At 41.5% G+C, this 57,671-nt stretch carries 63 protein-coding genes (1 of these 63 running past the window's edge); 40 read left to right on the plus strand and 23 right to left on the minus strand.

From position 1 onward, the window contains the following. Positions 1–176: 176 nt before the first annotated feature. The 11 genes from RL70_RS11060 (at position 177) to RL70_RS11110 (ending at position 7,434) form a co-directional block, all read left to right on the plus strand. A complete protein-coding gene (locus tag RL70_RS11060) occupies positions 177–659 on the plus strand; it encodes a site-2 protease family protein (protein ID WP_039043462.1) in 483 nt (160 codons plus the stop codon). 210 nt (positions 660–869) lie between these two features. Then, on the plus strand, positions 870–1,184 hold the full coding sequence (locus RL70_RS11065; protein ID WP_039043463.1) for a hypothetical protein: 315 nt from the start codon (positions 870–872) through the stop codon (positions 1,182–1,184). After that, positions 1,185–1,904: a nucleotidyltransferase domain-containing protein gene (locus RL70_RS11070; RefSeq protein WP_039043464.1), complete on the plus strand. Its 720-nt coding sequence runs from the start codon at positions 1,185–1,187 to the stop codon at positions 1,902–1,904. A gap of 116 nt (positions 1,905–2,020) precedes the next feature. Continuing rightward, positions 2,021–2,488 (plus strand): GNAT family N-acetyltransferase, encoded by a 468-nt coding sequence (locus RL70_RS11075; protein ID WP_039043465.1) that lies wholly within the window; start codon positions 2,021–2,023, stop codon positions 2,486–2,488. Positions 2,489–2,579: 91 nt separating this feature from the next. Continuing rightward, positions 2,580–2,999 (plus strand): HIT family protein, encoded by a 420-nt coding sequence (locus tag RL70_RS11080; protein ID WP_039043466.1) that lies wholly within the window; start codon positions 2,580–2,582, stop codon positions 2,997–2,999. A gap of 67 nt (positions 3,000–3,066) precedes the next feature. Continuing rightward, positions 3,067–3,720, plus strand: coding sequence for an HAD family hydrolase (locus RL70_RS11085; RefSeq protein WP_039043467.1), 654 nt, complete (start codon positions 3,067–3,069; stop codon positions 3,718–3,720). A gap of 176 nt (positions 3,721–3,896) precedes the next feature. Then, positions 3,897–4,346, plus strand: a complete 450-nt coding sequence (locus RL70_RS11090; protein ID WP_039043468.1) for an NUDIX domain-containing protein — start codon at positions 3,897–3,899, stop codon at positions 4,344–4,346. A 90-nt stretch (positions 4,347–4,436) separates the two neighbouring features. After that, on the plus strand, positions 4,437–5,315 hold the full coding sequence (locus RL70_RS11095; protein ID WP_039043469.1) for a GNAT family N-acetyltransferase: 879 nt from the start codon (positions 4,437–4,439) through the stop codon (positions 5,313–5,315). A 60-nt stretch (positions 5,316–5,375) separates the two neighbouring features. Then, positions 5,376–6,275: a S16 family serine protease gene (locus tag RL70_RS11100; protein WP_039043470.1), complete on the plus strand. Its 900-nt coding sequence runs from the start codon at positions 5,376–5,378 to the stop codon at positions 6,273–6,275. A gap of 386 nt (positions 6,276–6,661) precedes the next feature. Further along, a complete protein-coding gene (locus RL70_RS17895; RefSeq protein WP_156137966.1) occupies positions 6,662–6,820 on the plus strand; it encodes a hypothetical protein in 159 nt (52 codons plus the stop codon). Positions 6,821–7,125: 305 nt separating this feature from the next. After that, positions 7,126–7,434, plus strand: a complete 309-nt coding sequence (locus tag RL70_RS11110; protein WP_039043472.1) for a hypothetical protein — start codon at positions 7,126–7,128, stop codon at positions 7,432–7,434. Between the two features lie 373 nt (positions 7,435–7,807). Here RL70_RS11110 and RL70_RS11115 read toward each other — a convergent pair whose 3' ends face one another. From RL70_RS11115 to efeO, 8 genes are all read right to left on the minus strand, one after another. After that, a complete protein-coding gene (locus RL70_RS11115; RefSeq protein WP_039043473.1) occupies positions 7,808–8,662 on the minus strand; it encodes an ABC transporter permease in 855 nt (284 codons plus the stop codon). Next, the gene (locus RL70_RS11120; protein ID WP_039043474.1) at positions 8,640–9,578 is read right to left on the minus strand and encodes an ABC transporter ATP-binding protein; all 939 of its coding nucleotides are present in this window, start codon (positions 9,576–9,578) and stop codon (positions 8,640–8,642) included. Before RL70_RS11120 ends, RL70_RS11115 begins: the two co-directional genes overlap by 23 nt. Further along, positions 9,571–9,990, minus strand: a complete 420-nt coding sequence (locus RL70_RS11125) for a DUF3021 family protein (RefSeq protein ID WP_039043475.1) — start codon at positions 9,988–9,990, stop codon at positions 9,571–9,573. Before RL70_RS11125 ends, RL70_RS11120 begins: the two co-directional genes overlap by 8 nt. Positions 9,991–10,000: 10 nt before the next feature. Further along, positions 10,001–10,447 (minus strand): LytTR family DNA-binding domain-containing protein, encoded by a 447-nt coding sequence (locus tag RL70_RS11130; RefSeq protein WP_082003396.1) that lies wholly within the window; start codon positions 10,445–10,447, stop codon positions 10,001–10,003. A gap of 195 nt (positions 10,448–10,642) precedes the next feature. Then, positions 10,643–11,875: a dicarboxylate/amino acid:cation symporter gene (locus RL70_RS11135; protein WP_052245925.1), complete on the minus strand. Its 1,233-nt coding sequence runs from the start codon at positions 11,873–11,875 to the stop codon at positions 10,643–10,645. A 113-nt stretch (positions 11,876–11,988) separates the two neighbouring features. Next, a complete protein-coding gene (locus RL70_RS11140) occupies positions 11,989–13,743 on the minus strand; it encodes an FTR1 family protein (RefSeq protein ID WP_039043476.1) in 1,755 nt (584 codons plus the stop codon). Next, complete coding sequence (efeB, locus tag RL70_RS11145) at positions 13,718–14,986, minus strand: iron uptake transporter deferrochelatase/peroxidase subunit (RefSeq protein WP_039043477.1); 1,269 nt, start codon at positions 14,984–14,986, stop codon at positions 13,718–13,720. The genes RL70_RS11140 and efeB overlap by 26 nt, the downstream gene beginning before the upstream one ends. Before the next feature lie 7 nt (positions 14,987–14,993). After that, the gene (gene efeO, locus RL70_RS11150; protein WP_039043478.1) at positions 14,994–15,845 is read right to left on the minus strand and encodes an iron uptake system protein EfeO; all 852 of its coding nucleotides are present in this window, start codon (positions 15,843–15,845) and stop codon (positions 14,994–14,996) included. 241 nt (positions 15,846–16,086) lie between these two features. Between efeO and RL70_RS11155 the strand changes: the two genes are divergently transcribed. The 12 genes from RL70_RS11155 to RL70_RS11210 all read left to right on the plus strand — a co-directional run bounded on the left by RL70_RS11155 (position 16,087) and on the right by RL70_RS11210 (position 27,913). Continuing rightward, entirely contained in the window at positions 16,087–17,337 is a 1,251-nt protein-coding gene (locus RL70_RS11155) for a UV damage repair protein UvrX (RefSeq protein ID WP_039043479.1), read from the plus strand. A 56-nt stretch (positions 17,338–17,393) separates the two neighbouring features. Continuing rightward, entirely contained in the window at positions 17,394–17,687 is a 294-nt protein-coding gene (locus RL70_RS11160; RefSeq protein ID WP_231567265.1) for a YolD-like family protein, read from the plus strand. A gap of 80 nt (positions 17,688–17,767) precedes the next feature. Further along, positions 17,768–19,522 carry an ABC transporter ATP-binding protein gene (locus tag RL70_RS11165; RefSeq protein WP_039043480.1) on the plus strand — a complete coding sequence of 585 codons (1,755 nt, stop codon included), beginning with the start codon at positions 17,768–17,770 and terminating at the stop codon, positions 19,520–19,522. Continuing rightward, entirely contained in the window at positions 19,522–21,300 is a 1,779-nt protein-coding gene (locus tag RL70_RS11170) for an ABC transporter ATP-binding protein (RefSeq protein ID WP_039043481.1), read from the plus strand. Before RL70_RS11165 ends, RL70_RS11170 begins: the two co-directional genes overlap by 1 nt. 349 nt (positions 21,301–21,649) lie before the next feature. Further along, entirely contained in the window at positions 21,650–22,093 is a 444-nt protein-coding gene (locus tag RL70_RS11175) for a MarR family winged helix-turn-helix transcriptional regulator (RefSeq protein ID WP_039043482.1), read from the plus strand. 49 nt (positions 22,094–22,142) lie between these two features. Continuing rightward, on the plus strand, positions 22,143–23,087 hold the full coding sequence (locus RL70_RS11180) for a ring-cleaving dioxygenase (RefSeq protein WP_039043483.1): 945 nt from the start codon (positions 22,143–22,145) through the stop codon (positions 23,085–23,087). Next, positions 23,088–24,152 carry an LLM class flavin-dependent oxidoreductase gene (locus tag RL70_RS11185; RefSeq protein WP_039043484.1) on the plus strand — a complete coding sequence of 355 codons (1,065 nt, stop codon included), beginning with the start codon at positions 23,088–23,090 and terminating at the stop codon, positions 24,150–24,152. Between the two features lie 4 nt (positions 24,153–24,156). Then, positions 24,157–24,723 carry an NADPH-dependent FMN reductase gene (locus RL70_RS11190; RefSeq protein ID WP_039043485.1) on the plus strand — a complete coding sequence of 189 codons (567 nt, stop codon included), beginning with the start codon at positions 24,157–24,159 and terminating at the stop codon, positions 24,721–24,723. Between the two features lie 557 nt (positions 24,724–25,280). Further along, a complete protein-coding gene (locus RL70_RS11195; RefSeq protein ID WP_039043486.1) occupies positions 25,281–26,012 on the plus strand; it encodes a bifunctional 2-polyprenyl-6-hydroxyphenol methylase/3-demethylubiquinol 3-O-methyltransferase UbiG in 732 nt (243 codons plus the stop codon). A gap of 322 nt (positions 26,013–26,334) precedes the next feature. Further along, positions 26,335–27,045, plus strand: coding sequence for a cytochrome c biogenesis CcdA family protein (locus tag RL70_RS11200; RefSeq protein ID WP_039043487.1), 711 nt, complete (start codon positions 26,335–26,337; stop codon positions 27,043–27,045). A gap of 20 nt (positions 27,046–27,065) precedes the next feature. Beyond that, a complete protein-coding gene (locus RL70_RS11205) occupies positions 27,066–27,389 on the plus strand; it encodes a thioredoxin family protein (protein WP_039043488.1) in 324 nt (107 codons plus the stop codon). Then, complete coding sequence (locus RL70_RS11210) at positions 27,386–27,913, plus strand: CcdC family protein (RefSeq protein WP_039043489.1); 528 nt, start codon at positions 27,386–27,388, stop codon at positions 27,911–27,913. Before RL70_RS11205 ends, RL70_RS11210 begins: the two co-directional genes overlap by 4 nt. Positions 27,914–27,934: 21 nt before the next feature. Here RL70_RS11210 and RL70_RS11215 read toward each other — a convergent pair whose 3' ends face one another. Continuing rightward, positions 27,935–28,357, minus strand: coding sequence for a DUF2621 domain-containing protein (locus tag RL70_RS11215; RefSeq protein ID WP_039043490.1), 423 nt, complete (start codon positions 28,355–28,357; stop codon positions 27,935–27,937). Positions 28,358–28,483: 126 nt separating this feature from the next. Between RL70_RS11215 and RL70_RS11220 the strand changes: the two genes are divergently transcribed. From RL70_RS11220 to RL70_RS11235, 5 genes are all read left to right on the plus strand, one after another. Continuing rightward, positions 28,484–28,705 (plus strand): hypothetical protein, encoded by a 222-nt coding sequence (locus tag RL70_RS11220; RefSeq protein ID WP_039043491.1) that lies wholly within the window; start codon positions 28,484–28,486, stop codon positions 28,703–28,705. Between the two features lie 25 nt (positions 28,706–28,730). Beyond that, entirely contained in the window at positions 28,731–28,952 is a 222-nt protein-coding gene (locus tag RL70_RS11225; protein ID WP_039043492.1) for a DUF2922 domain-containing protein, read from the plus strand. A gap of 121 nt (positions 28,953–29,073) precedes the next feature. Next, entirely contained in the window at positions 29,074–29,214 is a 141-nt protein-coding gene (locus tag RL70_RS17590) for a YvrJ family protein (RefSeq protein ID WP_369795222.1), read from the plus strand. A gap of 109 nt (positions 29,215–29,323) precedes the next feature. Further along, entirely contained in the window at positions 29,324–29,911 is a 588-nt protein-coding gene (locus RL70_RS11230) for an SCO family protein (protein ID WP_039043493.1), read from the plus strand. A gap of 24 nt (positions 29,912–29,935) precedes the next feature. Continuing rightward, positions 29,936–30,601 carry a lytic transglycosylase domain-containing protein gene (locus tag RL70_RS11235; RefSeq protein ID WP_039043494.1) on the plus strand — a complete coding sequence of 222 codons (666 nt, stop codon included), beginning with the start codon at positions 29,936–29,938 and terminating at the stop codon, positions 30,599–30,601. Between the two features lie 31 nt (positions 30,602–30,632). Here RL70_RS11235 and RL70_RS11240 read toward each other — a convergent pair whose 3' ends face one another. Both RL70_RS11240 and RL70_RS11245 read right to left on the minus strand, forming a co-directional pair. After that, a complete protein-coding gene (locus RL70_RS11240; RefSeq protein ID WP_039043495.1) occupies positions 30,633–30,887 on the minus strand; it encodes a GlsB/YeaQ/YmgE family stress response membrane protein in 255 nt (84 codons plus the stop codon). 123 nt (positions 30,888–31,010) lie between these two features. Beyond that, positions 31,011–31,556: a cysteine hydrolase family protein gene (locus tag RL70_RS11245; RefSeq protein ID WP_039043572.1), complete on the minus strand. Its 546-nt coding sequence runs from the start codon at positions 31,554–31,556 to the stop codon at positions 31,011–31,013. Between the two features lie 210 nt (positions 31,557–31,766). Here RL70_RS11245 and acnA point away from each other — a divergent pair, with 210 nt between their 5' ends. The 3 genes from acnA (at position 31,767) to RL70_RS18225 (ending at position 35,611) form a co-directional block, all read left to right on the plus strand. After that, on the plus strand, positions 31,767–34,481 hold the full coding sequence (gene acnA / locus RL70_RS11250) for an aconitate hydratase AcnA (protein ID WP_039043496.1): 2,715 nt from the start codon (positions 31,767–31,769) through the stop codon (positions 34,479–34,481). A 115-nt stretch (positions 34,482–34,596) separates the two neighbouring features. Continuing rightward, positions 34,597–35,022 carry a thioesterase family protein gene (locus RL70_RS11255; RefSeq protein ID WP_039043497.1) on the plus strand — a complete coding sequence of 142 codons (426 nt, stop codon included), beginning with the start codon at positions 34,597–34,599 and terminating at the stop codon, positions 35,020–35,022. A gap of 493 nt (positions 35,023–35,515) precedes the next feature. Then, a complete protein-coding gene (locus RL70_RS18225; RefSeq protein ID WP_231567266.1) occupies positions 35,516–35,611 on the plus strand; it encodes a putative holin-like toxin in 96 nt (31 codons plus the stop codon). Between the two features lie 200 nt (positions 35,612–35,811). On the opposite strand, the gene RL70_RS11260 is transcribed toward RL70_RS18225, so the two are convergent. Both RL70_RS11260 and plsY read right to left on the minus strand, forming a co-directional pair. Next, the gene (locus tag RL70_RS11260) at positions 35,812–36,108 is read right to left on the minus strand and encodes a HesB/YadR/YfhF family protein (protein WP_039043498.1); all 297 of its coding nucleotides are present in this window, start codon (positions 36,106–36,108) and stop codon (positions 35,812–35,814) included. A gap of 38 nt (positions 36,109–36,146) precedes the next feature. Next, positions 36,147–36,749 carry a glycerol-3-phosphate 1-O-acyltransferase PlsY gene (gene plsY / locus RL70_RS11265; RefSeq protein ID WP_025784510.1) on the minus strand — a complete coding sequence of 201 codons (603 nt, stop codon included), beginning with the start codon at positions 36,747–36,749 and terminating at the stop codon, positions 36,147–36,149. A gap of 217 nt (positions 36,750–36,966) precedes the next feature. Here plsY and parE point away from each other — a divergent pair, with 217 nt between their 5' ends. The 3 genes from parE to RL70_RS11280 all read left to right on the plus strand — a co-directional run bounded on the left by parE (position 36,967) and on the right by RL70_RS11280 (position 42,726). Further along, positions 36,967–38,940, plus strand: coding sequence for a DNA topoisomerase IV subunit B (gene parE / locus RL70_RS11270; protein ID WP_039043499.1), 1,974 nt, complete (start codon positions 36,967–36,969; stop codon positions 38,938–38,940). After that, positions 38,937–41,381: a DNA topoisomerase IV subunit A gene (gene parC / locus RL70_RS11275; RefSeq protein ID WP_039043500.1), complete on the plus strand. Its 2,445-nt coding sequence runs from the start codon at positions 38,937–38,939 to the stop codon at positions 41,379–41,381. Before parE ends, parC begins: the two co-directional genes overlap by 4 nt. A gap of 112 nt (positions 41,382–41,493) precedes the next feature. Continuing rightward, complete coding sequence (locus tag RL70_RS11280) at positions 41,494–42,726, plus strand: MFS transporter (RefSeq protein ID WP_039043501.1); 1,233 nt, start codon at positions 41,494–41,496, stop codon at positions 42,724–42,726. Between the two features lie 183 nt (positions 42,727–42,909). Here RL70_RS11280 and RL70_RS11285 read toward each other — a convergent pair whose 3' ends face one another. From RL70_RS11285 to modA, 5 genes are all read right to left on the minus strand, one after another. Then, on the minus strand, positions 42,910–43,281 hold the full coding sequence (locus tag RL70_RS11285) for a hypothetical protein (protein ID WP_039043502.1): 372 nt from the start codon (positions 43,279–43,281) through the stop codon (positions 42,910–42,912). A gap of 104 nt (positions 43,282–43,385) precedes the next feature. Next, entirely contained in the window at positions 43,386–43,820 is a 435-nt protein-coding gene (locus tag RL70_RS11290; RefSeq protein ID WP_039043503.1) for a GNAT family N-acetyltransferase, read from the minus strand. A 26-nt stretch (positions 43,821–43,846) separates the two neighbouring features. Beyond that, complete coding sequence (locus tag RL70_RS11295) at positions 43,847–44,518, minus strand: ATP-binding cassette domain-containing protein (RefSeq protein ID WP_039043504.1); 672 nt, start codon at positions 44,516–44,518, stop codon at positions 43,847–43,849. A gap of 12 nt (positions 44,519–44,530) precedes the next feature. Beyond that, positions 44,531–45,211, minus strand: coding sequence for a molybdate ABC transporter permease subunit (gene modB, locus RL70_RS11300; RefSeq protein WP_039043505.1), 681 nt, complete (start codon positions 45,209–45,211; stop codon positions 44,531–44,533). Between the two features lie 18 nt (positions 45,212–45,229). Then, on the minus strand, positions 45,230–46,024 hold the full coding sequence (modA, locus tag RL70_RS11305; RefSeq protein ID WP_039043506.1) for a molybdate ABC transporter substrate-binding protein: 795 nt from the start codon (positions 46,022–46,024) through the stop codon (positions 45,230–45,232). 194 nt (positions 46,025–46,218) lie between these two features. On the opposite strand from modA, the gene RL70_RS11310 reads away from it, so the two are divergent. The 3 genes from RL70_RS11310 to RL70_RS11320 all read left to right on the plus strand — a co-directional run bounded on the left by RL70_RS11310 (position 46,219) and on the right by RL70_RS11320 (position 49,114). Beyond that, positions 46,219–47,217: a substrate-binding domain-containing protein gene (locus RL70_RS11310; RefSeq protein ID WP_369795223.1), complete on the plus strand. Its 999-nt coding sequence runs from the start codon at positions 46,219–46,221 to the stop codon at positions 47,215–47,217. A 202-nt stretch (positions 47,218–47,419) separates the two neighbouring features. Then, a complete protein-coding gene (locus RL70_RS11315; protein WP_039043508.1) occupies positions 47,420–47,995 on the plus strand; it encodes a TetR/AcrR family transcriptional regulator in 576 nt (191 codons plus the stop codon). A gap of 120 nt (positions 47,996–48,115) precedes the next feature. Beyond that, positions 48,116–49,114 carry an NADP-dependent oxidoreductase gene (locus RL70_RS11320; protein ID WP_039043509.1) on the plus strand — a complete coding sequence of 333 codons (999 nt, stop codon included), beginning with the start codon at positions 48,116–48,118 and terminating at the stop codon, positions 49,112–49,114. 267 nt (positions 49,115–49,381) lie between these two features. Here RL70_RS11320 and RL70_RS11325 read toward each other — a convergent pair whose 3' ends face one another. Further along, positions 49,382–50,560 (minus strand): AI-2E family transporter, encoded by a 1,179-nt coding sequence (locus tag RL70_RS11325; protein ID WP_039043573.1) that lies wholly within the window; start codon positions 50,558–50,560, stop codon positions 49,382–49,384. 91 nt (positions 50,561–50,651) lie between these two features. Beyond that, the gene (locus RL70_RS11330; protein WP_039043510.1) at positions 50,652–51,602 is read right to left on the minus strand and encodes an LCP family protein; all 951 of its coding nucleotides are present in this window, start codon (positions 51,600–51,602) and stop codon (positions 50,652–50,654) included. Between the two features lie 154 nt (positions 51,603–51,756). Between RL70_RS11330 and msrA the strand changes: the two genes are divergently transcribed. Together msrA and glnA (RL70_RS11340) are read left to right on the plus strand one after the other, a co-directional pair. Then, positions 51,757–52,293, plus strand: a complete 537-nt coding sequence (gene msrA / locus RL70_RS11335) for a peptide-methionine (S)-S-oxide reductase MsrA (RefSeq protein ID WP_039043511.1) — start codon at positions 51,757–51,759, stop codon at positions 52,291–52,293. A 211-nt stretch (positions 52,294–52,504) separates the two neighbouring features. Beyond that, positions 52,505–53,839 carry a type I glutamate--ammonia ligase gene (glnA, locus tag RL70_RS11340; protein ID WP_039043512.1) on the plus strand — a complete coding sequence of 445 codons (1,335 nt, stop codon included), beginning with the start codon at positions 52,505–52,507 and terminating at the stop codon, positions 53,837–53,839. A 114-nt stretch (positions 53,840–53,953) separates the two neighbouring features. Here glnA (RL70_RS11340) and cax read toward each other — a convergent pair whose 3' ends face one another. Then, complete coding sequence (gene cax, locus RL70_RS11345) at positions 53,954–55,003, minus strand: calcium/proton exchanger (protein ID WP_039043513.1); 1,050 nt, start codon at positions 55,001–55,003, stop codon at positions 53,954–53,956. Between the two features lie 210 nt (positions 55,004–55,213). Between cax and glnA (RL70_RS11350) the strand changes: the two genes are divergently transcribed. Further along, positions 55,214–56,548 carry a type I glutamate--ammonia ligase gene (glnA, locus tag RL70_RS11350; RefSeq protein WP_039043514.1) on the plus strand — a complete coding sequence of 445 codons (1,335 nt, stop codon included), beginning with the start codon at positions 55,214–55,216 and terminating at the stop codon, positions 56,546–56,548. A 61-nt stretch (positions 56,549–56,609) separates the two neighbouring features. On the opposite strand, the gene RL70_RS11355 is transcribed toward glnA (RL70_RS11350), so the two are convergent. Together RL70_RS11355 and RL70_RS11360 are read right to left on the minus strand one after the other, a co-directional pair. Next, a complete protein-coding gene (locus RL70_RS11355) occupies positions 56,610–57,554 on the minus strand; it encodes an ABC transporter ATP-binding protein (RefSeq protein ID WP_039043515.1) in 945 nt (314 codons plus the stop codon). Then, a protein-coding gene (locus RL70_RS11360; RefSeq protein WP_039043516.1) for an ABC transporter ATP-binding protein crosses the window boundary here: on the minus strand, positions 57,554–57,671 show its 3' end. 944 nt of this gene lie beyond the right edge of the window; only the last 118 of its 1,062 coding nucleotides appear in the window; its start codon lies beyond the right edge, outside the window; its stop codon occupies positions 57,554–57,556. Before RL70_RS11360 ends, RL70_RS11355 begins: the two co-directional genes overlap by 1 nt.

Here is a 57,671-nt window from a genome sequence, read left to right on the forward strand (position 1 = left end):
ACAAATATTATAGAACCAATTTTAATAAACGAGGAAAACAACTGGTTTTTATATGCAAATACCAAAACGTTTTTAAAAAACTTATATAGAGAAATGAACTCTCACACTGATCTTTATTTATTCACACAGAGTATTAATGACTGTTTGGGGGAAATGTAGAGGAGGTAGTAAGCGAATTGATTGAAACCATAATTGGATATGTGATTGCTTTGTTTATATTTCAACCTATAAATGTTTTTATACATGAAAACGGGCATGCGTTTTTTGTAAAAATATTTGGGGGGAATGTATTCAAAATAGAGATAGGAATAGGAGAACCTCTCTTTAATATTGGAATTATACAAGTAAACAAGCAATTTTTCATGTTTGGTATATGCAGATGTGAATATAACCCTACGGATCCATCGTCACTAAATGAAAAAGTAAAATTTTCTCTTATAGCCTTAGGTGGAATAATTTTCAACTTGATGACTATTTTAATTTTACTTGCAGTTAAGATGAACACAACACATAACCATTTTCTTGATGGTTATTTCTTCGGTTTTACTGGGTTCTTAATCGTATCAGCACTAATCCCTTTAACATATTCTACTGGATTTAAAAGTGATGGGTTGATGCTTCTTAATATATGGCGAAAGAAAACTGACAAAGTGTACTAACAAATATAAAATGGCCATTTGCAAAAAAAATTTTAGGACAATTATAAAAAAATGTATTTTAGTGAATTTCTTCAATTTAAATTACTGATTAAACTGGTGCGATTCTGAAATAGGAATCTTCGCCTCTTTAGTAAAAAGACTTGTTTCCAAAACAAGGGATTCTAGGATCTAATAGATTAATTGGGAACAGAAATTAATGGAGGTTCTAAAATGACATTACCTATTTTTATAGGATTGGCAATTATCATTTTTTCCGTTATTTTACACTTAACTGAAGGGAATAAGAAAAATAGAATAATAATTGGAGTTATTATGTTGTTATCGGTTTTGACTTATCCGTTAACCCTTACTTTGTTGTTCGAAACTAAAATTATACATGATTTAGAAGGGACCGGTTCTTTAATCGTTTTTCACCTGCTCATATTGTTAGAGGGAGTTATCACAATTATTGTAGGGATTTTCACTAAAAAGAAACTATATAAAAGTAATGAGCCATTGAACAATATAAATAGTGAGGAGAAGTAAATGAAAAACACTGAAAAGTTAAATCCCACTGAGGCAGCTATAAATTTTATAAATAATAATTATCCTTACTGCCAAGGGGCATTACTAGCAGGAAGTGTTGTCAGGGGGCAAGAAACAGCTACCTCGGACCTTGATATTGTTATTTTTGATGATAGTATTCAAACGTCTTTTAGAGAATCGCTGATTGACTATGGATGGGCAATTGAAGTGTTCGTACATAATTTAACTTCCTATAGAAAGTTTTTCGAAATGGATTATAAAATTGCAAAGCCTTCTATGCAAAGAATGGTATTTGAAGGAATCGTATTGAAAGATGAAGGAATTATAGCTTCCATAAAAGAAGAGGCAAAAGAGATATTAGATAAAGGACCTGAAAAATGGTCAGAGGAAATGATTAGGACGAAGCGTTATTTTATAACAGATGTCTTAGATGATTTCATTGGTTGCAAAAATCGAGCTGAAGAAATATTTATAGCAAATACCTTAGCAGATCAAATTCAAGAATTCGTTTTAAGAACTAATGGATGTTGGGTAGGTTCTTCTAAGTGGATAATTCGTTCATTGAAGCAATACGATGAAAAATTCACCGAGAAGTTTGTTCAATCCTTTGATGAGTATTATAAAACGGGAGAGAAGAGGAAAGTAGTTTGTCTGTGTACAATGGTTCTTGAACCATTCGGTGGACGATTATTTGAAGGTTTTTCTTTAGGTAAAAAATGATGATTACAGCCAAAGGGCACCATTGCAGAAATAGCAGTGCTACGCCCCTTTTTGTACAATAGGTTGAATTCTCAACAACTCAGACGGGGATTGCAGTTCTGATTGGAGGAGCTCTCATGAATTATATTTTTAGTGAACTGTCACAAAAAGAAGCTGAAAATATTGCTTCAAATTGGCACTATGAAGATAACTATTCTTTTTATGATATTGCGGCCGATGAGGAGGATTTGGCTGAATTTTTGAACCCGCAAGAGCGTGGGGATAAATACTTTTCAGTTAAAATAAACAACGAACAAATTGGGTTCTTTTGTTTTGTATATGAAAATGATTGCGTTGATATTGGGTTGGGCATGAAACCTGAATTAACTGGAAAGGGATTGGGCATGGATTTTCTTAAAGCTGGTCTAAGTTATGCAATTTCAAAGTATAACCCAGAAAACATAATGCTTTCGGTTGCCACTTTTAATGAGAGAGCCATAAAGTTATACAAAAAGGTAGGTTTTGAATCTACAGGTAGCTTCATGCAAGACACAAATGGTAGTCGATATGAGTTTTTGAGGATGAAGTATGAGTGTGTAAAGTAAACAGCTATAAGGTGTTAAAAGTTTCTCCTTTAATGGGCTCATTCACAGTAATTTTAATGACTTATATTACCTTCACGGGAGGAGAATGAGAATGGTGAGCTGCATATTCTGTGAAATCATCCATAAAAAAGTGGAAGCCTATATCATTTATGAAAATGAACACGTGTGTTGCTTCTTAGATAAATTCCCAATAAATAAAGGTCATATTTTAATAGTTCCTAAAACACATTGTCCAGAATTCCGTGATGTTGATGAAAAGAGTTTGAACGAAGTCATTAATTTGGCTAAAAAGATGGCGATCTTACTAGAAAACCTTTCCCCTACAGATGGCATCACTATTTTACAAGAAAACGGAATATTCAAAGATGTGGAGCACTATCATATGCATGTAATCCCGAGATATAAAGACGATGGCTTTTATTTGGTGGAACCCGAAAATGCAGTGAAGCTTGAAGACTTTATGGAGCTGAAGATAAAAATGAAAGCATATCTTCATAAAGAAGTGATTTAAACTGGTCAACTTTATTCTTAAACTGAATATCCGACAGGAAATGGATTGATAACAAGGAGAGAATCTAATGTTACAAGCACTGATTTTTGATATGGATGGTACTCTATTTCAAACGGACAAAATTCTAGAATTATCACTTGAGGATACGTTTAATCACTTACGGCGTCAAAATAGATGGAATTCAATAACCCCTATCGATAAATACCGCGAAATTATGGGAGTCCCTTTACCAAAAGTATGGGAAACTTTGTTACCTAATCATTCCCTCGCAGAGAGAGAACAGACGGATTTTTATTTTCTAGAGAGATTAATTGAAAACATAAGAAGTGGGAAAGGTGCTTTATATCCTAATGTGAGAGAAGTTTTCAGTTTTTTAAAAGAGAATAATTGTTCAATTTACATAGCGAGTAACGGTTTAACTGAATATTTAAATGCAATTGTGAGTTATTATAAATTGGATGTTTGGGTTACTGAAACATTTAGTATTCAACAAATACAGACGTTGGATAAAGGAGATTTAGTTAAAGCAATTATAACAAAATATGATGTTCAGAAAGCCGCGGTAGTAGGGGACCGCTTATCCGATATTCGTGCTGCTAAAGATAACGGATTAATAGCAATCGGATGTAATTTTGATTTTGCAAAAGAAGATGAACTTGCTATGGCCGATTTGGTAATCGATGATTTAGTTGAGCTGAAAACGATAGTACCTGGTTATTAAATAAGTCTTGTTATTCTAAGCTCGACTTTATGATGGTTAGAATGTCAGATAAAGAACTCGAAGAAATACTGGTCAATTTAAACGAGCTGTTTATGATGATTGGAAAATCCCAGACACAAATTTTCATTAATAAATATCTATAAATTCTTTCTATCTAACGTCTAGGAGGTCGCTATATGGAAGTCACTAGGAAGAGTGATTTTAAATTTCTAGACTTTCTTTTTGTGAATGAATCTGAGATACACAACTATCAAAGATTGGCCGGTTCTTATGCCGTAATAAAGTGTGATGATCAGTATCTTCTATGTTATAACACGTGGAGAAAACAATGGGAATTACCTGCCGGCCAGAGGGAAGATGATGAAACCTCTAAGCAGTGTGCAGCAAGAGAACTTTACGAAGAAACTGGTCAGCTTGTAGAGGAGTTAGAATTTAAAGGCTTACTCAAAGTGAAAAACATGCTGAATGGCGAAATTAAGTATAATCCCGTTTATTTCTCTACTGTCGAAAGACTTTTGCCTTTTCAAACGAATTGCGAGACGTCTGAAATTAGGCTTTGGAACTTAATAGAACCGCTGATTTATGTTGATGAAGTGGACTTGAATATTTTTGACTACATTGACTGATTGAATTCTAGAGAGCTCATAGATCGGAAACAACAGCACTAATTGTTTTTCTTATTCGAGTCGTAAGCTACAAAAATCCAAATGAATTAGGTGATTGAAATTAACCAAACTATAGAAAAGGTAAAAGACCTTAAAGAATTGTCTCTATTTTTAGCGGATCTAAATAAACAACCTGAATCACACATCGGGTATTGTGGGGAAGGTGAGGGGGAGATTCGTGAAGCTCTTCAAGAAGACTTTGTCACTGAAAATGGAGACATTAATTTTTACTTGTTGAGAGGAAATACTGGAGAAATTATTGCAGCTATTGGGTTGGATACCGAGGAAACCAGTGCTGAGGTTTGGGGGCCGTTCAACAGATCCGCTTCGATTCCAATGCAACTTCAATTATGGAAAGGGCTAATAAAAGCTCATCCTGAAGTTCGCGAATTTCAATTCTTTATCAATGTGGAAAATTCCATGCAACAAGCATTTATGGAGCAGATAAAAGCAAAAGAGCAAGGTGAGCATCTGATTCTAGAAGTCAGAAAAGAGAATTTTAATGAAGTATTGGAAATGAGAAGTAGACCATTTTTGCAGAATGATTTTATTGAATTCGAGAAATTACATAACGAATTGTTTCCTGGTACTTACTATGATGCAGCCACAATTGTCGGAAGAATCAACAAGTCAAATGTTCTAAAAATCCTAAGCGGAGATTCAAATGAACTTAAAGGTTATGCCTACTTTGAAGTTTGCCCAGAAACAGGCGAGGCTTCATTGGAGTATATTGGAATTTCTAATAGCTATCAAAATCAGGGGCTAGGTACTCTATTATTGAAGGAAACATTAACTGAACTGTTTGCATACCCTCAAATTGAAACGATTAAATTAACAGTAGAAGATACTAATGATCAAGCGAATACCGTTTACAAAAGAGCTGGATTTGAACAAAAGCATAAGATGATTAGTTATCGTTTTAAGCGATAGAGCTGACACCTCTATATAAGTGTGGAGATTTTTCTTTTAAATAGTAGAGGTGGGGGATCTATGCAAAAAACAACCATTATCACCATTGTGCTTTCTACTGTATTCTATTCCGTTTTCTTATTGCTCTATTTATTTGATTTGATTGAAGCATCCGGATTTTTATTCATCTTGTTTCTCAGTATTCTTTTGGTGGGCATTCTTTTTTTGATTTCCCGTAAAAAACACGTTATGAAGAGAATTTTTGGAACAGCTCTCTTGCTTCTAAGTTTGTTGTTTGCTTATGAGTTCTCACTTCTTTTCTACTTAACGGCACCTTCCTACATCTCGTCTAATAATATACCTCCCACTGAGTCAGTGGCGGGTTCTCAAATCTATTCCATCGGCGTAGGTGAAATTGAGTTTGAGGAAGAGGAAGAAATGAATAAAGAGTCTATTTATAAATTACTGACTGAGCAAGGTGTTGATGTACTGTCAATAACTGAAATCGACAACCAAGTAATTTACGGAGTTAAAACGAGGCAGCTACTGACCTGGCTACATCTCAGAAAAGAACACACTCCAAAAGAGATGGTGGAAACCGTACGGGACTACTTAGGAACGGAAGAAGAATGGCTGACTCAGTGGGATAATTCAACGAATGGTGGAGATTCCGCAGGTCTCAGTTTAGCTCTGTCCGGCTTATATAAAAATGGTAATCTAGAAAACAAGGTGCCTGTTGCCGTTACAGGGGGCATCACTAAGGCTGGAAAAGTGACCAAAGTGGGATCTATCCAGGAAAAACTACAAATAATCGAAAAGGCAGGAATCTCCTTTGCCCTGATGCCCGATAAGAATAAAAGAGAAGCACAAGCCCTTCAAAAGGAACTTAAGTCAAAGGTTTCTATAATCTATGTGTCCAATGTAAAAGAAGCACGACTTAAAATTGAACAACTAAATATGGAACAGAAAAATGCTCACTAATTTACGATTTCACTCCTTCTGGCTTGTCCGTTATGGATACTAACTTCTTTATTGTTAGTGTTTGAGTTGTGTAACTCATCTATCTAAGGACTTTGATTCCTTCTAGATATTGTGCAACCACGTATTGGAAATACAATTTCCCAACTCTTGAAAGGGAGGTACAGACATATGAATACGAAATTATTCATCTTACTAATAGTTGTGCTAGGAATTAATACGTTGAGATATGGCTCTTACCTTTTCGAAGGATCCACCAGCATCTATTATATAGTACTCTTCGTTATTAATTTACTCTGTCTAATAATCGTTGTATTCTCTAAAACTAAAAGTGGAAAAGTAAATAATTGATTGTGCGATTGACTTCTTTAACTGAAAGGGAGGATACTATGCTCATTTACTGGCTAATAGGGGTAGCTCTTGTGTTTTTCATCATTACATACGGTGTGCGCTATGGAATTGACACATCGAAACAAGTGAAAGCGATAAAAATGGAGCTTAGAGAAATCAAAAAACAATTAAAAGAAATGAACAAAGATACAAAATAGCAGCCCTTCATGACTGACCTTAAGCTAATATTGGTTACCTCCAAAGAAATGCGCCACTTAAATTGCCTGGCCAGTGGGGAGTACCCCAGTTTGGATGGAGCGAATTCTGAATCTTTTGAACCAGCCAGAAAGCTTGTTTACGTGTTTAAAGAATCTTGTGATACTTATTTTATTAATCATATAGAGTAATTTTCATGTAAAGAAATGTACTTTGTGTAATTGTTTGTTTCGTTTGTCAAGAAAGAGTGCAATTGCTTTCGTAATGTTCCATCATCAGACTAGATTATCTATCAAAGGAGAGAAGTATGAAAGGGAAAATCACAGTACTATCATTGGTATTTTTAATCGTGCTATTTCTTGTATTTCGTTTTACTATCTATAATCCTGTTCTTGAAAGCACTACCCAAAACATTGGTGTGGTTAAAAAAGACAAAAATACTAGTGAACAATGGATAGTACTTTCTAATGACAAGCAAATTTATATTGAGGATTTTAGTATATGGGCTCTAATACAAGTCGATCAAAATTACACTATGAGTTATGATTTATCTAAAAAAACAAGGAGATATAATTTAAAAACAATCGTTCCTGGAGATCATAATGGTCAATTTTAGATGGGATTGTTAAATGTTGTTGTAAAATGTCACCCTGAAAAATAGGCATTGGATTATAAGGCGTAGTTGTTGCATAGGGTTTGTGCTTGAATTTGGCCATTGACCAGAACTATAACTAAATCTTTCTGGAAGAAGGGAAGGGTGGATGATTCTTATGAAATTCATATCTTTTACTGCTATGTCGAGCAATAGTCTAGATCGTAAAGTTAACGACTTTCTTGAATCTCATTCCGGAATCGAGGTAATTGATATTAAATTTACTGCCAGCTTTGGAAGTGTCTATATAGCAATTTTATAACGCTAATAGGACCAAGAATATTCATCTCTAATCAGGCACTGTTGCTGTAGAAGTGCTGTGCCTGTTTGGTGTCAGTTAAGTCCTCTTACGCTTCATTAAGACAATAGCCAATATGGAGAATAAAATAGCTATGCCTGTTAAATAGAGCACACTGAACGTGGGTGAAGTAAGGGAGCCGTTTATTTCATAAAACACACCCATATCCTTCAAGAATTCCTGCTTGGCTGACGCCGGTGCCTGTGCAAATGTTTCTTGCATTGGCTGCTCCATCAAAATTTGGCGGAATAACGCCGCTGAGTGCGAGGTAGGGAATAATTTAATTATGGTTTGCAAATATGCTGGCAGATTTCCAATTGGAATATAAATACCTGCCAGAAAACCAAGCAGTGTTCCGATGACGGTACTGGCAGCAGCAAAAGCCTTGACGGTTTTGAAAAAAGAAACGAGCAGCAAAATCATAGAACTGCTTGAAATTACGGATAAACTGATCACCCCAACAACTTTAAACACTTGGAGAAAGGTTAGCATTTCGTCACCCGAGAAAAAGAAAATTGCATTTGCAGTCAGAAGGACGAGCAGACACATGATGAAACCGACGAAGATCGAACTCACGACATAGCCGCCTAAAAGGGCTGATCTTTTAATCGGAGAAGCATAGAAGTCCAGTTCGGCCCCAGTGGAACGATCTTCTACCAATGTCCCAAGCGCGCCCAACGTCGTAGTGACTGAAGTAACAGCTAAAATCCCAGCAAAGATCCATGATAGAAGGAGCCATTTTTTAGCGGGGAAATCAGGAAGGCTGTCTGAGATTAAATTCCCTAGAAATGTTCCGTATAGGACGACCAGGATGATGACAGCAAGCAGAGAAAAGAATAGGGTACTTTTATCGCGGAAATACAGAAGTATATTACGCTTCGTAACAGTCATCATGATGCATGTCATCCTTTCCGTTATGGATTTGGATGAACACATCATCCAGACTGGATTTTTGTACTTCAAATGAATCGATCAGTTCTTCGTATTTCGCCAATAATACAATGGCATCGGTTGTTTTCTTGAGGTGGATCAGGACGGTGGAGTGTTCTTCGGTGAAGACTAGCTTATCTGTCTGTAATTGACTGCGTAATTGTGCGGGATTTTTTGCTATGATCATTAAACGGTCGGCAGAATATTGGGACTTTAGATGATGCGGCGTACCCTTGGCAATAATTTCTCCTTCTTTCATGACGACCACAAAATTTGAATTGGCCGCTTCTTCAATATAGTGTGTCGTTAAAAAGACCGTCATATTGGTCTCACGCTGCAATTGCAGAATGGTATTCCAAATCTGTTTACGATTTTGCGGATCAAGACCTGTCGTAGGTTCATCTAACAGTAAGATCTTAGGTTGATGCAGCAAGGCTCTGGCAATATCCACTCTTCGTTTCTGTCCTCCGGATAATTTACCATAGCGTCTCTTCATGATGGAAGATATATCGACAGTGGTAGCGACGCGATCGATTGCCGCTAGCCTTTCCTCCTTCGTCATCTTATACAACCGTGCTCGGTAATCTAAATTTTCCTTTACCGTCAGCAGAGGATCCAATATGCTTTGCTGAAATACGACACCTATTTCTTTACGGATTGCTTCGTCTTCTCTTCCGACCGTTAAGCCGCTTACCTTCACGTCTCCTTCATCTTGTTTTAGAAGAGTCAGGAGAATGGAGATTGTTGTAGACTTGCCGGCTCCATTTGTACCGAGAAATGAAAACAGACTCCCTTCCTCCACATAGAAGCTGACATCTTTCACTGCCTCCACAGCACCGAACGACTTGCATAAGTGATGTACCTCAATAATTTTAGACATTTGCCCCCCTCCGTTTCTGCTGCGCAATCGCTTGATTGATTGCTTTTTCAGCTATCTTGTTATTCAAATAGACCATCAGGATGACAAATGTGTATGCACATATCCCACATAGAGCGACCGTTCCAATATAAAAGACGTGGAAAGGGTACACGTCAAAAAATGCACCTGCAAGGATCAGCACCACAAGAACACAGATCAGTTCAATTAAATGAACAAGCAGTGGCTGGTCAACAGGCAGTTTATGAGATAGAAATATCAGCAAGGTAATAAGACAGGATATGATAAACAAGTAGATCGTGATTTTCTCTGTCAGTGGCGGAAAGATGCTGAGCACCCTAAACAGATAATAGAAAATAGAGCTGAAAGTAAACGCGAAACAAGCTGCACCTATATAGATAATTGAGCGATTCATACATGACACCTCATCCTAAAAAATGTTTTCGAAATGATTTTACATAATGCCGATTCACGATGACTTTTTCACCGTTCGATAAATACGCCTCGAATCGACCGTTCATCAGAGCTTTTACACTCTCAATCTTGGACATATTCACAATGTAATTTTTGCTGATTCTCATAAACCTCGTCTCTTTCAGCTGCTCTTCGAACTCGTATAGTTTCTTGTCGCTTTCATAGACATCCTCATCGGTATAAAGGAAAGCAGTGTCATTCACGGATTCAATGTACAACAGATGATCGGATACTAATGGATACGTAATGCCATCCTTTTTCCCATGAATGGAAAACATCATTTGATTAATCTGATGAATCAAAGGAGACAAATTTTCATCTACTTCAGGGCAATTAATGATAATTTCAATGTCTGTAAAATCTTTGGATTCATTTATTTTCAGTCGAATCGGACTCACCTCGAAGTTCTAATCTTTGATGAATCGTACCATTTCACCAGATGGAGAACAATACAATTTCGGTGTGTTGCATGTAACGCAGGGTGACTTGCATATGAGCATTAAAGTAATCCTGGCAAACCAAAAAAGACCGCTAATTCAATTTGAATTAGCGGCCTTTCTTCATTCTAGATTCATTTTAAAATGTCAGGCTTTTTAAGTCGTCGCGCGTTTCTTTTCCGAACTATCTACCACGACTGCACCTACGATGTCTCCAACAACGTTTGAAGCAGATCCACCCATTCCGATAATCGCATCTACACCTGCGATGAGGGCAACGATTTCAAGTGGCAGGTCGAACATCGTCAATACGGCCGCTAGCGTCACTAGCCCTGCGGCAGGAACGCCTGAGGTTCCGATAGAAAGCAATGTCCCCACAATTACAATCAGGAAAAAGCTAGATACAGAAAGGTCGAGATTCGTAATGTTTGCTGCGAATACAATCGACACACCCATGCGGAGCGCACCACCATCTGAGTTGAACACCGCTCCAAGAGGGAGCGCAAAGTTTGCTGTCCGCTCAGACACACCAGCTTTTTGTGCTGCTTTGATGGCAATCGGTAAGGACGCGATACTGCTCGATGTGAAGAAGGCGGTTGTATAGGCTTCTTTCGTTGACTTGAAGAAATTCATGACGGAATTTCCAGACAAACGTATGAATCCTGTGTAAACGAAGACCCATAGAAGAATAATACCGAGGTAAAATACTGCTGTAAACGTGAGCAAAGACTTAAAGGTTTCCCATCCTTGGCTACCGAACGCAGTTGCGCTGATTGCAAAGACACCGATTGGTGCATACAGCAAGACGCCGGTAAGGAGTTTTGAAAACATTTCTTTCAGTGCAATAATCACCTTGTCCAACAGTTGACCGTGTTTTTGCATCTCTTTATCCATTGAAAACTTCATTGCTGAGATGGCAAGTCCAATAATGACTGCCATGAAAATAATACCCATTACATTACCGCCTGAAAATGCTTCAAACATATTGGCAGGTACCATTTGCAATAAGACATCTGAGAAATTCGGTGACGCTGGTGTTTCCACTTTCATATCTGGAAGTGTCAAATACTGACCTGGTTGGAACAAAAGGGCGAGTCCTACACCAATTCCCACTGCTGCGGCTGTAGTAGCCATATAATAGAGGACAAGTTTCCAGCCCATTCGTCCGAGCTGTTTCATACTCATCTGATCGACAGCGAGTACAACGGTCAAAAAAACCACCGGAATTGCAACGAGACTAAGTAAATTTATTAATAGTGTGCCAAGTGGTTGGAAGATGGTCATTTTTTGTCCGAATATAAGACCACTTGCAATTCCTGCAAGAAATCCGATGGACATTTTAAGTACAAATGAACTATCACGATAACCACGCCATATTTTCGATAACATCCGTTTTCTCCTATTCATATATATTGATTGCGCTAGCGAAGTGTACATTAAGTTGGAAGTTTTGGTCAATATCTATGCTTAGGTTTTTGTCGAATATTGAAAACACCGCTTCCTTAAGAGGAAACGGAATTTCGAGCAGGTAATCGTTTTTTGATTGCAAACATTGTCACTACTGTTACTACTAACACGAGCTGACCTGCAATCGTTTCCCATGTCGGATAGAATCCGATCGCAGAAACGACAGGAAGTCCATCCACAATAGAAGTAGGGAAGACATCTGTCAATTGGAGCGTATGGATGCTCACGCCTATAATTTTGAAGGCGAGTGCATAGATGAAAACCGTCGCTACCGCAAACAACCGATGAATTGGAATACGGCTTCCGGCTTTCAGTAGCACGACAGCAACAGCAACCAAAATGATTAATGCTACCGCAATGCCGAGTAGAAACTCGGACAATTTCATGTTCGGCGTAATTCCTACATAGAACACGACGGTTTCTGCACCTTCACGGAACACTGTCAAGAAACTGAGCAACCCAATCGCCCAAGCGCTTTTAGTGGAAACGGCTGTCCCCATTTGACGCGCGATGTAGTCATTCCATGCGGTTACAGATGATTTGCGGTGAAGCCATGCGCCCATTCCAATCATCATGGCAGCTGCAGCGAGTCCAATTACACCTTCCATGATTTCACGGCTGCTTCCAATCGTCACGGAGTTAAGAATGGTTGTCATCAGGACGGCTGCAACAATACTTGCGACAATTCCTACGGCCGATCCTGTATAGATCCATTTAGCAAGCTGAGGTTGTCCGGCTTTCTTCAGGAATGCAACCAGGCCGATAATAATAAGCAGAGCCTCTAATCCTTCACGCAGTAAAATAAGTGCTGAATCCCAAAATGTATACGATGTGCTTTCTTTAACGAGTTCGATCTGCTGTTGCAGACTGGCGATGTCACCCGATATTTTTTTAATATCTGCTTTTTCATTCGTAAGTTTTCCTGCCAGCAACGGTACTTGACTTTCAATTTTTGTGTAAAGTGCCGCATCTTTTGTACGGATTTGACCTTCCACGTTTGGCCAACTTGTGATGAATTCACGAAGTTTCGAAACCGCTGTATCTGCATCATCTTTAGCGAGTGCCGCTCGGCTGTCTGCTAAAAGGGAAGCCAGCGTGTCTAGTGAATCATCCGTAACAGGAGCGGTTCCTTGAGCCGTTTCACCTGCTGCAAATGATGTAATCGCCTGTTCGAGCGCCGTGTATGTCTGCTCGAGATCTGTCTGACTTGGTGCATCTTCTGCAAGTGCAATGCGCAAGAACGCCATTTGGGTTTCAATCGTTCCGTACGCCGCGATACTTTGTTCGCGGACTGGACGTTCGTTACGTGTCCAAGTAGCTAGAAATTTCTTTTCGGAAGCTCGAATTGCTTCAGTATCTCCTGAATGAATGGCGTCTCCGAGCTCTTCAAGATCAGGCGTAACTACCTTTTCAAACGCGAGACGTTCCGCTTGTTCATCCACTGGATTTTCAGCTTTCTCCAATGCATGTAATGCTTTTGACAGTGCTGTTAACGCTTCTAGACGCTGTGCAGATCCTTTTGCCTGCTCTGCTTCTCTCAGCGCACTTTCGACTTGTTTACTTTCTTTTGCAGGGTGGTCTTGTTGTTCCCATGTAGCTTTGAATTCTTCCAGCGCAGTCTCAGCAGCCTGCTTATCGTCTTGCTTGGACGCCATAATGGCATCGCCAATTGCGATATACAAGTCACTATAAGAAGGTGCCTCCGCGTGGACCAGTGATGCAGGTAAAAGAGACAAAAGCAGGACTGCGATGAGCAGTGCCTGCTTACAAAATTTTGAATAGCGATTCACCGATATAGCTTCCTTTCTGGACACCAGGGAAGCAGGCAAATAAGGCACTGCCACGGTGTGTGATGTATTCATTCAATTTATCAACACGGCCGAAACTTTTTTGAATGGCGATAAATTGCTCCGGATCTTTTTGATAGGAGATGAACAGCAAACCGGCATCATATGCACCTGTTGCATCCATTGTCCCTGAAGAGTAAGAGAAAGAACGTCGATGGATTTGGGCTTTCGCTTCTTTTGCTAGTCGCACATGTGAATCGACAGGAATGATAGGTGCTCCTGATGCACCTTTCTGCTCAAGCGGCACTTCATCGTGTTCGCCTTTTAGCCCAATAGGAGCACCTGTTTCGCGGTGACGACCGAATGTCGCTTCTTGCTCGCCGAGTGCTGTCCGATCCCACGTTTCTAAGTGCATCTGAATACGGCGGACTGCCATATAACTGCCTCCAGCTAGCCAACCTTGAGATTCACCAGGCTGTACCCAAACGACTTCATTCATCGCTTGTTTACTCGCAGCATCAGGTCCTGCTGTGCCGTCTTTAAAGGCAAACAAGTTCCTTGGTGTTTCGCGTTTCTTGTTTTTTTTAGGGAATGAGTTGAACCCGGCTTGTGACCATTTCAAACGTACTTTCCCCGAAGCGGCGCGAATCAGGTTACGCACTGCATGAAACGCAACTTGGGGATCTTCTGCACATGCCTGAATGCATATATCGCCCCCTGTATAAGCGGGATCGAGCTGATCTTTTGGGAAGTGGGGGAGATCTTTGAGTTCTGCCGGACGTTTCGATGAAAGTCCTAGCTCTTTTTTATCGAACAGGGAAGGCCCGACGCCGAAGGTCAACGTGAGACCGGATGCATCGAGTCCACCTGCTTCGCCTGTATCCTTCGCTGGAATGAAACCGTTAGAAGAGAGTTCACCAATGGGTTCGCCGTTCATTAAACGAACGGCCATCGGCGTCCACTGCTGGAACAACTCTTTTAGTTCTGTCTGAGAGTTGACGAGGACTTCGAGTGACGCAAAATAGACGTGAGTTTGCACGGCCGTAATGATGCCAGGTTGATGCGCACCGTAAAAGTTCACTTTGTTTTTGGTCGTCGGATTGTCATCCTCTGTCGTCATCCCAAACACATTGAGAAGACCCCCGAGTCCAGATACACCTATTGCTGCACCAGCAGCTCCTGCGCCCGTTAGTTTCAACATTTGACGTCGCGAGATTTTCTTCTCAAACAACTTTTCTTCTGCCATTAGATTCTCACTCCATTACGATGCCCATCATGCTCAATGGTTCACCGAGTTGATTGACCGCATCTGCTAATTGTTTTGTATCTTCTTTTGTTAACTCTTCGTAGGAAATATAACCGCCGTTTCCATCTTCGTGTTTTGCAAGAAGTCCATTCAATGTTGAGAATTTATTCGTTAAGTCTGTCGCAAGTTGCGCATCCTTTTGTTTGATGACCGCTTCGAAAATATGGAAGATTTCTTCTGCACCTTCAACATTTGCTTTGAAATCGTATAGATCGGTGTGAGAAAAGATTTCTTCTTCACCCGTAATTTTTGATGTCGAGACTTCGTTTAACAAGTCAACTGCTCCTGTAATCATTAGGTCCGCACCGACTTCAACCGTTTCGACACGTGCACGCAGTTCTTTTGCATCTTTCAACAACTGATCCGCAATGTCTTCGTAGCCCTCTGTTGTATTGTCCACCCATAGACCGTATTCGATCTTATGGTAACCAGACCATTGTTCTTCACCTTGACCTTCGTCTTCCAAGTCAGCAAGACGTGCGTCAATACGAGGATCGAGGTCCCCGAAACTTTCTGCAATCGGCTCGGAACGTTCAAAGTACATACGGGCAAGGGGATAGATTGCTTTTGCGTCTTCAAGTCTACCTTCTTTTACCGCACTAACAAATTTGTCTGTTTCCACAACAAACTGGTCCATTTGCTCCAAAGCAAATTGTTTATATGCGTCCGTTTCTTGTTGAAGATCCGTTGTAGCTACAGCTTCTGCTGATTCTTTCTCAGTTGTTGCTTTATCGGAACCGCATCCAGAGAGGATGAGACCTGTTGCGAGTAATGAAGCGAGCAAGGCATGTGATTTCATAAGATAGTTTCCTACTTCCCGTCTTTTTCTCAATGATAATCATTATCAGCATGTTGAGTCAACTGTTTTTTGTATGAAGGGTTGGCAATTCCATGTCATTTTACCATTGATCAAAAATAAATTATGACGGGTTACGGTGTGGAATCTCAATGTCTCACTGAAATTGTAAGATAATGGCTGTTGTATAAAGAGTTTATCCGTCATACAATAAGGGAACAGATGTTCTTAGGAGGAGTCATACATGAACCAACTGCCTGAACGTAAAATTATTTGCATTGACATGCGTAGCTTTTACGCGAGTTGTGCAGCCGCCATTGAAGGACTGGATGTAATGGAAACGCCAATCGCGATTATTGGGAACAAAGAGCGAAAAGGAGGCGTTGTGTTGGCAGCATCCCCTCCGCTCAAAAAACGTTTTGGCATTAAGACAGGGATGCGTCTTTTTGAAATCCCGGATGATCCCTCCATACAACTAATTGAACCCAAGATGGAGTTTTATATAAAGGTTTCGATGGAGATCACTCATTTGTTGAACCAATATGTCCCAAAAGAAGCCATTCACGTGTATAGCATAGATGAAAGTTTTGTTGACTTAGATGGAACGGAGAAACTTTGGGGACCCGCAAGAGAAACCGTTGCACGCATTCAGGATGATTTACTTCGCCAATTCCAACTGCAATCCGCATGTGGGATGGGGCCAAACATGCTGTTGTCTAAACTTGCACTGGATTTGGAAGCGAAGAAAACTGGGTTTGCTCACTGGGGCTACGAGGATGTGCCAACGAAATTATGGCCTATCGCACCGCTTAGTGAAATGTGGGGGATTGGAAGAAGAACTGAACACACGTTAAATGAAATGGGTATTTACTCCGTTGGTGATTTGGCGCACGCGTCCCTAGTCCAGCTGGAAGAGAAGTTCGGTGTTATGGGGAATCAGCTTTACCACCATGCACACGGGATTGATTTGTCTGATCTCGGGGCTCCTCTAATTGAGGGGCAAGTCAGCTACGGTAAAGGGCAAATTCTTTTCCGGGATTATTGTCGCCGTGAGGATGTGCTTGCCGTGGTGCTCGAAATGTGTGAAGACGTCGCAATGCGTGCTCGCACTGCAAGGCGTGCCGGCCGGACGGTTCACTTATCTGTTGGCTACTCTAAAAATGCGTTAGGTGGCGGGTTTAGCCGTTCCAAATCCCTTGTAGAAGAGACGAACGATACGATGAAAATTTACAAACTCTGTACAGAACTGTTCGATACATTTCACGATGGACGCCCCGTCCGCCAACTGTCGCTAAGTTTGTCCAATCTAGTTGAGGAGCATTCGATGCAACTAAGCTTGTTTGACCAGCATAAATGGAAGAAACGAAAGCTTGGTGAGACGGTGGATGAACTCCGCAGTAAATACGGATCAGCTGCCGTTTTACGTGCTGTATCGTATACCGATGCAGGGACAGCACGCCATCGAGCGGGGCTGATTGGTGGACATGTGAAATGACGGAAGGAGACAATACGATGTTACGAGATCGCGGAAAGATTAAATGGACGGCGCTGATGCTACCGGAACACGTCGAGCGATTGCGCGCATGGCAAGCAGAAGATGCAGTCCAGGTGCGGAGCGAACCTGACGAACAGCAACTGGAGGAGTGGAATTACATCATCGCTGCCGCCATGGAAACTCATCGAGCCATCACCATCACGCATTGGCAAACCGGTAAACCCGCGTCCAATGACTTTTACGTTCATTGTCTAGAACCAGAAAGAAAGCAGTTACGCGTTGTGACGATTGATGGGGTGGCACGCATTCTTTCGCTTCTCGATATTGAAACTATTTCTGAAATCGGATAATTCGAAACAAATACTATCCGATTGGTGTAAGAATCTGCTAAACTATTCAAAGTCCTATTATAGATTGGCAGGGGAATCCATTGAACGTACTCACTCAGCTTGGCTGGTTTTTTAAACAGCGTAAAAAGCATTATGCAATTGGAATTGCAGCACTTGTACTCGTTTCTATTTTGCAGCTACTGCCGCCAAAAATCATCGGGTATATCGTCGATGACATTACGAAAGGAACGTTAACTGCCAACCAGATGATGAAATGGTTGGTTATCCTTGCGATTGCAGGGGTCGCAATGTATGTGTTCCGCTATCTTTGGCGGGTCATGATTTTCGGTTCGTCGATTGTACTTGCACGGACAATCCGCAAGCAATTATTCGATCATTTTTTAAAGATGTCCCCGGCTTTTTATCAAAAACGTCGAGTAGGCAACTTAATGGCGCACGCCACCAATGACGTGAGTGCGGTTCAGCAAACTGCAGGCATGGGCGTGTTAACCCTATTCGATTCGATTTTAACAGGTGGATTCGTCATCTTGACGATGGCATTGACGATTAACTGGAAATTGACGCTTATTGCCCTTATTCCGATTCCACTCATGATTGTGTTAACAAGTTTTTATGGCAAATTGCTGCGTCGTCATTTCCGGACTGCTCAAGAAGCATTCTCCAGCATGAACGATAAGACACAAGAGAGCATCTCCGGTGTGAAAGTTATTAAAACGTTTGGACAGCAAAAAGAGGACATCGAAGATTTCAGACAATTATCGGATGAAGTCGTGGAGAAAAACATGCGGGTTGCCCGTGTAGACGCTTTATTCGACCCGACAATTGGTGCGATTTTTGCAGTTTCTTCTATTATTTCGTTTATATTCGGTGCTCGTTTTATCCTCGCTGGCGAAATGAGTGTAGGGGATATGGTCGCATTTAGCACGTATCTGGGATTGTTGACATGGCCAATGCTTGCATTTGGATTTCTGTTCAATATTGTGGAACGAGGCAATGCTTCGTATACACGAATCCGGGAATTGCTGTCTGTCGATCCTGAAGTGGTCGATGTGAAAGGTGCAATTGATGAACGACCAAGAGGGGATCTTTCTGTCGACATTGAAGCCTTTACGTTCCCCGGAGATCCGAAACCCGCACTTTCAGATGTCCACTTCACGTTGAGGCAAGGTGAAACACTCGGAATCGTAGGGAAAACTGGTTCCGGAAAAACAGCTATTTTGAAACTGTTGCTACGAGAGTTTGACGACTATGATGGTGTCATTTCATACGGAGGACATTCCATCCATCAATATAAACAACAACGGCTCCGTGAATCCATTGGCTATGTCCCACAAGATCATTTCCTATTTTCAACAACATTGGCGGAAAATATCGCCTTTACGAATCCGACGGTTCCGACAGAAGAAATTCATAATGCCGCGCGACTTGCACATATCCATGATGACATAGAAGGGTTCGCAGAGGGGTATCGAACGATTGTAGGGGAGCGCGGAGTGTCGTTATCCGGGGGACAAAAACAACGAATCTCGATTGCCCGTGCCTTACTCATGCAACCGGAGTTACTTATTTTAGACGATTCTCTTTCGGCAGTGGATGCAAAGACAGAAGAAGCCATTCTTCGTTCACTGAAAGAAACGCGTAGTGGGGAAACGACAATCATTACATCACATCGGTTGAGCGCTATTCAACATGCGCACCAAATAATTGTCATGGATAAAGGTACAATTGCAGAGTCCGGTACCCATGCAGAATTAATGGAGTTGGACGGAAAATACAAAGAAATGTACGACTTACAACAACTCGAAGCGTCTGTAGAACAAGGGGGTGAGGCATAATGGCAGAAGTGAAACAAACAAAATTGTCAGCTCGTGGACAATGGGAAGTATTCGTCCGGCTTCTCCAATACTTGAAACCTCACAAAATGTCGATTGCGTTTGCGCTGCTACTCCTTGCACTCACGATTACAGGCAGTATCGTGAGTCCGCTCCTGATTCAATCATTCATCGATAATCATCTCGTACCCTTGAATTTCGAGCGAGCGAGTGTCATCCGATTACTCGTTACGTATGTCGCAATTCAGGTGACGGTTGTTGTGATTTCCTATTTCCAGTCACTTCGCTTTCAAAGAATTGCGCTTAAGATTATCCAGCAAATACGAATCGATGCGTTCACTAAAGTACAAGGACTCGGAATGCGTTATTTCGATAAAACACCGGCGGGTGCAATTGTTTCGCGTGTGACGAACGATACGGAAGCGATCAAGGAAATGTTCGTGAGCGTTGTCGTCACATTCTTGCAGGCGATTTTCGGAGTCATTGGCGTCTACATTGCGCTGTTTTCACTAGATGCGAAACTGGCGCTGTATTCTATGGTCTTGTTACCCTTATTCATTGCTCTAATATCAGTCTATCGTCACTACAGCGCTGATTTTTATCAAGATATCCGAGAACGGCTTAGTCAATTGAATGGCAAGATATCCGAGTCACTCTCAGGAATGGGTATGATCCAAGCATTCCGCCAAGAAAAGCGGCTAGCGGATGAATTCGAATCGATCAACGATGGACACTATCGGGCTGGCATCCGGAACATCAAGTTCGACAGTATTCTACTAGGACCGTTCATTGACTTGCTATATGCTGCAGCGGTCGTCTGTACGCTTGCATACTTCGGTTTCACGTCACTTTCAACGGCAGTCGACGTAGGGGTAATTTATGCATTTACGACCTTGCTTAGCCGCCTGTTCCAACCCGTACAGCAAGTGATGAACCGGATGTCTATTTTCCAGCAGGCGCTCGTTTCTGCATCGCGCGTTTTCACACTCATTGACGAACCGGACATGGAACCTGTTCAACAAGTGAAAAAGGACACAAAGATTACAGAAGGAACTATTAGCTTTGCAGGCATCACATTTAGCTATGATGGCAAAACGGATGTATTAAAAGACATTTCGTTTACCGCCAATGCTGGAGAGACTGTTGCACTCGTCGGACATACAGGCAGTGGGAAAAGTTCAATCATCAACTTACTTATGCGCTTTTATGAGTACGAGCACGGTTCTATTACCATTGACGGACGTTCCTTAAAGTCCTATCCAATGGAGGAATTGCGTAACAAAGTCGGCCTCGTCCTTCAAGATCCGTTCATGTTTTATGGCGATGTTGAAAGTAATATTCGCCTGCATAACGAATCGATGACATCCGAAGAAGTCCGGGCGGCATCAGAGTTTGTACAAGCGAATAAATTCATTGAACAATTAGAAGGGAACTATGCGCACAAAGTGATGGAGCGCGGAGCCACATTGTCGAGTGGACAGCGACAGCTCATTGCATTTGCACGCACGATGGCAGTGGATCCGAAAATCCTTGTGCTGGATGAAGCGACCGCCAATATCGATACCGAAACGGAAATCGCAATCCAAGCTAGCCTGCAAAAGATGCGGAAAGGGCGGACGACGATTGCCATTGCACACCGTCTTAGTACGATTCAAGATGCAGAGCTGATTTTAGTATTGCATAAGGGAGAGATTGCTGAACGAGGAACCCATCAGCAACTTCTCAGCATGAAGGGGCTCTATTATAAGATGTATCAGCTACAAAATGGTCAGCCTGCCTAATATCCTAACTCAAGAGACAATTCCTTGAGCAGCTTCAACGAAAAATTAAAGCGATTAGATACAGGGAGTACCTTCCGTCTTTTGGGATGTCTTAGTCGGCAACCAGTAACAAGACTCAAGGTACTTCCTTTTGTTAGGTTTTCAGTACCCTTGTATTTAAGAATGAAATTAACGTTATTAGAATTCGAACCTATTTGAAAGAAACCCGAAAAATATAGTAGAAAGAAAGTGTTATTACCCATTTAGCTGTTTCATCGTAAACCATGATCTATAAAAATCTATTAGAGGCTACTTCCTTGACCGATTATCACTTGAGTAGTAAATTGATGATATAGGAGGTTCCTATTACATGAAAAAAAATACTCGTGGTTCACTTATTTGGTTAAGGTTGGTGCGATTCACACATCAAAGCAATTTACTATCAAATGAATTTTTGAAGCAGTTTGATTTAACAACTGCTCAGTTTGATGTGATGATTCAAATCTCAACATATGGACCTTTAACACAAAGAGAACTTGCAGAAAAAGTAACGGTAACGCAAGGTGGAATTTCCCGCATGCTAGCACGTCTTGAAAAAGAACAATTAATCCATCGTAAACAGGAATGGAAGACGAAAACCATTTCTTTAACATCCAAAGGACAGGAGAAACTAGACCGTGCATTTGAGGCACAACTGGCATTTCAATCTTCGTTCTTTGAGGACTGCTTAACAGAGAAAGAACAAAAAACACTACTCGATCTTATTTCTCGAGTGCAAAAAAACGGGGAACAAAAAATTCAAAGGAACGAATGAATTTTTTGTTCTATCACTTGACTAGTTAACTGAAAGGGGAAGAAAGAGAATGTATACCATTCCAGGACATCACCATTTGTCGATGATTACAAAAAGTGCTACACAAAACAATTTGTTTTTCAGTAAAATCTTAGGACTTCGTCGGGTTAAAATGACCGTCAATCAAGATGATCCATCCATGTATCACTTGTTTTATGGGGACAAGACAGGTAGCCCAGGAACTGAATTATCTTTTTTTGAAATGCCGTTTGCCGGTCGCACTTACCGGGGGACAAATGCGATTACACAAATCGGATTGCTCGTCTCCTCTGAAGAAAGTTTAATTTATTGGAAACAGCGATTTGAAAAATATAATGTTTCCCATGGTGAAATAACGACGTATGCTCATCGTCCTGCTTTGCACTTTGAAGATTCGGAAGGATTGCGCATGGTTCTGCTTGCTTCAAACAATGAAAAGTTAGTGCACTGGAAAGCATGGGAAGAATCAGAAGTACCTATAGAACACCAGATTCAAGGAATGGGTTCAGTAGAAATAACAGTCCGTCGATTGGACAAACTCGCAAGTACCTTAACTGATGTTTTTGGCTATACAGAGGTGTCACGAACGGAAGATGTAGCCATCTTTCAATCAGTAAGTGGAGAAGTTTTTGGAGAAATTGTAGTGAAACTTTTAGATGGCCCTACTGAAAAACCAGGTCGAGGAAGTATTCATCATTTGGCCATTCGTGTAAAAGACGGAACTGAATTAGCCTTTTGGGAAGAAAAAGTACGTTCACGCGGATTCCATTCTTCAGGCATTATCGATCGTTTTTATTTTCAAAGCTTGTATTTCCGAGAGTCGAATGGAATTTTATTCGAAATTGCGACAGATGGTCCTGGATTTACAATCGATTCTGATATCGCAACGCTCGGTTTAAAATTGGATTTGCCTCCATTTTTAGAAAGTCAACGGGACGAAATTGAAGCAAATTTAAAACCATTGGAGGATAAATAAATGAAGAAATATAGAATAGATGCAACAAAAGGGATGGAATTCGGATTGTATTCATTGGGTGATCATATCCTCAATCCTTTGACAGGTAGCCGCATCTCAGCTCAGCAACGAATACAGGAACTTGTCGAGGTAAGTCAATTAGCTGAACAAGCCGGTATTGACGTGTTCGGTGTAGGGGAAAGTCATCAGAAGTATTTTGCATCACAGGCCCATACGGTAATTTTAGGAGCAATTGCGCAAGCTACTCAGAAAATAAAAATCACCAGTTCTGCTACTGTGCTGAGTGTCTTAGATCCTGTACGAGTATACGAAGATTTTTCTACAATTGATTTACTGTCTGACGGTCGTGCTGAAATTGTTGCAGGACGCGGTTCGCGAGTAGGTGCCTATCAATTATTAGGGGTTGACTTGCAAGATTACGAAGACATATTTGAAGAAAAGTTAGAGCTTCTTAAGCAGATTAATGAAGAGGAACGTATCACTTGGAAAGGAAATTACCGGGCACCTCTACAAAACGCAGAAATTCTTCCACAACCTAAAGACGGATCCCTTCCAATTTGGCGGGCTGTCGGAGGACCACCTGCAAGTGCCATTAAAGCAGGGCATATGGGGATTCCAATGATTCTCACTACATTAGGTGGCCCCGCAATGAATTTTAAACATTCTGTAGATGCATACAGACAGGCAGCAGAAAATAATGGATTTGATGCACAAAGCTTACCAATTGGAACAACAAGCTTATTCTATGTAGCAGATACGAACAACGAAGCCTTGCAAGGTATGTATCCACATCTTAATACCGGATTCCAGGCAATTCGAGGATCCGGTTATCCAAAACAACAATTTGCTCAGTCAACAGATTATCGTGATGCAATGATGGTTGGAAGTAAAGAACTAATTATCGAAAAGTTGCTATACCAACACGAACTTTACGGAATGCAACGATTTATGGCGCAAATTGACTTTGGCGGTGTACCATTCGATAAAATCATGAAAAATATCGAAATGATTGGAAATGACATTATCCCAGCAATTAAGAAACACACTCGAGAAAAAGGAGAATGACGTCATGAAAATAGTAATAATTTCCGGATCGATTGTAGGCACAAAAACAAAAACAGCCATGCTGAAAACTGAAGAAATTTTCCTACAGAAATACCCGGAACACGATGTACAACTATTGGATTTAGCTGACTACCAAATAGAATATAGTGATGGGCGCAACTATATTGATTACGAAGGAGACACTAAATACGTAACTGAAACAATCATGAATGCAGATGCACTGATTATTGGTACACCAGTATTTCAGGCGTCTATTCCCGCTACACTTAAAAATATTTTTGATTTACTTCCTATTCATGCATTCCGTGACAAGGTGGCTAGTATTGTCGTCACTGCAGGTACAGCAAAACATTATTTAATGGTTGAGCAACAATTGAAACCAATTTTGGCTTATATGAAAGCACAAATTGTGCCAACATATGTTTTTATTGAAGAACAAGATTTCTTACGTAAAGAAATTAGTAATGATGATATTATTTTTCGTTTAGATCGCCTTGCAGAAGATACGATATCAACCTTTGAAGCATTTGAAGCAATTCGAATAAAAAAAGATGAAGCCTATGGTTTTTAGTTTTTAATAAGGAGCATCCTGAGATGAAATACAGACAGCTTCAGTAAACCAAACGTTAGAACAAGTTATACGTTGGAAAATGGTATTAAGAACAACACATATTAATACCAAGTGATAAAAGAACTTGCGAACACACGAAAAATGCAATGCAAACCAGTCATTCGGTTTGCATTGCTTTTTTCGTATACATACTTGGCTTATATAGACACAGGGACTTGAGTGTCAAGATTGTCGATTTTCGAACCTTGGCTCATGTCAAAAATCAAACAAAATACCACCATAAATACCCTATGCTAACTCAATAATATAAAACGAGCGAAAGCCCATTTTGATTGATAATCCTTTCAAACTCGCTGCTAATCGCATAAAATTATCATTGTACGTACTCGACCCAAAGGTGGCATGTTTCTATTTTTGAATACAATTCAAATGTACATTAGCCCATGCATTTTTCACAAGACGTAATAAATAATTAGAAGAAGCCATGCAGCCTCCCTAGTCCAATATTTATCAAATGATTGCAGGAGTACTGTAAAAAGATAGGGGATGTGTGAACCGTGAAACAAAATAAATATGATAATCCAAGTTTCTTTTCTGCATATGAACAAATGCCAAGATCCGTTAAAGGTCTTGAAGCGGCTGGAGAGTGGCATATATTAAAAGCACTAATACCGAAACTAGAGGGTAAAAATGTACTCGATTTAGGTTGCGGTTTTGGTTGGCATTGCCGCTATGCACGTGAGCAACATGCAAGTTGTGTTACGGGTGTAGATATATCTGAAAAAATGATTCAAAGAGCCCGTGAAATGACAAATGATCCTTCAATCTCGTATATAAGAGGACCAATTGAAGACGTTGATTTTTCAAACTCTCAATTTGATGTAGTTATCAGTTCGCTAGCTTTTCACTACATTAAGTCGTTTAAGCCAATCTGTGAAAAAGTTTATGACTGCCTAAAGCCTGGCGGGACTTTTGTTTTCTCGGTTGAACATCCAATTTTTACTTCTCGAAGTGAACAAGATTGGCACCTTGATGAACTGGGAAACCGTGTACATTGGCCAGTAGATAACTACCAAATAGAAGGAGTACGTGATACAACCTTCTTAACCGAGAATGTTACAAAATACCATCGCATGATTTCAACTTATATGAATGACTTAACTGACACTGGCTTTATGATAAAGAAAGTAAACGAATCCGTTCCTTCCGATGAAATGTTAAAAAAGACTCCTGAAATGCAAGATGAGAACCGCAGACCTATGTTTTTATTACTATCAGTAGAGAAATAAAATGGAAGGTGGAATCAACCGTATCATTTCTCCATGATTGCCTCAAATTAAATCTAGCAATGAATTTCACCTACGTTTCTCGATTGGTTGAAGGCCATTACCTAATATGAATCGTTACTATTACCTTGTTGGTATCGGTGTTAAGCAAACACCCCCAACTCCTCTTAATTTCTTTTTAGAGCTTTAATTGGTAAATTCCAAGCTCTGTGGAACTCACTGTGTGCAATGTGTCATAAACTGTTCACAGACAAAATGTACGTATTCGTGGACGCATTCTGATACGATGGATAGGAAAAAGAAAAAAATTAAAGGGGGAAGTTCCTTGGCAACAGATGTGAACGTATTCCTTGCATTCGGCGCGGGATTTTTAAGTTTCGTCTCCCCGTGTGTTTTGCCGCTTTACCCAGCGTTCATTTCCTATATAACGGGAATGTCGATTGAAGACTTGCGCTCAGATAAGAAACGGATGAGCCGAAACGGAATGTTACATACGCTATTTTTCCTTCTTGGATTTTCCATTGTCTTTATCTTCCTTGGATTCGGATCTTCATTTATCGGCCGATTCTTTATCGAGTACATGGATCTTCTTCGGCAAGTAGGTGCCATTTTCATCGTATTATTCGGTTTAATGGTAGTTGGAATTTTCACACCGAAGTTTTTAATGCAAGAACACAAATTACAATTTAAAAATCGACCGTCCGGCTACTTAGGTTCTGCACTCATCGGGCTTGCGTTTTCAGCAGGCTGGCAGCCGTGTATGGGACCAATTATTGGAGCTATCATTGGACTTGCAGCTGCTAATCCAGGTTCTAGTATGCTGTACATGATGACCTACGTCCTTGGATTCGCGATTCCATTCTTCGTGCTCTCATTCTTCGTAACACGGCTTGGATGGATCCGTAAACACAACCAGAAGATCATGCGCATTGGCGGAGCCTTTATGATCGTCTTCGGTATCGTATTATTCTTTGACGGCATGACGTACTTAATCAGCTTACTCAGTCCGATTTTTGGGGATTTCCAAGGTTTTTGACCATCAAGGAGGATTGAACAATGAACGAAGTTATGTCTTTTAAAGCATGGCAAGAACTTTTAACACAACAAGAAGCGATGCTATTATTCGTGAAAACAGATCATTGTTCTGTATGTGATGGGCTGTATCCACAAGTGGAAGTGCTTACTGAACAGTATCCATTTCCTTTCTATTATGTGAATGTCGCAAAAGTGCCGGAAATGGCAGGGCAGCTTTCTCTGTTTACAGCGCCTGTGGTACTGTTATTCAAGCAAGGAAAAGAAACAGCTCGGTTTGCACGATTTGTTCCGATGGAGCAACTTCACAAACGGTTGGAGGAACTGAAGGAGGCGACGGACAGATGAGTCAACTGCAGGAACTGATTGATACGGTTTTCACTAAGATTCCGTCTGTCTATTTAATTATCGGCTCAACTGTTGTATTTTTCTTCATGGGAGTCTTAGGGTTCATCGTCCGTTCTAAAGCAGCCGAACGCCCGATTTCACCGATACGTATTGTGCTACCACCGCTGTTCATGTCTTCGGGGATGCTTATGTTTTTGTTTACACAATTCCAAGTTCCACGGAGTCAGGTGTTTGAAGCAGCAGCTGTAGGACTGCTCTTTTCAACGATTTTGATTGCAACGACAAGTTTTGAGCAGAAAAATGGTCTATTGTTCGTCAAGCGTTCAAAAGCATTCATCGTCATTTTGGCGAGCTTACTTATCTTCCGTCTGGTGGCTAAACTGATCCTCAGTAGCTCCATCGACGTGGGGGAACTCGCTGGTATGTTCTTCATCCTTGCATTTGCGATGATTGTCCCTTGGCGTATCGGTATGCTCATTAAATATAACAACCTAAAAAAAAGAGAGAGACTCACGGTCAAATGACCAGGTCTCTCTCTTTTTGCGTTAAAAAAGGTGCTCATATGGTGTCATGTCGACATCCATAGTCGTGAGTTTCTTGCGTAAAAATTTGTGGTCGCGTTTCGGCGTCGCCACGATGTACCCTCGTATGATGTGATCGAATTCGATCGTCTTCGCACGCTCATCTAAAGCGATTTGGCCAATACGACCGGCAATCTTCTGTTTTGCAACTGGACGGAATAGCTCGGGAACCGGCTGAACGAGCTCATTCAACAGCCCCTTCGCTTCTTTATTCCATAGGTGAAGCGAACGATCCACATAGTACTCTTCCCAGTCCAATGTCGACTTGCCATCTTCCTTCGGGAACACTTTAAGGAACTTGCGGAACATGAAAAATCCACCTATCGCAAACAAACCGATTAAGACAATACACCAAAATACAATAAACCAGATAAACCAGCCTGGCATAATACGTTCACCTCTTTAAGACTCTCTATGCTATCAATTGTACCCGTAAACTTAAAAACTTTCACGAACATTGTATCCTTTTCTGCAAGTTTCGTCTATCTAGACTGTGAAAGGAGGGGAACGCACATGGCAGCAGTACTCGAGTTTCAAACAGCAGTCGGCAAGATTTTCTTCAATGCAGGCTCAACACCCGATGGACGTCTGATCCGCAAGTCAAAGAGCTACCGTTTCGTCGAACAAAATGCAACACCGGCTAACTTACAGCTGGCACTGGCATCACTTGGACAACTTTCATCAATGACCGTCATGTCTTATGAAAAAATCGTCACATCCGAAATCACAGACTAACTAACCGAAAAGGAGGAATTCACAAATGGCACTCACACTTCAACTCGTATTCAAGAAGTCAGATGGAAAGGATTTTGTCTTAACAGTCGACGAACCGCGTCCAGGGATTACACCGACGGAAGTCCAAACCGCAATGGAGCAAATTATTGCTTCCGGTGTCTTTAAAAAAGACGGAGACGTTCTCACGGCTGTGAAAAGCGCCCGAATTATCGATCGCTCGACGAACGATCTAATCAGCAGCAAATAATAAGAAAAAAGTTGGTAAGCCGGTCCCTTGTCAGCTGACAGGGACCGGCTTTTAAAAACTTTAAGGCACGACTTTCTGTTGTTCACAGCACAAGAATCTACATTTAAAGGAGGCGAATGTGATGGAACAATTGTTGGAACAAACGATGGGGTTCATCCAAGAGGTCGGCTTTCCAGTTTTTGTTTCCTTCTATCTGCTCCACCGCCTAGAAGTGAAACTCGAAGCGATTCATGGGGCTCTTGTCACTCTAAAAGTGAAGTAGGCTTCACATAACCGACAAAGAAACGCCAAACAACCTGGGAATCCGTGCTTGTTTGGCGTTTGTCTGTTCGATATGATAAGGTAAATGCAGAGAGTTTGGGGGAAGAGTGATGAAGAAAAAAGTACTAGTTTTTGGCGTATTCATGATGGCACTTGTATTAAGTGCTTGTTCGGGTGGGTTTAAAGCAGATCATAATTATAGCATCGAACCCTTCGAGTTTACGAACCAAGACAACGAGTCTGTCGCATTGGATGATTTGAAAGGTGAGATTTGGTTAGCACAGTTTGTCTTCACGACCTGTACGAGTGTCTGTCCACCTATGATGTCCAATATGTCGGAGCTCCAGAAGAAATTAATCGACAAAGATGTAGAAGACTACAAAATTGTTTCTTTCAGCGTAGATCCTGAAGTAGACACACCAGAAAAATTAGGTGCATACTTAGAAGGTTTCAGTGTTCCAGATCCATCAAAATGGGAGATGCTCACTGGATACACAATGGCAGACATCAACGATCTTGCAGTAAAATCATTTAAAATGCCAGTCATCGACGATCCGAACACTGACCAAGTCGTTCACGGTTCCAGATTCGGGCTGGTCAACAAGGAAGGTAAGGTCGTCAAATTGTATCCTGGATACGAAGACGTTCCATACGATACCATCGTGTCGGATATGAAAGCCCTTAGCAAACAAGACTAAACCGCAGAGAAAGGAGAGGGACGAGTGAAGAAAAAGAAACGCAGCTTATCTGCGAAAGGCAAGTTTGTCATGATGGCGCTGCTCATTCCCGTTTCAGTCGTCCTGTTCTCCTTGACTGCAATTATTTGGACAAGCCTTCGTCACCCGGAAGTCATTCAAAAATCCGCCAGTACGTTGATGGACTTGCATGATCGTCATGGCGGTCTGACAATTCCGGATGAGTACATTCCCATCTATAAGTCAGCAGCGGAAGAATACAACATTCCGTGGACGCTACTTGCTGCACACCATCGGGTGGAAACACGTTTTTCCACTATGAAAACAATGGTTTCTCCGACTGGAGCAGAAGGGCACATGCAATTCATGCCTTGTACGTTTGTCGGCTGGGGCTATCCTGGCTGTAAGGATTTAGGAAAAGGAAATATTCCCGAAGAGGATAAGACCAACCCTGATATTATTGCAAAATATGGAGGATATGGGGTAGATGGAAATGGTGATGGAATTGCCGATCCTTACAACTTGGAAGATGCCATCTTTAGCGCCGCTAACTACCTAGCACAAAGCGGGGCGGCAGATGGACAAATAGAGAAGGCCATTTTCCACTACAACCATAGTGATAAATACGTAGAAGACGTACTTTGGTTTTTTGATGAATACGAAGCACAACAAACTCAGAAAGCCCAAAAGTAAAAGGACTCCGCAATTGCGAAGTCCTTTTTTGTTATGCTGCTTTACGCATAGCTTTCATAATTAGGCTGACAATAAAGACAAGAATGACAGCACCTAGAATCGCTGGTACGAGATAGAAATCCGAAACTTTAGGTCCCCAAGAGCCGAGTAGCATTCCGCCAACCCATGCACCTACGATACCTGCAATAATGTTACCAATAATTCCGCCTGGGATATCTTTCCCTAAAATAAGGCCAGCAAGCCAACCGATAATTCCGCCGATGATTAAGAACCAAATGAAACTCATTTGAAATCCTCTCCTTTTTTTAATATAGTATGTCTGTTCTAGTAAGTATAATAACCGTAAATGACCTACTTGAAACATATTAACTGCAAATGTTCATACTAAATGATCGGATTTCGCAAAAACTTATCGAATAATGGTGGCACCGAGTGTGTTTTCAAAATGACGCATTGCCCACTCATGTCCAACAGTGTCAAAACTTGCAACACCATGCTCATGGATTGCCATGGTAAATCCTTTATTGTAAGCATCTACAGAAGTATGCAAAATGCAAATATCTGTACAGACGCCTACTAAGTGGATTTCTTGAATACCACGAGCACGTAACCAAATTTCAAGTTCTGTTCCTGCGAATGCACTGTATCGGGTTTTATCCATCCAGTGGATCGATTTTCGGTTGTCTTCATATAGTTGTTTTAATGATCCAAACGGTTCTCTTCCAGCAGTTCCACGTAGGTTATGTGGAGGGAATAGACGTGATTCCGGGTGATACGGATCGTTTTCGTCATGAACGTCCACTGCAAAGACAACAGCTTCATCTTGGTCGATAAACTCCTTGGTCAATTGCTCGATATACCCTTCTAGTGCAATTCCGGGTGCCCCACACGTCAATGCTCCATCTTCTGCTACAAAATCTTCAGTGTAGTCAATAACCAGTAACGCTTTCTTCACATCCAACACGTCCTCTCCATATTCTGATTCCATTATGCACAGACTGGCAAAAATATGCACCTAATCGTCTTTTGTACTGTCTATCGTGTTTCCTTATGGATTACTATAAATTTAATGTAATTTACTTATAGACTTTGCTGTTATATGATGGAGTAGAGAAAAGATGCTTATTTATAGAGCCTTTTCAGTACGTAAAGGAGGAATTCAGCAATGACAAAGAGCAATTTTCACAACAGCCGCTCCTCGTTTGATCTGAACGGTAAAAAGTATAACTACTACCGCATTGGAGCGATTGAAGAAGCGGGTATTGCAAAGGTCTCAAGATTGCCTTACTCGATCAAAGTACTATTAGAATCTGTCCTACGCCAACACGACGGATATGTCATCCAAGACAATCATGTAAACAACCTGGCAAAATGGGGCAAGGACGCTGATGCGGATGCGGAAGTACCATTCAAACCATCACGCGTTATCTTGCAAGACTTCACTGGTGTACCAGTTGTTGTCGATTTGGCATCTCTTCGTTCTGCAATGGCAGAAATGGGTGGAGATCCGGATAAGATCAACCCCGAAATTCCTGTAGACCTCGTTATTGACCACTCGGTTCAAGTTGACAGCTACGGAACATCAGATGCTCTACAGAAAAACATGGAACTTGAATTTGAGCGGAATGCTGAGCGTTACCAGTTCTTGAGCTGGGCACAAAAAGCATACGACAACTATCGCGCGGTTCCGCCAGCAACTGGTATCGTTCACCAAGTTAACCTTGAGTACTTGGCGAGTGTTGTCCATGAGATTGAAAACGAAGATGGATCATTCGAAACGTATCCAGATACGTTAGTCGGAACAGACTCCCACACAACAATGATTAACGGAATCGGCGTACTCGGATGGGGCGTTGGCGGAATTGAAGCTGAAGCAGGAATGCTTGGACAGCCTTCTTACTTCCCAATTCCACAAGTTATCGGTGTTAAGTTGACTGGTGAACTTCCAAACGGAACAACTGCAACTGACCTCGCACTAAAAGTGACGCAAACATTGCGTGCACATGGTGTAGTTGGTAAGTTTGTTGAGTTCTTTGGACCAGGCGTACCACAATTACCACTTGCTGACCGTGCAACGATCGCTAACATGGCACCTGAATACGGCGCAACATGTGGATTCTTCCCAGTTGATGAAGAATCACTCAACTATATGCGTCTAACAGGCCGCGATGCGGATCATATCGCTGTCGTGAAAAAGTACTTGCAAGAAAACGACATGTTCTTCACAACGGACAAAGAAGACCCAATCTACACTGAAGTCATCGAAATCGATTTGACTGAAGTAGAAGCGAACCTTGCTGGACCTAAACGTCCACAAGACATGATTCCACTTTCTGACATGAAGCGTGAATTCAATGATGCAGTTGTCGCACCTGAAGGCAACCAAGGATTCGGACTTACGCCGAAAGAAATGAAGAAGAGTGGCACAATCGAGTTCGCAAATGGTACGAAAATGGAGATGAAAACGGGCGATCTAGCGATTGCAGCGATCACTTCATGTACGAATACATCGAATCCATACGTAATGCTCGGTGCTGGACTCGTCGCTCAAAAAGCGGTTGAGCTTGGGTTAACACCACCTGCATACGTGAAAACTTCACTTGCACCAGGTTCAAAAGTTGTTACAGGTTACTTGCAAGACTCTGGTCTTGATAAGTACCTCGACCAAATCGGATTCAACACAGTTGGATACGGATGTACAACATGTATCGGTAACTCTGGTCCATTGCTTCCAGAAATCGAGAAGACAATTGGCGAAAACGACTTGCTCGTTTCATCTGTTCTCTCGGGTAACCGAAACTTTGAAGGACGAATCCATCCTTACGTGAAAGCGAACTACTTGGCTTCACCGCCACTAGTTGTTGCGTATGCACTTGCTGGAACAGTGGATATCGACTTCAAAAAAGAACCAATTGGTAAATCTAAAGACGGCAAAGATGTATTCTTCAAAGACATCTGGCCATCAACAGAAGAAGTTAAAGCAATGATCGAAAAAACGGTCACTCCTGAACTCTTCCGTAAAGAATATGCACGTGTATTCTCTGAAAACGAAGCGTGGAATGCAATCGAAACAACTGACGATGCATTGTATGATTTCGATGAGAACTCAACATATATTCAAAACCCACCATTCTTCGAGGGTCTTTCAAAAGAGCCTGAAGATATCGGTGCATTGAATGACTTGCGTGTTGTTGGTAAATTTGGCGACTCAATTACGACGGACCACATTTCACCAGCTGGAGCAATCGGTAAAGATACACCTGCAGGCCTCTACCTACGTGCAAACGGCGTAGAGCCACGTTTCTTCAACTCATATGGTTCACGTCGTGGTAACCACGAAGTAATGATGCGTGGTACGTTTGCGAATATCCGTATCCGTAACCAAATCGCAAAAGGTACAGAAGGTGGCTACACAACTTACTGGCCAAACAAAGAAATCATGCCAATCTATGACGCTTGCATGAAGTACCAAGAACAAGGTACTGGACTTGCGATCATTGCTGGTAAAGATTATGGAATGGGCTCTTCACGTGACTGGGCTGCTAAAGGGACATCTCTTCTTGGCATCAAGACAGTCATCGCAGAAAGCTACGAGCGGATTCACCGTTCAAACCTTGTGATGATGGGTGTTCTTCCACTTCAGTTCGTTAACGGACAAAGTGCAGCATCTCTTGGATTAACAGGAGAAGAAGCAATCAGCGTGAATATCGCTGAAGGCGTTAAGCCACGCGACATCTTGAAAGTGACTGCTACTGCTGCAGATGGCACTGTAACGGAATTCGATGCGCTAGCGCGTTTCGATTCAGAAGTCGAAATCGACTACTACCGTCACGGCGGCATTCTTCAAATGGTACTTCGCAACAAGATGTTAGAAAAGTAATCCCCATAACCCCTCTTGCTGATTCATTTCAGTAAGAGGGGTTTTTTCGGTTCGTTAAGACTGCTATTTTTAGTCGGTTTTTGTATAATTGTCTAGGTAGAAGAGGTGACAGGACATGTTTATCAGCGAGAAGGAAATTGAAATTCGATATGCAGAGACCGACCAGATGGGCGTTGTCTATCATGCGAATTATTTAGTTTGGATGGAAATCGGACGAACTCAGCTCATCGAGGATCTCGGATTCACGTATGCAGGGCTCGAAGCCGACGGGTATTTATCGCCAGTAACAGATCTATCCATCAAGTACAAGGCAGCAATGCGGTATGGCGGGACAGCTACTGTACGTACATGGATTGAATCCCATGGAAAGTTACGCACAACCTATGGCTATGAAATCTTGCATGCTGATGGGAAAGTGGCGGCGACTGCGACCTCGGAACACGTAGTTGTACGAAAAGACACATTCCGACCGGTTTCGCTACGGAAAATAGACCCCGCGTGGGATGCAAAGTATGTCGAAATCGCAAAAAGAGTCGATTGATCGGAGAAAAAGGCTTCCTGGAATGCTCAGGAAGCCTTTTTCTATGGGGATGTGGCGGTGGGGAAGCATAAAGTGACCATAAATTTGTGATTCTGCTCATATATCCCAGAATGTGATCATAACTTTGTGATTTCGCTCATAAATCCCGAATTGTGATCATAAATCCGCGATTCTGCTCATATATCCCAGAATGTGATCATAACCCCGCGATTCCGCTCATAAATCTCAGAATGTGATCATAAACCCACAAATCCCACTCCCATATCAAATCACTCACCAATCATAACCACAAAAAAACACCTCGCAGTCCTAATCGAGGTGTTTGAAAAGTAACAAATGCCGGTGACAAGCCATCAAGAACATATGTACGAGCTATTAAAATATGTTATACTTAATGATGTACTAGAATAGCACGAGCTCATAGGCGGTTCGCAGATCTGCAATCCCAATTTCCTGAAAGAAACGTATCAGGAAACGGGAGGAGGTGATGCGTATGACACCATTTGAAGCACTGAGTCTCATGATCGGCTTTGGAAGTCTGATCGTGGCCATTCTTGCTTTGTCATATACTTTTTCAAGAAAAAAGTAAACCGCCCATGAGCCTCCAAGCAATGGAGCGGTTTACTTCGCACTATGCGATTCGCCTTTGAAGCGAACGCTATTCTATTACAAGGCCGAGAAGATCATCACATCTTCTTGGTCTTTTTACAATATCCATTTTTCAAGACTATTATACCAAAAGAAGAATTGTCTGTCTAGTTAGGCGAAACAACGAGTCATCCATTTCACTTACTCCGACTTCACATAATCGTACTGCAATTCTCCAAGATCTTCATTCACACCAACCTGCAAATCATGCCCATCAAAGTACCACAGATCACGAGTTTCGATGTAGTAGCGGACATCATCCGAAATGGTTTCTACCGCCACTTCATCCGGTTGTTCACGGATAACGCCTAATGAAAATCCTTCATGCAGCGGGCTGCTACCGCCGTACCTTGCGAAAAATCGTATGGAATCCCCAGCTTCAACGTCCATTTCTTCATCAAACCACTGAGTTGCTTCGTTTGAAATGCGTATATTCATATTTGAAAACCCGCCTTCCTATGATGCCTTTGATTATATTACAACCAATTCACTTTTGGCTCAGTTCCTGCTTTGATCCGTGCTATATTTGCCCTGTGGCGGTAGAAGATGAACACGCCCATCAAGACAATCACCAGCTCCAAATAGATATCCCCTGTAATGAAATAATAAATAATCCCATAAATTGCACCCATCACTGCGACAATCATCGACGTGAGCGAGACCATCTTTGTAATTTTCAGCGCAAGCAAGAAAGTGAGTATGGCCAACACAAATATTGGCCAACTGTAACCAAGTAATACGCCGCCTGAAGTTGCAACGGCTTTACCGCCTTTAAACTTCGCAAAAACAGGGTACATATGACCAATCACAGCCACGACACCCACGATTAACGAATGAACGTGTGTATCGGCAAAATAGGGTAGAGATACTAGCAATACAGCAGCTGTTCCCTTTAAAATATCAAACACAGTAACAGCGATTCCGGCTTTTTTGCCGAGAACACGAAATGTATTAGTCGCTCCCATATTTCCGCTACCGTGTTCTCGGATATCTGTTTTATAAAACAGTTTTCCAATCCAAAGCGCAGATGGGATAGAGCCGATTAAATATGCGAGTACCAGTAATAAAATGATTTCCATGACATGCCCCTTCGTGAAAAATTATGTATCTCTTTCATTTTAGCAGAACCGGTACTGAACGACAATTGCGGATAAATCTGATGAGGCCAGTCATTGCAATAAAAGGCTTTCTTCTATACAATTATTTAAGCAAAGCGCTGACGTGTCTTGTTGACATGATAAAAATGGCGACGTATCATTAGATAAATAAGAACATTTGTTTGATGGAGGTTTCATCTTGACGAAACAAAAAGAATTGAATGTGTATAATGATGATTCAATCCAAGTGCTTGAAGGCTTGGAAGCAGTACGTAAACGGCCGGGTATGTATATCGGTTCGACGGATGCAAGAGGATTGCATCACCTCGTATTTGAAATCGTAGATAATGCGGTGGATGAAGCACTAAGTGGATTCGGATCTGAAATAAATGTCACGATCCACTCTGACAACAGCATTAGCGTACGAGATTACGGACGAGGCATGCCAACAGGTACCCATAAAACAGGGAAACCTACAACAGAAATTATATTGACTGTCTTACACGCTGGCGGTAAGTTCGGCCAAGGTGGCTATAAAACGAGTGGTGGGCTTCACGGTGTTGGTGCATCTGTCGTAAATGCACTTTCTGAATGGCTGGACGTCATTATTCACCGAGACGGGCAGATTTTCAAACAACGTTTTGAACACGGTGGAAAACCCGCGACAGGGCTTGAAGTCATCGGGAAAACGAAGGAAACCGGTACGCTGATTCACTTCAAACCCGATCCGACGATTTTTTCAACGACTAAATATCAATATGATATTCTCGCAGAACGGTTGCGAGAGTCCGCATTCCTGTTAAAAGGATTGAAGATTGTCTTAACAGAAGAAAGTACAGAAAAAACCGAGACATTTCATTATGAAACTGGCATTAAAGCCTTCGTTTCGTACTTGAATGAAGAAAAAGACACGCTTCATGAAGTCGGTTATCTTGAAGGCGAGACCGATGGACTTGAAGTGGAGTTTGCGTTCCAATTTAACGATGGCTATTCAGAGACCATCCTTTCGTTTGTTAACAACGTCCGTACAAAAGATGGCGGAACACACGAAACCGGAGCAAAAACGGCCATGACCCGTGTATTCAATGAATATGCGAGGAAAACGGGTTTATTAAAAGAAAAAGACAAAAATTTGGATGGCTCTGATATCCGGGAAGGAATCGCAGCCATCGTTTCTGTGCGGATTCCTGAAGAAATTTTGCAGTTTGAAGGCCAAACAAAAGGCAAGCTCGGGACAAGTGAAGCACGAACTATCACAGATGCTGTCATTTCACAGCATTTGCTGTATTTCTTAGAAGAAAACGCGGAATTGAGCGCAAACCTGATCCGCAAGGCTGTACGTGCACACCAGGCGCGCGAGGCCGCTCGTAAAGCGCGGGAAGACGCGCGTTCAGGTAAGAAGCGAAAGAAAGGCGACACACTCCTTTCCGGCAAGCTGACGCCTGCTCAATCTAGAAATGCAAAAAAGAACGAATTGTACCTTGTCGAGGGTGATTCTGCTGGCGGTTCTGCTAAGCAAGGGCGCGATCGGACATTCCAAGCAATCTTGCCGCTACGTGGTAAGGTCATCAATACGGAAAAAGCGAAACTCGAAGACATTATGAAAAACGAGGAAATCAATACAATCATCCATGCTATTGGTGCGGGTGTTGGTGCTGATTTCACGATTGAAGACGCAGCATACGACAAAGTCATTATTATGACCGATGCTGATACAGATGGCGCGCACATCCAAGTACTGCTATTGACGTTCTTCTACCGCTATATGAAACCGCTAATTGAAGCTGGTAAAGTATTCATTGCATTACCTCCACTTTATAAAGTGTCTAAAGGAATCGGTAAAAAAGAAAAAGTCGAGTATGCATGGACAGAACGTGATCTTGGCGCCGCTACGAACAAAATCGGTAAAGGCTATATGCTTCAGCGCTATAAAGGTTTAGGAGAGATGAACGCAGGACAGTTATGGGATACGACCATGAATCCTGATACACGGACACTCATCCGAGTTACGATTGAAGATGGTGCCCAGTCTGAGCGAAGAGTCACAACATTGATGGGAGACAAAGTTGAACCCCGTCGCCGTTGGATTGAAAGCAATGTTGACTTCAGCCTGGAAGAAGGAAGCACCATATTAGAGAACGAATTCCTGCATGTTGAGGAGGAAGTGGAATGACCGCAACAGAACGCTTTCAGGACCTCCCGTTAGAGGAAGTCATCGGCGATCGTTTTGGCCGATACAGTAAATATATTATTCAAGATCGCGCATTACCTGATGCAAGGGACGGGTTAAAACCTGTACAACGACGTATTTTGTACGCAATGTACAATGAAGGCAACACACACGAAAAAGCGTTCCGTAAATCCGCCAAAACGGTAGGTAACGTAATCGGTAACTACCATCCACACGGAGATACATCCGTATACGAAGCAATGGTACGGATGAGTCAGGACTGGAAATTGCGTCATATGATGATTGAAATGCATGGTAATAACGGTTCAGTTGACGGCGATTCAGCCGCTGCGATGCGTTATACAGAAGCACGACTGTCATCGATTGCAGGTGAAATGTTACGGGATCTCAACAAAGAAACTGTGGATTTCATCCCAAACTTTGACGATACCGAGCCGGAACCAACTGTGTTGCCTGCACGTTTCCCGAACTTGCTCGTCAATGGATCTACAGGGATTTCAGCAGGATATGCAACCGACATCCCACCGCATGCATTGCATGAAGCGATTGATGCAGTCCTTATGAGAATGGACAACCCAGAAGCGACAGTCGATGAACTGATGACTGTTTTAAAAGGGCCAGATTTCCCGACAGGCGGAATCATTCAAGGTACAGATGGCATCAAAGCTGCATATGAAACGGGAAAAGGACGGGTCATTGTCCGTTCCAAAACTGAAATTGAACAGTTGAAAGCTGGTAAATCTCAGATTGTCATCACGGAAATCCCTTATGACGTCAACAAAGCCAATCTTGTGAAAAAGATGGATGAACTACGCGTTGATCGTAAGCTTGATGGGATAGCAGAAGTACGCGACGAATCTGACCGTACCGGACTCCGTATTGTTATTGAACTTAAAAAAGACATTGATGGCGAGCCGATTTTGAAATACATGTTGAAAAACTCCGACCTCCAAGTCGCATATAACTTCAATATGGTCGCGATTTCGGATAGACGTCCAAAGCTGATGTCTTTAGCGATGCTTCTTGATGCGTATATCGAGCATCAGAAAGAAGTCGTCACTCGACGTTCTGAGTACGATGTGCGCAAAGCTAAAGATCGTCTACATATCGTAGAAGGTTTGATGAAAGCCTTATCTATTTTGGATGAGGTCATTCAGACAATACGTAGCTCGAATGATAAACGTGACGCGAAGAACAATTTGATCACTCGATTTGACTTCTCAGAAATTCAAGCCGAAGCGATTGTTTCTTTGCAGCTGTATCGTCTGACAAATACAGACATTACAGAGTTGAAACAGGAACAAGACGAGTTGCGTAAGCTGGTTGAAGATCTCAACGCGATTTTAAACAGTCCAGCTAAGCTATCCCGTTTGATCCAGAAAGAATTACACGATGTCCGCAAGCGTTTCGCAGAACCTCGGAATTCTGTCATCGAAGAAAAGATCGAAGAATTGAAAGTCGATCTTGATATTCTGATTCCTAGTGAGGAAGTAGTCGTTTCTGTCACAAAAGAGGGCTATGTGAAGCGAACAGGATTGCGTTCTTATGGAGCATCTAATGGTTCAGGAATGGCTATGAAAGAGTCCGACTATCCTATACTCGAGCGTACGATGAATACACAGCATCACTTATTGTTGTTCACGTCACTTGGGAACTATATTTATCAGCCAGTTCATGAGTTGCCAGATATTAAATGGCGGGACCTTGGGCAGCATATTTCAAGTATTGTATCGCTCGAGCCGAGTGAATCGATTGTGGCGGCGATTGGGCTGGAACAATTCGATGACATTCACTCCATATTGACGGTGACAGCTAACGGATTTGTGAAACTATCCAAATTGGCTGACTTCCACGTTCAGCGCTATGGACGTGCATACAAAGGCATGAACGTTAAAAAAGGCGACAGACTACTAGATGCTCGCATCGTAAAAGGCAGTGAAGATGCAGTCCTAGTGACGCATCAGGCATACATTTTACGTTTCCCACTCAGTGATGTCGGTACGACTGGCGTTCGAACGGGCGGCGTGAAAGGTATCAACTTAAAACCTGAAGACCAAGTCATTTCCATGGAAGTCATTACAGATAGTTCAGCATCAATTGTTGTTGCAACACAACGAGGTACCGTAAAACGCACGGCATTAAAGGAAATTGAAGTCGGTTCACGTGCACAACGTGGATTAATGATTTTAAAAGAGCTGAAAAAGAACCCATATCGAGTGATCGGTGCTAAGATCACGGGATCTGCTGAAAAACTTATTCTTACAACAGTAAAAGATATTAAAACTGAAATTGAGCCGAATAGCCTGAGATTATCAGATCGCCAATCAAATGGAAGCGCAATGTCAGATGAGACGAAAAACGGGGCAGCGAGCCGGCTGTACTATGAACCTACCGCCAAAACCGATAAACCAACATCTAAATAACTGGAAATTGATGAAAAGCACACGAGATTCTGAGAATTCTCGTGTGCTTTTTGCATTTCTATCGTATACTAATTCGGAAAGCGAATTATCTAGTAGGAAAGTGGGAAGGTGTATGTGGAAAAATCGCAATGTTTGGATCATTCTTTCCGGTGAATTGATTGCAGGTATTGGTCTGTGGACCGGTATCATCGGAAATTTGGAGTTTATGCAAGAAAAAATCCCTTCTGACTTTGTCAAAGCCCTGATTCTATCAGTCGGGCTCTTGGCGGGAATACTCGTAGGTCCCTTAGCAGGTAAAATCATTGATCAACAAGCTAAGAAGCGCATATTAGTTCTAGCAGGGGCTGGACGTCTCATCAGTGTCGTCTTCATGCTTATCGCAATTGCAACAGGCTCTGTGTGGTGGATGATTGCATTTGTTGTCACCATTCAACTCGCAGCAACGTTTTACTTTCCAGCCTTACAAGCGGCCATTCCGCTCGTTGTGAAGGACGACGACCTACTGACTATGAATGGGATGCACATGAACGTAGCGACCATTGCACGTGTCTCAGGGACTGCATTAGCAGGTGTCATCTTAGTCTACTGGTCGTTATCGTCCCTTTATTGGATTTCAATCGTTGCTTATGGCTTATTACTCGTCTTCACATTCATGCTACGCATTGATGAAGGGGAGGGGACAGAGGCTGTTGTTAAAACGGAAGGCGCTAAAGGCGGTTTCATGGAGGTCTTTCCAGTACTAAAAGCGTATCCTGCAGTCGGAATGACGCTAGTGATGACATTGATTCCGTTATTATTTTTAGGCTCATTTAATTTAATTGTCATCAATATTAGTGAAATTCAAGATTCAGCATCCATAAAAGGACTAATTTACACGTGTGAAGGAATCGCATTCATGATCGGTTCATTTGCAGTAAAACGAATTGCATTGAAATGGCGAACTACGATGATCTTATTTTTCTTTGCAAGTATGGTGGCAGTTGCAGAATTCCTGTTATTCTTCGCACAAAGCCAGTTAGCAACGTTGGCAGCATTTACAGTCCTAGGATTCAGTCTAGGATGTTTTTTCCCAACAGCTATGGTGATTTTCCAGAAACAGATGCCAAAAGCGTACCACGGGAGATTTTTCTCATTCCGGAATATGTTAGAGCGAGTCGTGTTCCAAGTAGTTTTACTAGCGACCGGGGCGTTCCTGGATATTGTTGGACTGCAAGTAATGGTCATCGTATTTGGAGTGATCAGCATCAGTTTGACGACAGTATTTTTCTTGCAAATGAAACAACGTAAGATTCAGTTGGAAGAGCCAGTGGCTGCGGATGCAATCATTCCAGTCAAAAGCGTTTAAGTGCACGTAAACTAAATAGAAACCACAATAAAACGCGACTTAAGCAAAAAAAGTCGCGTTTTATAAATTCCTTAGAAATAACTCAATTTCGCTGTTTTATCTCACTATCCTAAGTATACTTATTAATGATACGTAGCTTCCTATAATATATATTATGACGGGGGCGTTAAAAGAAAGCAACTATTATTCAATCCGATATCTATATTGCCCTGCTTTTGCACGCTCCACATCTATAAACTGCACGCCATACTCAATCACATCATTTATATACAACTGATTATCCTTGGCTAACGCTCGCACGCTTTCCAGCAACTGCTTATCATACGTCGTTTTATACTGGATTCGGTCTTTAGGTCGCGTTTCTTTATTGAATGTAATTGCATCTTGCTGCAATACGTCTTTTAATCCATCTTCAAGCAAATAATTCACAAACGTTCCGTGCTGATCTGCTTGCTGTTTTAGTTGCTCCAAAATCTCTTTGCTAATCGAAGTTCTAAATTTAACACGCGTCTCATCCGAAGTTTGTCTCAGCATTCCATTTTCATTGACCCACATAAGTCCAACAACTCCTTAATCATTAGTAAAACCGGCAGATTGTTAGGCATCCGCCGGCTGTTCGCATCTCTGTTCGCATACCCGTAAAAACGGCACTTTTCGCATCAAAATTCCTTTTTGAACACGATACTCACTTTGCTGTAGTCCATTTTTTCCTCATAAAAATGATGTGCACTAGTACGTTGCAACCCTGAAGATAATGCAATCGATTCGTAATTGTGTTTTTTACCCCATTGCTCAACATGTGTAAGCAACTTATCGCCATAGCCCTTAGATCGAGCTGATTTGTCCGTCACTAAGTCACACACCCATAATGAGCGCCCGTAATAGAGTGTAATCATCGGTTTAAAGCCAATAACCGCTTTTAACTCGCCATTATCCCGTAATCCGAGCATCTGGTAACGTTCTTTTGCTTCAGACTCATACACGAGTTCCAAGTACTCTTCCAGATCTAAATGTGTACGAAGCTGATTCATAATCGGAAAAGCTTCAATCAGTTCTTCTTCATTTGTCAGTGGAGCAATTGTAATTTCATCCATAGGAATCGCCTCCGGAACCCCGTCACTTAGTGCACTAGGGTTTCTTTCATTGTTCCACGACTCTCATTGACAAGCAAGCCCTTTTTCAAATGGAGCACCCGATCCCCTAATTTTTCAGCCTCTGATCGGCTATGAGTCACTATAAGGAATGGGATTTTCCATAATTCGTGTAACCGAAGTAACTCATCTTGACACTCTTCACGCGTTTCTTCATCCAAAGCGGATAATGGTTCGTCCAATAGAAGCAAATCAGGCTCTGTGGCAAGCGCACGAGCAAGAGCAACCCGTTGTTTCTCCCCGCCAGAAATCTGATGAGGATACTTGTCCAACAAATGGCTAATGCCAAGCACCGTCAGTAATTGTTCGATGATAAAACCTGTCGTCGCAGTAGTCTGCTTATGAAGGCCGTAGTAAATATTGCGCTCGACTGTCATATGTGGAAACAACGCATAATCTTGAAATAAGTACCCAATATTACGGGATCGCGCGGGTAACGAGTTCTTTTTCCCACTAAAAAAACTCTTTCCATTGAGCGTAATAATTCCGCTGTCGGGTTCAGTCAGTCCAGCGATTGCTTGCAAAATAGACGTCTTCCCCGCTCCTGAAGACCCCGCCAGCACAATAATTTCGTTATGTGCTTGAAAACTGACATCTAGCTCGAAATGATTTAAGCGTTTCCTGATTGATACGTCTAACATAGAATCACCCGCCTATCGTTTTTCGGAAGCAAATCGCCTCAAGTTCCGTTTACTCCACCAGTTTAACCATAAAATTGTACTGAAACCGAGCGCTGTAATAATGACAACCCAAAACGTCGCTTTCTCCATCTTCCCCGCTTCCACAGCAAAATAGATTGCCATTGGAATCGTATCCGTCTTACCTGGTATGTATCCAGCTAGCATCAGCGTTGCACCGAATTCTCCAAGTCCTCTTGCAAAGGAAAGAACAAGTCCCGCCAACAATCCCGGCCATGCAAGCGGAAACGTGATGGTTCTAAAAACCCGCCACTCAGAAGCCCCCATCGTCCGCGCCGCATCTCCTAACTTATTGTCTAGACTATCAAAAGCTGCTGCTGCACTTTGGTACATGAGAGGAAAACTGACGACGACAGATGCAATGACTGCAGCCGTCCAAGTGAACACGATTTGGATATCGAACGTTTCGAGTAACCAGCTACCAATCCAACCCTTTTTTCCGAATAAAATCAGCAAACCGAAGCCTACAACAGTCGGTGGTAAGACGAGCGGTAAAAGAAATAGTGATTCAAATATCGATTTCCCGAAAAATTGCCGTTTCGAAAAAAGGTGTGCCAGAAACACACCAAGCACGAACACGATAGCCGTGGAGATGACCGCCACCTTTACAGAAAGTAATAAAGGACTTAAATTCATATTGTCTACCTCCTTTTCTTACTTAAATCCGTACTTTGCTAGCGTTTCTTGACCTTGATCCCCTAATAATGCATCGAAAAACTGTTGTGCTTCCTCTACGTGCTTGGACTCTTTCAAAATAGCACCAGGATAGACAATCGGCTCATGCCAGCTAGGATCTGATTCCGCGATTACTTTCACTTTATCAGAAATAAACGCATCACTCGAATAGACAACACCGTAATCCGCATTCCCGAGTTCAACTTGCGTAAGCACTTGTCTTACATCTGAAGCAAGAACCAGCTTATCCTGCATCGGCTCCCATAATTTCAAATGCTCAAATACTTCTTTAGTATAACGACCAACTGGAACGCTTTCTGGTTCACCAATGACGAAATGATCAATAGAAGCAGGGTCAATCTCTTCGAAACTAGTAAGTGATGACTCTGAATCTTCATTTGCTATCAAAACTAACACATTTTCCGTAAAATCTGTCCGTGTTGATGCATCTAGTAAATCTTTATCCTCAAGAGTATCCATATCTTTTTTACTTGCAGATAAAAACACATCGGCAGGAGCTCCATTTTCAATTGAAGTGGCAAGCTTTCCAGAGCCGCCATACATGAACGTCAACTCTACGTTCTTATGCTCTTTTTCATAAGTTTTCTTAAAGTCATCCAATGCATCCGTTAAACTGGCTGCTGCAGAAATGTGAAGTTCCACTTTATCCGTTTTACTAGTTCCATTACCTTCAGATGCTGGATTGTTATTTGAACAACCCACCAGTACTAGTAGTAAGGTTGCCATAATAATCCCGATACGTATTTTATTCAAACCGCTCTCCCCTTTACCATTTATATTTAATTATAACTACATATAACTAGTTATAACATAAGGGAACTCTCTTTATCTATTTATAATTAAATAATTCTAACTATTGCTCGTTATATCTTGTTATATCTTATTATATCTATTGCAATAATTCTAAAAATAAGAGAAGATAGAAGATAGAAATGGGGGTATGTAGGTTGAATTCACACGATAAAGTTTCGTATACGACCGAAGATCTCGCTGACTTGCTTCAAGTCTCCAAGTTAACCGTGTATGACCTTATTAAAAAAGGGGAAATCGTTGCCTACCGAGTTGGTAGACAAATGCGAATTGACGCGTCTGACTTTGAAGCGTATAAAGAGCGTATGAAAGGTGGAACCGATCGCCCTGTTGTGCAACCAACTCCTCCACAAGAATCTGAATCAGAATCTGTTGTACCAACTATCTTAAAGAAACAGTCTATCCCCCATCTCCCACAACCACGTACCTTGCAACACGTAATCATCAGCGGTCAGGATGTAACACTCGACCTTTTGGCAAACGCAATCACAGCTACATCTAGTAACTATCGAACTCTTCGTTCTCACACTGGCAGTTTGAACAGTTTGCTCGCACTCGTTCAGGGAGAAGCAGATCTCGTCAGTACCCATCTTTTTGATGGAGATACAGGTTCCTATAACATACCGTACATTCGAAGGATCCTAATTGGACGCGAATATACTGTTGTTAACTTACTCTCCCGTTCAGCCGGTTTTTACGTACAACCAGGAAATCCAAAGAATATTAGGAGTTGGCGTGATTTAAACCGTAAAGATATTCAAATCGTCAATCGTGAACTAGGATCTGGAATTCGAGTATTAACGGATGAACGACTACGACTGGAAGGCATTCTACCAAAGACGATATCAGGCTATGAGAATATCGAAATGAACCACTTAGCGGTAGCAAGTAAAGTTGCAGCCGGAGAAGCAGATATTGGTGTTGGGATTGAAAAGAATGCACACCTAGTGAATGTAGATTATATCCCCATGACGGAAGAACAATATGACCTAGTCATGATCAAGCGTGAAGACAACCAAGCATTGCGCGAAACAGTTTTGAACATCTTGCAGTCCGAGTCTTTCAAGAAAGAACTCTCTTCTATTCACGGATATGACTTCTCTCAAATGGGGCGAATTTTATACGATACCCCATAAAGCACTCTTTCTAATTAGAAAGAGTGCTTTATTCTCAACTTTACATAATACTATTATTGTAACTTAAAATGTCACACTCCCCTCCTACACCAATCATCGAAATTTAAAAACGAGTTTAATTCTTTACCGACCGTTCTTAAAATGATATCTTTAGAATGAAATTTAGTAAGTGGTTCTATAAACTTTGAAAGTGAGGGATAAAATGGCTAGAAGCAAAGAATTTAATGAAAATGAAGTATTGCAGAAAGCCATGGAGCTCTTTTGGAAGCAAGGTTATGAGAAAACTTCAATGCAAGATTTAGTTGAGTATATGGGAATTCATCGCCGTAGCATTTATGATACGTTTGGAGACAAGCATTCATTGTTCGTGAAAACACTGCAACGCTATGACAACCAAATCGAGGCAAAAATCACTACTCACGTAAATACACAGGAGTCTCCTTGTAAAGCGATCCGCCAGCTGTTCATGTTAGCTATATTGCGTGATGAACTTGAGCCTGTAGGTTGTTTAGCCGTGAATTCTGCTGTAGAACTTTCCTTGCATGATTTTGAAGTGAGAGAACTAGTATCCAATAGTTTTTCTAAAACAGAGCAGCTTCTATACGCTCTAGTACAGAAAGGTCAAAAAACTGGTGAAGTATCCTCTCAGTTTGAAGCGAAAAAACTTTCAGATCTGCTTCATAATTCCTTAGTTGGATTGCGTGTCTTGGCGAAAACAACAAACGACAAGAAAAAACTTGAAGGCATTATAGATATGACACTTTCTATGTTAAAGTAATTTCTTTTATACCTATTTTAGAATGCTCGTTCTTGAACAGGTCTTCTCAACCCATTTCTAAGCTACACCTACTATAATAGGTGAAAATACACCACCTAAAAACCAATGGAGGTTGACAACATGAAATCGTTCGTACTTAACGAATATGGGGACTTTCCTTTACACTCTACATTAATTCCTGTGCCAGAAATTAATGAATATGAGGTACTTGCTGAAATTCGCTCTGCAAGCGTGAATCCACTAGATTCCAAGATCAGAAAAGGTGAACTCAAGCTTATCCTGAAATATGATATGCCTTTAGTCCTCGGAAACGATTTTGCTGGAATTGTAACGAAAGTAGGTGCAAAAGTAACCCGCTTTAAAATTGGTGATGAGGTCTATGGACGTCCTCGTGACAGCAAGACTGGAACATTTGCTGAATTCATTGCAGTGCATGAGGATGATATCGCGTTAAAACCTAAAAATTTAAGTTTTGAGGAAGCGGCTTCCATCCCTCTCGTTGGATTAACATCTTATCAAGCACTCCATGACGTCTTAGGGTTGCGTAATGGACAAAAGGTATTGATCCATGCAGGTTCAGGAGGAGTTGGGACCTTTGCAATTCAACTGGCAAAGCTAATGGGAGCATATGTCGCAACAACTGTCAGTGAAGCCGGGATTGACTTGGTGAACACTTTAGGTGCTGATGAAATCGTCAACTATAAAGAAGAGCAATTCGAAGATATCTTGAAAGACTTTGATGCCGTATTTGATACTCAAGGTGGCGTAACTCTTGAAAAGTCGTTCAATGTGTTAAAAAAAGGCGGTAAAATCGTATCTGTTTCAGGATTGCCAACCGCTCGCTTTGCTAAAGAACAGGGATTAGGTTTTGTGAAAACTAAACTATTCGCAGTAGCGAGTCAGAAACTAAATAGGCTAGGAAAAAAGCACAATGTTGACTACACGTTCCTATTTATGAAATCCAATGGTGAGCAGTTGCAGCTTCTTACTCAATATATTGAATCCGGAGAAATTCTGCCGGTTTTGGATCGGGTATTCCCTTTTGAAGAAACAGCAAACGCTGTCGAGTATTCGGAGACTGGTAGAGCGAAAGGAAAAATCATTGTAAATATCAAGTAATCACTCTCTTTATGAATGCGACCTATTTGTAGTATATTTCACTCACTATGCAATATCTTTTTTAATTAATTAGAATGGTCGTTCTAAAATATATTTAAATTTAAACACCAAGGGGAATTTGATATAGGATCTTTCAAAACAAATAGCCTTCGTTTCCGGTGTAAATAGAAGCTTAGGGAGTTTTCTATATCAACTTTACATAATATTATTATGGTAAACTTGATATAAAAAAAACAGCCCTGCATTTAAGCACGACTGTTCTGACAGTTACTCTTTATTTTCATAATTCGGGCGTTCATAATGCATACGGACATCGACTTCATATTTGTTATAACGAACTTTCAGTAGCTGGAACAAATGTGTAACAAAGACTTTGAGTAACGCATAACCAGGTATCCCTAAGATGACACCCGCCACACCAAATAACGAACCTGCCGTCAACAAGACGAAAATGATGGTAATTGGATGAATATGAAGGGTTTTCCCCATGATTTGAGGTGAAATGAACTTCCCTTCAACCAACTGAACCACAGTCCAAACAATCGCAAGTTTCACAATCATGAATGGTGAAGTAACAATCGCAATGATGAGTGCCGGTGTAATAGCAATTACGGGACCGAGATATGGTACCACACTCGTGAACATGGCAAGGACACCGAGCAATAGAGCGTATTTCAAATCGATGATTAAGAAACCGATAGTCACCATCGTACCAATACACATTGCAACAAGAATTTGACCTTGGATATACGCGCTAATCTGATGGTCTGCATCACTTAAAATCGACTGGGCATCATCACGCATTCTCGGTGGTAATAACCTAATTACGTATTTCGGTAGATTATCCCCATCCTTTAAGAGATAAAACAAGATGAATGGGACAGTAACGATTGAGAGGATGATTCCAGTCAGCGTAGAGATAAACGTCGTCAAACCGGATGCAATGCCGCCAAGAGCATCTGCAACCATCTGACCGATATTTTCAAGACCCGAATCCAGCAACTCTTTCGCATTAATGTCTAACTGGTTGTAATATGGCGCAAATAAGGAATTACTGAAAAAGGAATCGAGTGTGAGAATGAGTTGATTGAAGTAAGTCGGGAACTCATCGACGAGTTTCCAAAATTGTAATTTCAAAAAAGGTAAGACAAGAAATACGAGCAATGTGATGAGTCCAACAGCTGTCAGGAAAATAATGAGGATGCCCCAAACTTTAGGGATTTTTATTTTTTCTATCAGCTTTAAGAGAGGACGCAGCAAATAATATAGAATTGTCGCTAAAATGATCGGTAACACCACTGTTGAGAACAGTACTTGAATCGGATAAAAGATGAACGATACCTTATCGAAGATCATAACGTTCAAACCGACAAGCAATACTACAAATAGTATGAAGAGTGTGGTCTTGCCTCCTAAGAACCGAATAATCCGGTTTTTAGGAGGAATACCATATTCATCATCCTGCTCAAAGTTCTCATGTACTTCCCTCTTACTAGCCAAATCCCCCACTCCTTCAAATTCTAAAGATGTTTTTCTATCAATTTGCGATGAATGAACGAATCGCCTCGTTGTTCTGCTCCAAATTCAATTCAATAACCGATCCCGCATGCGAGTAATCTGCAAACGAATATGAACCTTTTACAGGAACAGTTAGAGTTTCAATATCTGCTCCGCCTTTTACTAATAAGTTTGTAAGACGAGAGAGTTCTTCTTTAGACGTCAAATCCGTTTCAACAGTTTGAGAAATCACGCCTGCAATTTTCGGTGCGCGGATTAGCATGCTCGGTGTCATCGCCTGCTTTTTAATAGCAGACAAAACTTCTTGCTGGCGCTGGACCCGTCCAAAGTCGCCTTCAGAATCTGCACGGAATCGCGCATACCCTAACAACTCTTTTCCATTTAACTGTTGGACACCCGGCATCAGTGTAACACCGATCTTCTCAGACATTTCTTTCTTTACATCCATTTCTACTCCTTTTGGAAAGGCAGTGTCTGCGATGGTTTCGAAGTTATCAAAGTCTACGATGGCATAATGGTGTATAGGAATGTTGAACATTCCCGTGATTGTGTCCTTTGCACTTTGCACACCGCCTAAATAATATGCCGTGTTGAGCTTGTATGATTTGTATCCAGGAATATCCGCATAAATATCACGCATAAACGACACAAGTTTCATTGTTTTTTCTTGCTTGTCCCAAGAAAGGACCATCATAGTATCGGTACGGGACCTCCCGCTGCCGTCATCATCGACGCCGAGTAACAAATAGTTTTCAACAGATGACGTTGAAGGATCGAGCAAATCGCCTTCAAAACTTCCTGGCTCTATTGCATTTTTAGAAGCAATCCTTTTGCCTGCAATATATTGATATGATGAAAAAAGTCCTATTCCGACAAATCCGACTAAAAATAGAGTGACGAGTACTCTGCCTTTTCGCAATCTACGGCGTCTACGTCGTTTCGGGACTGGACCTTCATAGTGTTCTGACATTATTGTATTCCCCCAATAGTGAAGTCACAAAACAGGACGTTCTCTTGAATCGTTGGTTGCATAGTGTAACTCTATTATATCATGCGCGAACACTAGACACTAAAAGAGCGAACGACTAAGATGTAAGAATGGACTTAAAAGAAAGAAGGTAGACATGATGGAACAACTCGAAAAAGCAATATTTGCTGGCGGCTGTTTTTGGTGTATGGTCAAGCCATTTACTGAATGGGACGGGATTCATAGTGTCGTCTCCGGGTATATGGGCGGATCAGTCAAAAACCCAACATACGAACAAGTAAAAGAAGGCAATTCAGGACATTTAGAAGTGGTTGAAATCACTTTCGACCCTGCCGTTTATCCATATGAAGACTTACTGGAGCTCTATTGGCCACAAATAGACCCTACGGATGCTGAAGGACAATTCCAGGATCGAGGTCACTCGTATACTACTGCAATTTTTTACACATCCGAACAGCAGCGTCTAACTGCAGAGCACTCTAAGAACGAACTTTCGGCAAGCGGTCGATTCACAAAACCGATCGTAACAGTTATCCGGCCCGCAGAAACGTTTTATGTGGCTGAAGACTACCACCAAGACTTTTACAAAAAAGAAAAAGAAGCATATGAAGCGGACCGTGCTCAATCAGGTCGTGACGAATTTATTCAAGCTAACTGGGAAGACCGCAAGTAATGTGGTCTTCTTTTTTATCCCTCAAACCCACTTCAGTAGGTCCCCTCTTCACTCTCCCTAATACCAAACACAAACACTAAGACATTTTACAATCTATCAAGAAATGTCGAAGTCCGATGACGGTTCCTTGAAAACGCTTGTCACACTATGTATAATTATAAGTTATTATTCAAGTGTGATAATAAAAACTATTGAAAAAGGACGTGCCTTGATGAGTAAGACGACAAAAGATGACATTCGAAAATACGCCAAAGACGAGAATGTGAATTTCATCCGACTCCAAATTACTGACATTCTCGGAATGATCAAGAGCGTAGAAATACCTGTAACCCAGCTCGATAAAGCACTCGATAACAAAATGATGTTTGACGGTTCTTCTATCGAAGGGTTCACAAGAATTGAAGAATCGGATATGTATTTGATACCTGATTTAGATACATGGATGGTGTTTCCTTGGCCATCTGGTACCGGAAAAGTGGCTCGACTCGTTTGTGATGTAGCGCAAGCTGACGGAACACCATTCCCTGGTGATCCACGTGGGAATTTAAAACGCATTCTTAAAGAGATGGAAGACATGGGATTCACCGACTTTAACTTAGGACCTGAACCTGAATTTTTCTTATTTAAGCTAGATCGTCATGGCGAACCAACGATGCACTTGAATGACCAAGGTGACTATTTCGACTTTGCGCCTCTCGATCTCGGTGAAAATTGTAGACGGGACATCGTCTTGCAACTGGAAGAGCTTGGTTTCGAAGTGGAGGCTTCTCACCACGAGTCAGCACCTGGTCAACACGAAATCGATTTTAAATATGCAGACGCCTTAAAAGCTTGTGACAATATCCAAACGTTTAAACTCGTAGTGAAAACAATTGCACGGGAACACGGTTTCCACGCAACCTTCATGCCAAAGCCTATTTTCGGGGTCAATGGTTCTGGTATGCATTGCAATATTTCCCTATTCAAAGACGGAGAAAATACATTTTACGATGAAAAGGGAGAACGGAAACTAAGCGAGACTGCATATCAGTTCATGGCGGGCGTTCTTAAGCACGTCAAAGGCTTTACATCGATCACCAATCCGACCGTCAACTCTTACAAAAGACTAGTCCCCGGTTTCGAAGCTCCATGCTACGTAGCATGGTCCGCGCAAAACAGAAGTCCAGCAATCCGAATTCCCGCTTCCCGTGGACTGAGTACACGAATCGAAGTGCGATCAGTCGATTCAGTTGCGAATCCATACTTGGCATTAGCAGCAATTTTAAAAGCAGGACTAAGCGGTATCGAACAGAACCTCACACCAGGCGATCCTTGTGACTACAACATTTATGAAATGAGTGCACATGAGCTCGACGAATTAGGAATCGAAACATTACCAACAGATTTGGATCATGCTCTGATCGCACTAGACAAAGACCTTGTGATGCAAGAAGCGTTAGGTAACCACATCTATACGAACTTCAGAGAAGTGAAACAGAAAGAATGGGATAGTTATCGCATTACCGTCCATCCATGGGAAATTGAGCAGTACCGAAGAATGTATTAAAGATTAAAATCTTGCTTGAAAACAGATATATAGAAACCCGCACACTCGATTTCCATTGAAGTGTGCGGGTTTTATAATCATCAAAATTGACTGGAATACATTCTTCATAAGACGTTACAATAAAAAGAATCCAATTCCCATAATAATGTATGCTGCGAATAGAATGAGACCCTCAAACCAATTCGATTCCCCATCATTGGATAAACTGATGACAAGAAGCGCGGCGGTCACCATTGAAACCAATTCTGGAATTGTAAAGACAAGCGGCATTTGTTCTGGCATCAACATGGAAATAAGAACAAGTGCAGGTGCGACAAACATTGCCACTTGCAAGGTGGAACCGACTGCGATTTCTACAGACACGTTCATACGATTTTTCATAGCCATTGTAATCGCAGACACGTGCTCAGCAGCATTTCCGACAATTGCTACTATAATGACCCCAATAAATAATTCCGTCCATCCAAATTGCTCTCCAAGAGTCTCAAACGTATGAACCAGTCGCTCTGAAACGAATGCAACTGCTACTGTACTTAACAACAAAACCATTATGGACTTCCCTTTACTCCACTCTGGAATTTCTTCTTCAACAACTTCATCCCCTGAAGCGAATACACCTCGATGAGTAACTAATTTGAAAAATAGACCAGATAAGTAGATAGCAATCAAGATCACAGAGACTCCGATACTTAGTTGAAACGTCGTTGTAGGATTCATGGTCATCGAAAAGACTTCAGGGATGACGAACGCAACAACAACAGCAAAAATTAGTAACCCGGAGTTATAACGAGAATCCTGTAGGCTGAAATTTTGCTTTTTGTACTTCAAACCTCCTGCAAAAAATGAAAGCCCAAGTACGAGAAGTAAGTTCCCAAGAACAGACCCCGTCAGAGATGCTAAAACAATTCCGATAAGACCGGCTTTCAACGTGAAAATGGAAATAATCAGTTCAACCGCATTACCGAATGTCGCATTCAATAGTCCTCCAATTCGAGGTCCACTTACTATAGCAAGACTTTCTGTAGCTCGGCCGATGAAACCGGATAGTCCGATAATTGTAATACAGCTCAATGCAAACATTGTGAGGTCTGACCAATTTAAAAATGCCCCTAGTGCGACAATGGGAACTCCTACAAAAACTACGATTGAAAAAATACGATTCATTACAATATCCTCCTGCCATTAAAAATTTCAGTATTTCAACCTATCATTTAATTCCCCTATGGTTAAAACGACAAACCCCACACTTAGCGAACAACTAAAAAATTTCAATTTACTTGAAAAAAATTCTTGTAAATGGATGCAATGTTGCGTATTATAAAAAATTATTATGTAACTATGATAATGACAAAACTTAAAAAAGGAAGTGGCCTGATGAAGAATACAACAAAAGACGACATTCGAAAATATGTGGTAGAAGATAATGTGAATTTTGTTCGTCTACAATTCACAGATATTCTCGGAATGATTAAGAACGTTGAAATTCCCATCAGCCAGCTTGAAAAAGCACTCGATAACAAAATGATGTTTGACGGTTCATCAATCGAAGGATTTGTGAGGATTGAAGAATCCGATATGTACCTAATTCCAGATTTAAATACGTGGATGGTGTTCCCTTGGCCATCTGGAACTGGAAAAGTAGCCCGTCTCATTTGTGATGTTTCCCTAGCAAACGGCGAACCGTTCCCCGGGGACCCTAGAGGGAACTTAAAACGAATTCTAACCGAAATGGAAGAGATGGGGTTCTCTGACTTTAACTTAGGACCAGAACCTGAATTCTTCTTATTTAAATTAGACAGTAATGGTGAACCAACTATGGAATTGAACGACCATGGAGATTATTTCGACTTCGCTCCCCTAGATCTCGGCGAAAATTGCAGACGCGATATTGTCCTTGAGTTGGAAGCACTCGGATTTGAAGTGGAAGCGTCTCACCACGAGGCTGCTCCTGGTCAGCACGAAATCGATTTTAAGTATGCAGATGCGTTAACAGCTTGTGACAATATCCAGACATTCAAACTTGTTGTGAAAACAATCGCTCGTAAACACGGGCTACACGCAACATTCATGCCAAAACCAATCTTCGGTGTCAATGGTTCAGGCATGCACTGCAACATTTCTCTATTCAATAATGGTGTAAACGCATTTTTCGATGAAAGCGGCGAGAGAAAGTTGAGTAAGACAGCGTATCAGTTCATGGCGGGGGTACTTGCCCATGTTGAAGGATTTACAGCAATTACAAATCCAACAGTTAACTCATACAAACGTCTGGTCCCTGGCTATGAAGCACCTTGCTACATCGCATGGTCAGCTCAGAACAGGAGCCCACTTATCCGAATTCCAGCATCGCGTGGCCTGAGTACACGAATCGAAGTGCGTTCCGTCGATTCCGTTGCAAATCCTTATTTAGCATTAGCAGCAATTCTTAAATCAGGACTAGATGGTATTCGACGTGACCTCGATCCTGGTAAACCATGTGATCGTAATATTTATGAAATGAATGCTTCAGAACGACAAAAAGAAGGTATCGCAACACTTCCGACGGATCTAGATCATGCACTTTTAGCGCTGGGTGAGGATACAGTCATTCAAGAAGCGCTAGGTAGTCACATTTATGCGAATTTCAAAGAGGCCAAACAGCGTGAATGGGATAGCTACCGAATCACTGTTCATCCATGGGAACTCGAGCGTTATATGAAGATTTATTAATCCTTTCTAAACTATAAAAAAGCCGGACACTCTAATTTTCTAGAGTGTCCGGCTTTTAATATTATGATTCTTTTGGAACGTGGTTTTTTTTCATTTCTTCGGATTCCTTATCGGAACAAAGGACGAAGTGTTCAGGTGCGATTTCTCGGAACTCTACATGCTCATCAGAACCATAGTTATGATCTTTGGGATTGTAAGGAGTTCGTACACGTGAACGCTCATAGATTGGATCTGGAAGAGGGATTGCTGAAAGCAATGACTTCGTATATGCGTGCATCGGGTTACGATACAACTCATCCGCAGATGCCATCTCAACAAGTTTTCCGTAGTACATAACACCAATACGGTCAGAAATGTATTTTACCATCGACAAATCGTGTGCGATGAACAAATACGTCAGTCCGCGTTCTTCTTGTAAATCTTTAAGTAAGTTGACGACCTGAGCTTGGATGGATACGTCCAAAGCGGAAATCGGCTCATCCGCGATGATGAATTCGGGATCCACTGCAAGTGCTCGTGCAATCCCGATACGCTGACGTTGTCCACCTGAGAACTCGTGAGGATAACGTTCTGCGTGTTCTCTGTTAAGCCCAACTGTTTCGAGCAAAGAAATTACTTTTTCTCTCCGCTCTTTTTTAGAGTTAGCAAGACCGTGAACATCGATACCTTCAGCGATAATGTCCATTACCTTCATCCGTGGATTCAGTGAAGCATACGGATCCTGGAAGATCATCTGCATCTTACGGTTGAAATCCTTATTAGCAGCTTTTGTTTTCTTATCTTGAACGTTCACTCCGTTAAAGAGTACTTCTCCATCAGTTGCATCATAAAGTCGGATAATCGTGCGCCCCGTCGTAGATTTACCACAACCGGATTCTCCAACAAGACCAAACGTTTCACCACGGTTGATAGAGAAGCTGATGTCGTCAATTGCACGGACTTCAGAAGCCTTACCTTCATTGAAATATTGTTTTAAATTCTTTACCTCGAGTAATAAATCAGACATTACGCACGCCCTCCTGTTGCTTCATAGTATCTGCTACCCGGAAAAGTACGCATACGCTCAATGATTCCTGCAGGCGGCTCAACTTGCGGAGCTTGTGGATGCAACAACCAAGTTGCA

Origin of the sequence: Sporosarcina sp. ZBG7A, assembly GCF_000813425.1 — a bacterium.
Lineage (GTDB): Bacteria > Bacillota > Bacilli > Bacillales_A > Planococcaceae > Sporosarcina.

What these genes read in the sequence shown, in the direction of transcription:
- RL70_RS11065 (WP_039043463.1), top strand. Translation starts at nt 870, where the DNA reads ATGACATTACCTATTTTTATAGGATTGGCAATTATCATTTTTTCCGTT.
- RL70_RS11070 (WP_039043464.1), top strand. Translation starts at nt 1,185, where the DNA reads ATGAAAAACACTGAAAAGTTAAATCCCACTGAGGCAGCTATAAATTTT.
- RL70_RS11075 (WP_039043465.1), top strand. Translation starts at nt 2,021, where the DNA reads ATGAATTATATTTTTAGTGAACTGTCACAAAAAGAAGCTGAAAATATT.
- RL70_RS11080 (WP_039043466.1), top strand. Translation starts at nt 2,580, where the DNA reads ATGGTGAGCTGCATATTCTGTGAAATCATCCATAAAAAAGTGGAAGCC.
- RL70_RS11085 (WP_039043467.1), top strand. Translation starts at nt 3,067, where the DNA reads ATGTTACAAGCACTGATTTTTGATATGGATGGTACTCTATTTCAAACG.
- RL70_RS11090 (WP_039043468.1), top strand. Translation starts at nt 3,897, where the DNA reads ATGGAAGTCACTAGGAAGAGTGATTTTAAATTTCTAGACTTTCTTTTT.
- RL70_RS11100 (WP_039043470.1), top strand. Translation starts at nt 5,376, where the DNA reads ATGCAAAAAACAACCATTATCACCATTGTGCTTTCTACTGTATTCTAT.
- RL70_RS17895 (WP_156137966.1), top strand. Translation starts at nt 6,662, where the DNA reads ATGCTCATTTACTGGCTAATAGGGGTAGCTCTTGTGTTTTTCATCATT.
- RL70_RS11110 (WP_039043472.1), top strand. Translation starts at nt 7,126, where the DNA reads ATGAAAGGGAAAATCACAGTACTATCATTGGTATTTTTAATCGTGCTA.
- RL70_RS11115 (WP_039043473.1), bottom strand. Translation starts at nt 8,662, where the DNA reads ATGATGACTGTTACGAAGCGTAATATACTTCTGTATTTCCGCGATAAA.
- RL70_RS11120 (WP_039043474.1), bottom strand. Translation starts at nt 9,578, where the DNA reads ATGTCTAAAATTATTGAGGTACATCACTTATGCAAGTCGTTCGGTGCT.
- RL70_RS11125 (WP_039043475.1), bottom strand. Translation starts at nt 9,990, where the DNA reads ATGAATCGCTCAATTATCTATATAGGTGCAGCTTGTTTCGCGTTTACT.
- RL70_RS11135 (WP_052245925.1), bottom strand. Translation starts at nt 11,875, where the DNA reads ATGTTATCGAAAATATGGCGTGGTTATCGTGATAGTTCATTTGTACTT.
- efeB (WP_039043477.1), bottom strand. Translation starts at nt 14,986, where the DNA reads ATGGCAGAAGAAAAGTTGTTTGAGAAGAAAATCTCGCGACGTCAAATG.
- efeO (WP_039043478.1), bottom strand. Translation starts at nt 15,845, where the DNA reads ATGAAATCACATGCCTTGCTCGCTTCATTACTCGCAACAGGTCTCATC.
- RL70_RS11155 (WP_039043479.1), top strand. Translation starts at nt 16,087, where the DNA reads ATGAACCAACTGCCTGAACGTAAAATTATTTGCATTGACATGCGTAGC.
- RL70_RS11160 (WP_231567265.1), top strand. Translation starts at nt 17,394, where the DNA reads ATGCTACCGGAACACGTCGAGCGATTGCGCGCATGGCAAGCAGAAGAT.
- RL70_RS11170 (WP_039043481.1), top strand. Translation starts at nt 19,522, where the DNA reads ATGGCAGAAGTGAAACAAACAAAATTGTCAGCTCGTGGACAATGGGAA.
- RL70_RS11175 (WP_039043482.1), top strand. Translation starts at nt 21,650, where the DNA reads ATGAAAAAAAATACTCGTGGTTCACTTATTTGGTTAAGGTTGGTGCGA.
- RL70_RS11180 (WP_039043483.1), top strand. Translation starts at nt 22,143, where the DNA reads ATGTATACCATTCCAGGACATCACCATTTGTCGATGATTACAAAAAGT.
- RL70_RS11185 (WP_039043484.1), top strand. Translation starts at nt 23,088, where the DNA reads ATGAAGAAATATAGAATAGATGCAACAAAAGGGATGGAATTCGGATTG.
- RL70_RS11190 (WP_039043485.1), top strand. Translation starts at nt 24,157, where the DNA reads ATGAAAATAGTAATAATTTCCGGATCGATTGTAGGCACAAAAACAAAA.
- RL70_RS11205 (WP_039043488.1), top strand. Translation starts at nt 27,066, where the DNA reads ATGAACGAAGTTATGTCTTTTAAAGCATGGCAAGAACTTTTAACACAA.
- RL70_RS11210 (WP_039043489.1), top strand. Translation starts at nt 27,386, where the DNA reads ATGAGTCAACTGCAGGAACTGATTGATACGGTTTTCACTAAGATTCCG.
- RL70_RS11215 (WP_039043490.1), bottom strand. Translation starts at nt 28,357, where the DNA reads ATGCCAGGCTGGTTTATCTGGTTTATTGTATTTTGGTGTATTGTCTTA.
- RL70_RS11220 (WP_039043491.1), top strand. Translation starts at nt 28,484, where the DNA reads ATGGCAGCAGTACTCGAGTTTCAAACAGCAGTCGGCAAGATTTTCTTC.
- RL70_RS11225 (WP_039043492.1), top strand. Translation starts at nt 28,731, where the DNA reads ATGGCACTCACACTTCAACTCGTATTCAAGAAGTCAGATGGAAAGGAT.
- RL70_RS17590 (WP_369795222.1), top strand. Translation starts at nt 29,074, where the DNA reads ATGGAACAATTGTTGGAACAAACGATGGGGTTCATCCAAGAGGTCGGC.
- RL70_RS11230 (WP_039043493.1), top strand. Translation starts at nt 29,324, where the DNA reads ATGAAGAAAAAAGTACTAGTTTTTGGCGTATTCATGATGGCACTTGTA.
- RL70_RS11240 (WP_039043495.1), bottom strand. Translation starts at nt 30,887, where the DNA reads ATGAGTTTCATTTGGTTCTTAATCATCGGCGGAATTATCGGTTGGCTT.
- acnA (WP_039043496.1), top strand. Translation starts at nt 31,767, where the DNA reads ATGACAAAGAGCAATTTTCACAACAGCCGCTCCTCGTTTGATCTGAAC.
- RL70_RS11255 (WP_039043497.1), top strand. Translation starts at nt 34,597, where the DNA reads ATGTTTATCAGCGAGAAGGAAATTGAAATTCGATATGCAGAGACCGAC.
- RL70_RS18225 (WP_231567266.1), top strand. Translation starts at nt 35,516, where the DNA reads ATGACACCATTTGAAGCACTGAGTCTCATGATCGGCTTTGGAAGTCTG.
- RL70_RS11260 (WP_039043498.1), bottom strand. Translation starts at nt 36,108, where the DNA reads ATGAATATACGCATTTCAAACGAAGCAACTCAGTGGTTTGATGAAGAA.
- plsY (WP_025784510.1), bottom strand. Translation starts at nt 36,749, where the DNA reads ATGGAAATCATTTTATTACTGGTACTCGCATATTTAATCGGCTCTATC.
- parC (WP_039043500.1), top strand. Translation starts at nt 38,937, where the DNA reads ATGACCGCAACAGAACGCTTTCAGGACCTCCCGTTAGAGGAAGTCATC.
- RL70_RS11280 (WP_039043501.1), top strand. Translation starts at nt 41,494, where the DNA reads ATGTGGAAAAATCGCAATGTTTGGATCATTCTTTCCGGTGAATTGATT.
- RL70_RS11285 (WP_039043502.1), bottom strand. Translation starts at nt 43,281, where the DNA reads ATGTGGGTCAATGAAAATGGAATGCTGAGACAAACTTCGGATGAGACG.
- RL70_RS11290 (WP_039043503.1), bottom strand. Translation starts at nt 43,820, where the DNA reads ATGGATGAAATTACAATTGCTCCACTGACAAATGAAGAAGAACTGATT.
- RL70_RS11295 (WP_039043504.1), bottom strand. Translation starts at nt 44,518, where the DNA reads ATGTTAGACGTATCAATCAGGAAACGCTTAAATCATTTCGAGCTAGAT.
- modB (WP_039043505.1), bottom strand. Translation starts at nt 45,211, where the DNA reads ATGAATTTAAGTCCTTTATTACTTTCTGTAAAGGTGGCGGTCATCTCC.
- RL70_RS11315 (WP_039043508.1), top strand. Translation starts at nt 47,420, where the DNA reads ATGGCTAGAAGCAAAGAATTTAATGAAAATGAAGTATTGCAGAAAGCC.
- RL70_RS11320 (WP_039043509.1), top strand. Translation starts at nt 48,116, where the DNA reads ATGAAATCGTTCGTACTTAACGAATATGGGGACTTTCCTTTACACTCT.
- RL70_RS11330 (WP_039043510.1), bottom strand. Translation starts at nt 51,602, where the DNA reads ATGTCAGAACACTATGAAGGTCCAGTCCCGAAACGACGTAGACGCCGT.
- msrA (WP_039043511.1), top strand. Translation starts at nt 51,757, where the DNA reads ATGATGGAACAACTCGAAAAAGCAATATTTGCTGGCGGCTGTTTTTGG.
- glnA (WP_039043512.1), top strand. Translation starts at nt 52,505, where the DNA reads ATGAGTAAGACGACAAAAGATGACATTCGAAAATACGCCAAAGACGAG.
- cax (WP_039043513.1), bottom strand. Translation starts at nt 55,003, where the DNA reads ATGAATCGTATTTTTTCAATCGTAGTTTTTGTAGGAGTTCCCATTGTC.
- glnA (WP_039043514.1), top strand. Translation starts at nt 55,214, where the DNA reads ATGAAGAATACAACAAAAGACGACATTCGAAAATATGTGGTAGAAGAT.
- RL70_RS11355 (WP_039043515.1), bottom strand. Translation starts at nt 57,554, where the DNA reads ATGTCTGATTTATTACTCGAGGTAAAGAATTTAAAACAATATTTCAAT.